General features: G+C 58.0%; 48 protein-coding genes (2 of these 48 cut by a window edge). 15 read left to right on the top strand and 33 right to left on the bottom strand.

Annotated elements, in window-relative coordinates; genetic code table 11:
• Window positions 1–1,878 carry the 3' portion of a DUF885 domain-containing protein gene (locus ACXAG1_RS05625; protein ID WP_475091883.1) on the top strand. 6 nt of this gene lie to the left of the window's left edge, so 1,878 of the gene's 1,884 nt are visible here — the last part of the coding sequence; its start codon lies off the left edge, out of view; its stop codon occupies window positions 1,876–1,878.
• Between the two features lie 94 nt (window positions 1,879–1,972).
• Here the strand turns inward: ACXAG1_RS05625 and ACXAG1_RS05620 are convergent, their stop codons facing one another.
• The 24 genes from ACXAG1_RS05620 to ACXAG1_RS05505 form a co-directional block, all read right to left on the bottom strand.
• Window positions 1,973–4,660, bottom strand: a complete 2,688-nt coding sequence (locus ACXAG1_RS05620; protein ID WP_475119177.1) for a PKD domain-containing protein — start codon at window positions 4,658–4,660, stop codon at window positions 1,973–1,975.
• A gap of 562 nt (window positions 4,661–5,222) precedes the next feature.
• Window positions 5,223–5,792, bottom strand: a complete 570-nt coding sequence (locus ACXAG1_RS05615; RefSeq protein WP_475091881.1) for a hypothetical protein — start codon at window positions 5,790–5,792, stop codon at window positions 5,223–5,225.
• A 137-nt stretch (window positions 5,793–5,929) separates the two neighbouring features.
• A complete protein-coding gene (locus ACXAG1_RS05610) occupies window positions 5,930–7,909 on the bottom strand; it encodes a TonB-dependent receptor domain-containing protein (protein WP_475119176.1) in 1,980 nt (659 codons plus the stop codon).
• Window positions 7,910–8,035: 126 nt separating this feature from the next.
• Window positions 8,036–9,409 carry a sensor histidine kinase gene (locus ACXAG1_RS05605; RefSeq protein WP_475119175.1) on the bottom strand — a complete coding sequence of 458 codons (1,374 nt, stop codon included), beginning with the start codon at window positions 9,407–9,409 and terminating at the stop codon, window positions 8,036–8,038.
• The gene (locus ACXAG1_RS05600) at window positions 9,406–10,137 is read right to left on the bottom strand and encodes a response regulator transcription factor (protein WP_475091878.1); all 732 of its coding nucleotides are present in this window, start codon (window positions 10,135–10,137) and stop codon (window positions 9,406–9,408) included. The genes ACXAG1_RS05605 and ACXAG1_RS05600 overlap by 4 nt, the downstream gene beginning before the upstream one ends.
• A gap of 127 nt (window positions 10,138–10,264) precedes the next feature.
• Complete coding sequence (rsgA, locus tag ACXAG1_RS05595; protein ID WP_475091877.1) at window positions 10,265–11,395, bottom strand: ribosome small subunit-dependent GTPase A; 1,131 nt, start codon at window positions 11,393–11,395, stop codon at window positions 10,265–10,267.
• 693 nt (window positions 11,396–12,088) lie between these two features.
• A complete protein-coding gene (ribA, locus tag ACXAG1_RS05590; protein ID WP_475091876.1) occupies window positions 12,089–12,700 on the bottom strand; it encodes a GTP cyclohydrolase II in 612 nt (203 codons plus the stop codon).
• Window positions 12,701–12,732: 32 nt separating this feature from the next.
• Window positions 12,733–13,374, bottom strand: coding sequence for a retropepsin-like aspartic protease family protein (locus tag ACXAG1_RS05585; RefSeq protein WP_475091875.1), 642 nt, complete (start codon window positions 13,372–13,374; stop codon window positions 12,733–12,735).
• A gap of 12 nt (window positions 13,375–13,386) precedes the next feature.
• Complete coding sequence (locus ACXAG1_RS05580) at window positions 13,387–13,893, bottom strand: phosphatidylglycerophosphatase A family protein (protein WP_475119174.1); 507 nt, start codon at window positions 13,891–13,893, stop codon at window positions 13,387–13,389.
• A gap of 33 nt (window positions 13,894–13,926) precedes the next feature.
• Entirely contained in the window at window positions 13,927–14,892 is a 966-nt protein-coding gene (thiL, locus tag ACXAG1_RS05575; RefSeq protein ID WP_475119173.1) for a thiamine-phosphate kinase, read from the bottom strand.
• Between the two features lie 7 nt (window positions 14,893–14,899).
• Window positions 14,900–15,340: a transcription antitermination factor NusB gene (gene nusB / locus ACXAG1_RS05570; RefSeq protein WP_475091872.1), complete on the bottom strand. Its 441-nt coding sequence runs from the start codon at window positions 15,338–15,340 to the stop codon at window positions 14,900–14,902.
• 16 nt (window positions 15,341–15,356) lie between these two features.
• A complete protein-coding gene (gene ribH, locus ACXAG1_RS05565; protein ID WP_043319264.1) occupies window positions 15,357–15,827 on the bottom strand; it encodes a 6,7-dimethyl-8-ribityllumazine synthase in 471 nt (156 codons plus the stop codon).
• A 210-nt stretch (window positions 15,828–16,037) separates the two neighbouring features.
• The gene (ribBA, locus tag ACXAG1_RS05560) at window positions 16,038–17,153 is read right to left on the bottom strand and encodes a bifunctional 3,4-dihydroxy-2-butanone-4-phosphate synthase/GTP cyclohydrolase II (protein ID WP_475091871.1); all 1,116 of its coding nucleotides are present in this window, start codon (window positions 17,151–17,153) and stop codon (window positions 16,038–16,040) included.
• 201 nt (window positions 17,154–17,354) lie between these two features.
• Complete coding sequence (locus ACXAG1_RS05555) at window positions 17,355–18,017, bottom strand: riboflavin synthase (protein WP_475091870.1); 663 nt, start codon at window positions 18,015–18,017, stop codon at window positions 17,355–17,357.
• A 151-nt stretch (window positions 18,018–18,168) separates the two neighbouring features.
• Complete coding sequence (ribD, locus tag ACXAG1_RS05550) at window positions 18,169–19,278, bottom strand: bifunctional diaminohydroxyphosphoribosylaminopyrimidine deaminase/5-amino-6-(5-phosphoribosylamino)uracil reductase RibD (protein ID WP_475119342.1); 1,110 nt, start codon at window positions 19,276–19,278, stop codon at window positions 18,169–18,171.
• A gap of 20 nt (window positions 19,279–19,298) precedes the next feature.
• Window positions 19,299–19,766, bottom strand: coding sequence for a transcriptional regulator NrdR (gene nrdR, locus ACXAG1_RS05545; RefSeq protein WP_043319270.1), 468 nt, complete (start codon window positions 19,764–19,766; stop codon window positions 19,299–19,301).
• A 97-nt stretch (window positions 19,767–19,863) separates the two neighbouring features.
• Complete coding sequence (locus ACXAG1_RS05540) at window positions 19,864–20,322, bottom strand: Fur family transcriptional regulator (protein ID WP_475091869.1); 459 nt, start codon at window positions 20,320–20,322, stop codon at window positions 19,864–19,866.
• Between the two features lie 126 nt (window positions 20,323–20,448).
• Window positions 20,449–21,714 (bottom strand): serine hydroxymethyltransferase, encoded by a 1,266-nt coding sequence (gene glyA / locus ACXAG1_RS05535; RefSeq protein ID WP_475091868.1) that lies wholly within the window; start codon window positions 21,712–21,714, stop codon window positions 20,449–20,451.
• A gap of 256 nt (window positions 21,715–21,970) precedes the next feature.
• Window positions 21,971–22,765 (bottom strand): heme ABC transporter ATP-binding protein, encoded by a 795-nt coding sequence (locus ACXAG1_RS05530; protein WP_475091867.1) that lies wholly within the window; start codon window positions 22,763–22,765, stop codon window positions 21,971–21,973.
• 14 nt (window positions 22,766–22,779) lie between these two features.
• Window positions 22,780–23,835, bottom strand: coding sequence for a FecCD family ABC transporter permease (locus ACXAG1_RS05525; protein WP_475091866.1), 1,056 nt, complete (start codon window positions 23,833–23,835; stop codon window positions 22,780–22,782).
• 165 nt (window positions 23,836–24,000) lie between these two features.
• The gene (locus tag ACXAG1_RS05520; RefSeq protein ID WP_475091865.1) at window positions 24,001–24,867 is read right to left on the bottom strand and encodes a heme/hemin ABC transporter substrate-binding protein; all 867 of its coding nucleotides are present in this window, start codon (window positions 24,865–24,867) and stop codon (window positions 24,001–24,003) included.
• Window positions 24,868–24,920: 53 nt separating this feature from the next.
• On the bottom strand, window positions 24,921–25,358 hold the full coding sequence (locus tag ACXAG1_RS05515; RefSeq protein ID WP_475091864.1) for an ExbD/TolR family protein: 438 nt from the start codon (window positions 25,356–25,358) through the stop codon (window positions 24,921–24,923).
• Window positions 25,355–26,044 carry a MotA/TolQ/ExbB proton channel family protein gene (locus ACXAG1_RS05510; protein WP_475119172.1) on the bottom strand — a complete coding sequence of 230 codons (690 nt, stop codon included), beginning with the start codon at window positions 26,042–26,044 and terminating at the stop codon, window positions 25,355–25,357. Before ACXAG1_RS05510 ends, ACXAG1_RS05515 begins: the two co-directional genes overlap by 4 nt.
• Window positions 26,045–26,086: 42 nt before the next feature.
• Window positions 26,087–26,797, bottom strand: a complete 711-nt coding sequence (locus tag ACXAG1_RS05505; RefSeq protein ID WP_475119171.1) for an energy transducer TonB — start codon at window positions 26,795–26,797, stop codon at window positions 26,087–26,089.
• Window positions 26,798–27,038: 241 nt separating this feature from the next.
• Here ACXAG1_RS05505 and ACXAG1_RS05500 point away from each other — a divergent pair, with 241 nt between their 5' ends.
• The 3 genes from ACXAG1_RS05500 (at window position 27,039) to ACXAG1_RS05490 (ending at window position 30,556) form a co-directional block, all read left to right on the top strand.
• Window positions 27,039–29,147, top strand: a complete 2,109-nt coding sequence (locus tag ACXAG1_RS05500; RefSeq protein ID WP_475119170.1) for a TonB-dependent hemoglobin/transferrin/lactoferrin family receptor — start codon at window positions 27,039–27,041, stop codon at window positions 29,145–29,147.
• A 315-nt stretch (window positions 29,148–29,462) separates the two neighbouring features.
• Window positions 29,463–29,978, top strand: coding sequence for a heme utilization cystosolic carrier protein HutX (hutX, locus tag ACXAG1_RS05495; protein WP_475119169.1), 516 nt, complete (start codon window positions 29,463–29,465; stop codon window positions 29,976–29,978).
• Window positions 29,979–29,992: 14 nt separating this feature from the next.
• Window positions 29,993–30,556, top strand: coding sequence for a HugZ family pyridoxamine 5'-phosphate oxidase (locus tag ACXAG1_RS05490; protein ID WP_475119168.1), 564 nt, complete (start codon window positions 29,993–29,995; stop codon window positions 30,554–30,556).
• Between the two features lie 81 nt (window positions 30,557–30,637).
• Here ACXAG1_RS05490 and ACXAG1_RS05485 read toward each other — a convergent pair whose 3' ends face one another.
• Complete coding sequence (locus ACXAG1_RS05485) at window positions 30,638–31,327, bottom strand: OmpW/AlkL family protein (RefSeq protein ID WP_475119167.1); 690 nt, start codon at window positions 31,325–31,327, stop codon at window positions 30,638–30,640.
• 356 nt (window positions 31,328–31,683) lie between these two features.
• Here ACXAG1_RS05485 and ACXAG1_RS05480 point away from each other — a divergent pair, with 356 nt between their 5' ends.
• A complete protein-coding gene (locus ACXAG1_RS05480) occupies window positions 31,684–32,088 on the top strand; it encodes a hypothetical protein (protein ID WP_475119166.1) in 405 nt (134 codons plus the stop codon).
• A 56-nt stretch (window positions 32,089–32,144) separates the two neighbouring features.
• Here the strand turns inward: ACXAG1_RS05480 and fnr are convergent, their stop codons facing one another.
• The 3 genes from fnr to mmsB all read right to left on the bottom strand — a co-directional run bounded on the left by fnr (window position 32,145) and on the right by mmsB (window position 35,512).
• The gene (gene fnr, locus ACXAG1_RS05475) at window positions 32,145–32,906 is read right to left on the bottom strand and encodes a fumarate/nitrate reduction transcriptional regulator Fnr (protein ID WP_475119165.1); all 762 of its coding nucleotides are present in this window, start codon (window positions 32,904–32,906) and stop codon (window positions 32,145–32,147) included.
• 188 nt (window positions 32,907–33,094) lie between these two features.
• The gene (gene hemN / locus ACXAG1_RS05470) at window positions 33,095–34,519 is read right to left on the bottom strand and encodes an oxygen-independent coproporphyrinogen III oxidase (protein ID WP_475119164.1); all 1,425 of its coding nucleotides are present in this window, start codon (window positions 34,517–34,519) and stop codon (window positions 33,095–33,097) included.
• Window positions 34,520–34,612: 93 nt separating this feature from the next.
• Window positions 34,613–35,512, bottom strand: coding sequence for a 3-hydroxyisobutyrate dehydrogenase (gene mmsB, locus ACXAG1_RS05465; RefSeq protein WP_475119163.1), 900 nt, complete (start codon window positions 35,510–35,512; stop codon window positions 34,613–34,615).
• Window positions 35,513–35,808: 296 nt separating this feature from the next.
• Here mmsB and pulA point away from each other — a divergent pair, with 296 nt between their 5' ends.
• Window positions 35,809–38,367 carry a type I pullulanase gene (gene pulA, locus ACXAG1_RS05460; RefSeq protein WP_475119162.1) on the top strand — a complete coding sequence of 853 codons (2,559 nt, stop codon included), beginning with the start codon at window positions 35,809–35,811 and terminating at the stop codon, window positions 38,365–38,367.
• A gap of 76 nt (window positions 38,368–38,443) precedes the next feature.
• Here the strand turns inward: pulA and ACXAG1_RS05455 are convergent, their stop codons facing one another.
• Window positions 38,444–39,550 (bottom strand): enoyl-CoA hydratase/isomerase family protein, encoded by a 1,107-nt coding sequence (locus ACXAG1_RS05455; protein ID WP_475119161.1) that lies wholly within the window; start codon window positions 39,548–39,550, stop codon window positions 38,444–38,446.
• Between the two features lie 185 nt (window positions 39,551–39,735).
• Between ACXAG1_RS05455 and ettA the strand changes: the two genes are divergently transcribed.
• Both ettA and ACXAG1_RS05445 read left to right on the top strand, forming a co-directional pair.
• The gene (gene ettA / locus ACXAG1_RS05450; RefSeq protein WP_475091851.1) at window positions 39,736–41,400 is read left to right on the top strand and encodes an energy-dependent translational throttle protein EttA; all 1,665 of its coding nucleotides are present in this window, start codon (window positions 39,736–39,738) and stop codon (window positions 41,398–41,400) included.
• A 133-nt stretch (window positions 41,401–41,533) separates the two neighbouring features.
• On the top strand, window positions 41,534–43,366 hold the full coding sequence (locus tag ACXAG1_RS05445; RefSeq protein ID WP_475119160.1) for an ATP-binding protein: 1,833 nt from the start codon (window positions 41,534–41,536) through the stop codon (window positions 43,364–43,366).
• 60 nt (window positions 43,367–43,426) lie between these two features.
• On the opposite strand, the gene ACXAG1_RS05440 is transcribed toward ACXAG1_RS05445, so the two are convergent.
• Window positions 43,427–45,151 (bottom strand): 7TM diverse intracellular signaling domain-containing protein, encoded by a 1,725-nt coding sequence (locus tag ACXAG1_RS05440; RefSeq protein ID WP_475091849.1) that lies wholly within the window; start codon window positions 45,149–45,151, stop codon window positions 43,427–43,429.
• 253 nt (window positions 45,152–45,404) lie between these two features.
• Window positions 45,405–47,621: a catalase/peroxidase HPI gene (gene katG, locus ACXAG1_RS05435; protein ID WP_475091848.1), complete on the bottom strand. Its 2,217-nt coding sequence runs from the start codon at window positions 47,619–47,621 to the stop codon at window positions 45,405–45,407.
• 212 nt (window positions 47,622–47,833) lie between these two features.
• On the opposite strand from katG, the gene ACXAG1_RS05430 reads away from it, so the two are divergent.
• Window positions 47,834–48,310 (top strand): NYN domain-containing protein, encoded by a 477-nt coding sequence (locus ACXAG1_RS05430; protein WP_475091847.1) that lies wholly within the window; start codon window positions 47,834–47,836, stop codon window positions 48,308–48,310.
• Between the two features lie 57 nt (window positions 48,311–48,367).
• Here the strand turns inward: ACXAG1_RS05430 and ACXAG1_RS05425 are convergent, their stop codons facing one another.
• Window positions 48,368–50,083, bottom strand: coding sequence for a diguanylate cyclase (locus ACXAG1_RS05425; protein WP_475119159.1), 1,716 nt, complete (start codon window positions 50,081–50,083; stop codon window positions 48,368–48,370).
• Window positions 50,084–50,292: 209 nt separating this feature from the next.
• On the opposite strand from ACXAG1_RS05425, the gene ACXAG1_RS05420 reads away from it, so the two are divergent.
• From ACXAG1_RS05420 to ACXAG1_RS05410, 3 genes are all read left to right on the top strand, one after another.
• Entirely contained in the window at window positions 50,293–51,102 is an 810-nt protein-coding gene (locus ACXAG1_RS05420; protein WP_475091845.1) for an MOSC domain-containing protein, read from the top strand.
• Between the two features lie 37 nt (window positions 51,103–51,139).
• Window positions 51,140–52,105, top strand: a complete 966-nt coding sequence (locus tag ACXAG1_RS05415) for a questin oxidase family protein (RefSeq protein ID WP_475119158.1) — start codon at window positions 51,140–51,142, stop codon at window positions 52,103–52,105.
• Window positions 52,106–52,171: 66 nt separating this feature from the next.
• Window positions 52,172–52,720 carry a thioredoxin family protein gene (locus tag ACXAG1_RS05410; RefSeq protein ID WP_475119157.1) on the top strand — a complete coding sequence of 183 codons (549 nt, stop codon included), beginning with the start codon at window positions 52,172–52,174 and terminating at the stop codon, window positions 52,718–52,720.
• Between the two features lie 184 nt (window positions 52,721–52,904).
• On the opposite strand, the gene ACXAG1_RS05405 is transcribed toward ACXAG1_RS05410, so the two are convergent.
• Entirely contained in the window at window positions 52,905–53,612 is a 708-nt protein-coding gene (locus ACXAG1_RS05405) for a glutamine amidotransferase-related protein (RefSeq protein ID WP_475091842.1), read from the bottom strand.
• A 216-nt stretch (window positions 53,613–53,828) separates the two neighbouring features.
• Here ACXAG1_RS05405 and ACXAG1_RS05400 point away from each other — a divergent pair, with 216 nt between their 5' ends.
• From ACXAG1_RS05400 to ACXAG1_RS05390, 3 genes are all read left to right on the top strand, one after another.
• A complete protein-coding gene (locus ACXAG1_RS05400; protein ID WP_475091841.1) occupies window positions 53,829–54,566 on the top strand; it encodes an OmpW/AlkL family protein in 738 nt (245 codons plus the stop codon).
• Between the two features lie 289 nt (window positions 54,567–54,855).
• Complete coding sequence (locus ACXAG1_RS05395) at window positions 54,856–56,457, top strand: AbgT family transporter (protein WP_475091840.1); 1,602 nt, start codon at window positions 54,856–54,858, stop codon at window positions 56,455–56,457.
• Between the two features lie 158 nt (window positions 56,458–56,615).
• Window positions 56,616–57,671 carry the 5' portion of a M20 family metallopeptidase gene (locus ACXAG1_RS05390; RefSeq protein WP_475119156.1) on the top strand. Its footprint extends 261 nt past the window's final position, so the window shows 1,056 of its 1,317 coding nt (coding positions 1–1,056); the start codon lies at window positions 56,616–56,618; the stop codon falls past the right edge of the window.

The following is a 57,671-nucleotide window of genomic DNA, read 5'->3' as shown; positions in this document are numbered from 1 at the left end:
TTTACCAATTCCGTTAAGCAAGTCCTGAACGCCAAACGCCTCGGGTTATCCATTGCCATAATGGCTGCCAGCCTGAATGTACAGGCCATGGATCATAGAGCTTTCGACAACGCCATGGATGAAATTCCGAAAAGTGGTGCCAGTGACAAACTAAAAGCACTGCAAGATCTTCGCTACCGCTGGATTATGGAAAGCTACCCCGAAGCCGCCACTTATGAAGGCTATCCCGGCGTAGAACAGAACTGGACCGATCAATCCATCAAAGGCATCGAACGTCGCAAAGGCCAGACCCGCGAACTGCTCGCTGCCAGCCGTCACCTCGACGAAGACAAACTCAGCGACAGCGAGAAGCTCGACTACCAGCTGATGTATCAGGACCTGCTGCTGCAGGTACGCGGATACCAGTTCCCCGAGCACCTGATGCCCGTCAATCACATGAGCGGCATCCAGCGCAGAGTACCCGCGGTGCTGAACGCCATGCCCAAACGTACCGCTGCCGATTACGAAGATATTCTCGCGCGCCTGGACAAATTGCCGGGACTGATTGAACAAACCAAAATTCTGCTGGAAAAAGGGCTGGAGCAAAACCTGACTCCGCCGCAAATTACCCTGCGCGACCTTCCCGGTCAGATTCGCGCACTGATTCCATCCGACCCGAAGCAGAGCCCTCTACTGAAGGCATTTTATGAAATGCCCGCAAGCATTCCCGCGGCGCAGCAAAACAGACTGCGCACCCGTGCGCTGAGCATTTATCAGAAATCCCTGGTGCAGAACTGGCAGCGCCTCGCGGAGTATGTGGAGCGCGACTACATTCCCAACGCGAATACCGAAACTGCATTCACCAGAAACGATGATGGTATTCGCTGGTATGCCTACAAGGTGCGCGAAGAAACCACGACTGACTTGAGTCCGGAAGAAATCCACCGCATTGGTCTGGCAGAGGTGCGCCGGATTCGCAATGAAATGGATGCGATCATCAAGAAAACCGGCTTTAACGGTGACTTCAAGGCGTTTACGAATTTCCTGCGCAACGACCCGCAGTTCTACTATGAGAGCAAAGAAGACCTGTTAAAGAATTACCGTGATATCGCCAAGCGCATCGACGGTGAACTGCCGGCACTGTTCGGCACTCTGCCGCGCCTGCCCTACGGTATCAAGCCGATTCCAAGTTACTCAGAAAAATCCCAGACTACCGCTTATTATCAGCCGGGCTCCATGGAGTCCGGCCGTGCGGGCGTCTTCTTCGCCAACACCTACAACCTGAAAAGCCGCCCGACCTGGGAAATGGAAGCGCTGACGGTGCACGAGGCCATGCCGGGGCACCACCTGCAGATTGCGCTGGCCCAGGAGCAGAAGGATATTCATCCGCTGCGCCGCACAAAAATGTACACAGGCTTTGTGGAAGGCTGGGGCCTCTACTCCGAGAGCCTGGGATACGACCTGGGCCTGTACAAGGATCCCTACAACGAATTCGGCGCACTCACCTACGATATGTGGCGCGCGGTGCGATTGGTGGTAGACACCGGGATGCATCAGTTGGGCTGGAGCCGGGACGAGGCGATTCAGTATTTTATGAATAACAGCGCAAAACCCGAGCACGACATCGTAGTGGAAATCGACCGCTATCTGGTGTGGCCGGGTCAGGCGCTGGCCTACAAGGTCGGCCAGCTGAAGATCAAGGAAATCCGTGCGCGCGCAGAAGAAGCTCTCGACAGTAACTTTGATATCCGCCAGTTCCACGATGCGCTACTGGGCGCCGGTGCGCTGCCATTGACCGTGCTGGAGAACCGTATGAACGGCTGGATCGAATCCCAGGGTGGCGAGATCAGCAGTATCAAGCCAGTCTCGAATGCGGGAGGCCAGGCGGCGCTGAACTGATATTTCCTTTTCGACAGTTAAAAAATAAGGGCCGCAAATGCGGCCCTTATTTTTTTTGAAGTCCGTTTATCGACTTCAAGTTGCGCACTGAAACTTATTCGTGGGATACGTAGTAGTCGTACACATAGGTTTCTGCGTAATTATCGTAGCTTTCTCCCGGCGCTGTACCATCGTGAGACTGGGTGTAATTCCCCAGTTTGAAGTAGCAGCCGGAGATGGCTTCGTCGTGGATGTAGGGCACCTTCTCTTCGTTGTAGTAGAAGTGCGTCTGCCCGTCGTAAGACTCCATCTTCACCGTAAACACGGTACCCAACTCGTAGTTGCCATCCACCAGGTAGCCGTGGCGGTCGTTGCCATTGGTGATCCACAGATTGGCGTGAGTGTCCGGGTTGCCCACGGTGCCGCAGTTATCCCAGTCGTCATCGGTGCCCGGAGGACAGGTGCCGTTGTGGCCTTCGATACGGAAAACTACAACATCGTCGCCGGAGTCGTGAATCTGTCCCACTACCACATGTGGCTTCACATGAGTCAGGTTGGTGACCTTCTGCTTGATCCACATGGTGTGCTTTTTGCCATCGGTGTTGGACCAGGCCGCGGCACTTTTGGAGTTCTGGAAATGGTAGTTCTGGGTCATCTCCCGAAGCTCACTGCGCGGGTTGCTGGAGCCACTGGTGGAATCCCCATGGTGATTGGCCCGGAACTGAACCGCGTACTCCTGCTCCGCTTCGTCAAAGATCAGTTTGAACCACTCGTCACTCGAGAAGGTATACAGGTCCGGCGTGTAGTGTTCCTCGGCTCCGTTGATCGGCAGGGTCAGCTTCCACCAGGACAGGTCGATGACCTGAGACGCGTAACGCATGATCGGCGCAGGCGGCGGCACATCGAGGTCGGCCTGGGTGGTGACGTTTTCCGCTTCAAACAGATCGAAGATTGCGTCACCGCTGCCATCGCCGTAGCGGGCATAGGCCAGTGCCGGTGAGCCGGTAGAAACATACTCCACGGTAACCTGCTGCCAGCCATCGCCGTGATTGGTGGTGGTCTCGTAGACGTTATCCGAACCCAGGTCCTGAATACCGATGGTGCCGTGATTGTAAACCCAGGCGCTCACCTGATAGCGGTTGCCCGCAGCCGGCTTGTAGATCGCCTGTTCCATACGACCTCCATCGCCCTTGATCACCAGCAGACGGCCACCGTCCACCGGCATTGGATTGGAAGTGCCATTAGTGGAAACCACGTTGGCCGGGTCACGCTCCTCCCAGCCGCCGGTGGAAGAACTCAGCTCAAAACTGTTGTTGATCAGTGGCCACAGATCTTCTACCGCAGCGTTGTCCACGGTAATGGTTTCTGTGGTGGAAGACTCAAAGCCTTCGTCATCTGTTACCGTCAGGGTAACGGTGTAGCTGCCCTGCTCACTGTAGGTATGCGAAACATTGGCGCCACTGCCGTTACTGCCGTCGCCAAAGTCCCACGCGTAGGCCGTAATGTCGCCACCGTCCGGATCGTAGGAAGACGAACCACTGAGGTTCAGGCTGGTGTTTACCCGCGTGGTGGTAGTGCCGCTGATGGTGGCCACCGGGTACTCGGAGGGAAGTTCGCTGACGGTCACTTCGGCACTGGTACTATCGGTAATACCACCGGCGTTGGTGACCTGCAGATTCACCGTGTACACACCGGTGCTGTTGTAGGTGTGCACCGGGCTCTCCTCCACTGAGGTAATACCGTCACCGAAATCCCAACTGAAATTCAGCGACCCGCCATTGGAATTGTAGGAACCGCTGCCGTCCAGAGTAAACGGAATACCCACGGTTACATTGCTCGGCACATCGATCACCGCGCTGGGGCTGCCCGGGCCGCCTTCGCCGCGCACCACTTCAATCTCGGTCATACTGTTCCAGCTATTGGACGTGTTGCCGAGACCCACCACCCGCACATAGCGACCGGAGAAATCGTCAAAATTGTGCGCCTCCAGTTGCAGGCTGTTACCGGAACTGTTGCCACCGTACACGTACGTGAGGCTGTTTTCGTTGTCGCCCACGTAGACTTCAAATGACGCCATACGGCTATCGCCCTTGTACCAGGCGATATTCAGTGCACTCACCATGCAACTGCTGCCCAGATCGAAGGTGATGTATTCGCCGGCACCATTGGCGGACCAGCGTGAACCGAGGTTGCCGTCGTGGGCATTGGCCGGTCCGTTGCCGTCATCGGAACTGGCGCTGGAAGACTGGATTTCACACAGGTCAGTGCCGCCACCCCCGGAGCCGGAACTGGAACCCGATCCGGAACTGGAGCTGGAACTTGAACTGGAGCCACCGCCAGAACTGGAACCGCCGCCATTTACGATGGAGAAGTCGTCAAAGCGACCTTCGCCGCCGTTATAGGTACCGGTGACCGTTACGCTGCTGTGACTGCCGGAGTTGAAGGTCACTCCCAGTTCACCCCAGTCGGTGTAACTGTCGGCATCACTGTAGGTATCGGATCCGACGGTGACCTCAATACCACCGGCGCCTCGCAGCCACGCACTCAGGCTGTAATCCGTATGCGGATCTACCGCCACCTGCTGGGAAAAAGCCCCACCGGAGCCGGTGATTTTTGCACTGCCACTGCCCGTGTGAGCAACGCCGGAAATAGCCGAGGGATCGACATCCTCCCAACCGGACCAACCGGATTCAAAACCCGGGTTTTCGATGGTCGCCGCAACCGCTGTGGATACGCCGACCGCCAGATAAAGCGCGGACTGCGCCATTTTCTGACTGATTTTTTTCAGTGTGAATTTTCTCATCGCATAGAGACCTGATTATTGATTTTTATTTCGGAACATCTACTCGCTATAACACTTCGCACTTGCCAACCACACACGAATACATCCCCCCAAAAAAGTGAAGGTGTCTGTAATAAAAACGAAATCACGAAGCGCGGGGAAGGCTAATGTCCGCTGGAACACACTGTCAATTTTCAGAAATATCACCGAAAACCGAACAATAGAAAACCTGCAGAAGCAGCACAATTGGTTAACCAAATTCGCTAAACCAATGAAAACAAATGGAAAATTTTTTCCTGAAAGCACACCGTATGAACCGGCTACAAAATAGCGAAATTGAAATCAACACCAATATTTAATTTCGCGCCAAACAGTGACCTATTGGTCAACCAATCACTGTAGACAAATGAAACTAAAAGAATTTTTTCACGAAAAAAATTTCGAACGCGTTGGGAGGGGAAAAGATATTTTGATGCGGGTCGCATTTTTTGCGCGACTGCCGGTAAAAATTGGTCTGATAGATTATGGAATTTTGGCGCGCTTTTATTTGAGTTGTCCGCGCCAAAATCAAAAAGTGAGAACTCTACACACTCAGCGCAATACCGATCGCAAGGGTGGCAGCTCCCAGTAAAGTAAATACGATGGAGGTTTTCCGGAACATCGGTACCGCAATGGCAATCACCAGGCCGCTGACCAGACTGAATAACAGGCTGAGACCAAACATGATACCGAGCACCCAGAACGCCGGCCCGGCGTGCCCCTTGTGAATCAACAGAAATTGGTGCCACAGATCGTGCTTTTTGACGTGCAGTATCGCCTTGTTCGGGTCTTCCTGCGGCTCGAAGAACACCTGCCCCTTGTAGCCATACCAACCGATATAATTTTCTTTCGGCTCGTAATAGTAGTCCGCAGGCAACTTCATATCCTGCCCTTTCTCCTGCATCAGCGACAGTATCACTGCCCGCACGGCTTCCTCGTCCTTGGGAATGCCGTTGGGCAGGTTAACTTCAAACTGCTTCTCGGTGCGGACTCCACCGTCGATATCCATCATATGCAGCATGCCAGTGGCGAGGTACATCACCGCCAGGGGAAGGAAGAAACAGGAAAAATAGGTGTGGAGTTTTATCCACAGCAAGCGGGTTCTGGATTTCATGGTTTTATTTAAATTGATTTAGTTTTCAAATACGCCAACAAAAACATTCTGCGATAAATAACTGTAATAGTCGTCTGCGATAAAGAAAAAGGCGCGGTGCTCACACACCGCGCCTTCACTTTCATTCGCTGCAGAAATCAGAAACGATAATCTACAGACAGGCGGACGTCGCGACCCGCTTCATAAACACCGGAAACAATGCCCCATCCGGGAATATCGGAGTAATCCCCTACGCTGGAGTGGTCGCGGTAGTGCTCGTCAAACAGGTTCTGCACGGCAAAGTTTACCGCCAGACTGTCGTCCTGCAGCGGCTGCCAGCGCAGGTAGATGTCGTGCAGCTGATAACCGGACTTGTCGATGGTCTGCACGCTGTCAATCCAGCCCAGTTCAACAGAGCGGTGCAGTACCTCAACATCAATTCCCTGAACATGGGTCAGGTTCCAGCCAAGGTCGAGGCGATCAGTAAGCGCGTAATCTACCGCGAGGGTGAGAGTATCACCGCGGGTATTACCCAGCCCGTTGTGCTCGTAGCCTTCGATATCGTTGCCATTCAGGGTGGAATCGTTGTGACTGTATGCGGCAGACAAATACCAGCTGTCGTAGGAGTAAGCAGCGCTCAGTTCGAAACCATCGGACTCCAGTTGACCGATATTTTCGAACAGGTCCTCATCGTAAATCACGTCGTCGATGGTGCTCTGGTAAACCGCAGCCTTCAATGCCAGGGCTTCGCCAACATATTCCAGGGCCAGCTCGTTGTTATCGACGGATTCTGCCTTCAGATCCGGGTCGATATGGGCAACATCAAGCGTAAAGGAATCGCCAATTTCCTTGCCGCGCACGGCCTGGGCATGGCCCGCAGAAAGCGTCCAGGTATCGCTCAGTGCATAAGAGAAGCCGACATTGGGGCTGACATCGTCACTGCTGAACTCGCCGTCGGCATTGTTCTGTGTCAATTCGTAGGAGTCGTAACGCACCCCGAAGCTAAGCAGCAGGGGCTCGGTCACCTGCCAGTGATCCTGAATGTAGGCGCCCTGCACCCGTCCGCTTTCCGAAATGCTTGATGTGGAATCCACCTCACGACCACCGGCAACCACCTTCTGATTTCGCCGCTCAATACCATAGGTCAAGGTATGCTGACCGAAACTGCTGGTGTTGCGGATATCAAAACCAATCGATGCGGTATTACCGCCGTACAGTCCCCAGGGGCCATCCTGCACCATGTCGGAGTTGGTGTCGTAGGCGGTAATTTCCAGGTTCACGGCATCGCTCAGGCTGGCGCTGTAGTTGGCCACCAGAGTTTCACGCTCCGCATCCATCGGATACAGCGTGTCGCCTTCCAGTACGTACCAGTTTGGTCTGCGACCCAGTTCGCCAGATTCTTCGCGCTGCTCGTAGCTGACGGTCAGCTTCTGATTGTCAGCGATGTCGCCGCTGACTTTTACAAACGCCAGGTTCTGATCCGCAGAGGTTGCGAGAATTTCATTGCCGGCGCCGTCTTTCATATTGTTCCGTTCGACCTGGACAAAGGAGCCGATCACGCCCCAGTTCTCGCCCAGCTTGCCGTAGACGGAGGCGCTGCCCTTGGTGCCGTCATTGCTGAAATAACCGCCCTTCAGTCGCGCGCCAAACTGCTCGCCGCTTCCGAGCAGGTCGTCGGCATCCTTGGTCTTGAAGCGGATGGCACCGCCGATGGCTCCGGGACCGCTGGTGGCTTCGCCGGCACCGGATTGCACTTCGACCTTGTCCAGTAGCTCCGGCTCGATGGAGACACGGCCGATATGGTGGAACAGGGTACCGGTCTGCGGGGCACCGTCGACTGTAACGTTCAGCAGGGTATCTTCCATACCGCGGATATAGACCTTCTGGGCGATGCCCAGAGAGCCACCAACGGATACGGACGGGATGTGACGGAAGATATCGGCCAGGTCATTGGCCTGCTGCTTTTCCAGCTGCAGTGGAGTAATTTCGGTATCGGTGGCCATGCCGACCACAACAACGGTTTCCAGGCTTTCCCGCTCTGCGGCCTTGTCTTCCGCAAAAGCGGGCGCTGCAGTGAGGGCGCCGGTGGCGAGTAGCGGCAGCAACGCGCAGTGATTGAGCAGGGATTTGTTGGGCATTGGGCTTTCCTTTTCAGGTGAATCAGGTGGATTCGCAGTTTCACTTAACCGTAAACGCGAATTATTACCATTAACCCTATTGAAGTACAGTGCTGTTGCACTTGTTACATTGCACGCAGATACCAGTCAGACCACTGGCAAGGTGATCGTCATACACAAGCCGCCCTGAGGCCGGTTGGCGGCTACCACCTGGCCTCCCACGGCTTTGAGCTGCCGGCGCGCCAGCGCCAGGCCGAGGCCAATCCCCCCAGAACCGCTATTGTCCGATTTACTGGCATTGCGTGAGGGGTCCGCCTGGAAGAAGGGGCGGAAAATGGTTTCCAGCAGCGCTTCCGGCACCCCGGGTCCACCATCTTTAACGGTCACCTCAAACCCGCTCTCACCGGAGTCCAGCGCACAGGCGTTGAGATCAACTTCCACCACTTCGCCCACCGGCGTATAGCGCAGCGCATTGCGCAGAATATTCTCCAGCGCCTGGCCCACGGCCTGGTGGTTGCTGTTATTCAGTTCAGCGGTATCCGGCAGCCGGCACTCTATCTCCCGGTCCGGAAATTCAAAACGGGCATCGTCGACGATGACATCGATCAGGTCCACCAGGTCTAGGGTTTCCTGGGTCAAACTTGGCTGCTCGTTGTCGAGCCAGGCCAGGGCCAGGGTATCTTCAGTCAGTTTGCGGAAATGCCGGGATTCCCGGTACAGGCGCTGAACATTGGGGTCCTCCGGGTAATGCTTGCCGAGGCTTTCAATAGCGATTTCCAGGCGTGTAAGCGGGGTGCGCAGCTCATGAGAGAAGTCGGCGATCAACTGGCGCTGGTTTACCAACTGCTCGCCGATACGCGCCGCCATCTGGTCGAAGGTGGTGGCAAGCTCGCTGAACTCGTCTTTGCGCCCACCCAGTTGCGGGCGCACCCGCACAGAAAAATCCCCGCGACTGAAGTCCCGCGTGGCCCGCTGCAGGCTACCCAACGGCTGCATGATGTGGCGGTACAGAAGCACGGACAGAATGGCCAGAATCAGTGCAGGCAGGAAAATCTGCAACAACAGGCGGGTGGTCTGCCAGTAACTGCCAGGGCGCATCCGCTCCGGCAGCAGGACCAGGAAGCTGATATCTGAGTTCTCGAACGGGATCTCCATCACCGGGTTATTTTCAAAATACAGATGGATTTTCCATTCCACATCCCGCCCCAGGTTGTTGCCGCTGTAGCGGTCTTCCAGGCCACGACTGCCAGCCACGTGGTGAATGGAATAGCCCACTACTGCCGCCAGGGTCTCCTCCCGCTCCTGCAACGCATCCAGCCATTGCGGCAAAGATGTCGCCTCCCCGGATAAATACAGCGCTTCCGCGTGCTTTCCCCATCCGCGCAATTCGGCACGGTGCGCCTGGCTGAGCATACTCATCTCCTCCTCGGCGCGTACGGTGACGTAATTGATCAGATAAAACATGGCGACGACGCCAGCGGTGATCAGCAGGATCAATTTCCACAACAGGAGTCGGTTCATTTCAGACAGTACCCCTGGCCGCGCACCGTTTGCAGACGCTCGCCGCGCCACCCTGCCTGGTTGAGTTTACGCCGCACCCGGCTCAGATGCATATCCAGGCTGCGGTCGTAGGCTCCAAGAGGGCGGTTCAGCACTTCCCGGGAAAGGTAAGCCTTGCTCAGTACTTCCCCGCGATTCGCCGCCAGCTCCCACAGCAGGTTGAACTGAATCGCGGTGAGCTCCATCTCCTGCTCCCCTACCCGCGCCTGCAGATCCGACAGCTGCAGATGCAACTGATCGATCTCAAGAGATTCCCGCGTTTGCGCGACCAGCGGTTGCGCGCGGCGCAGCAGCGCCTCGACCCGCAGTAGCAGTTCCACCTGATTGAACGGTTTGGAAATATAGTCATCGGCGCCGTGGCGCAACCCGGTAATCCGCTCTTCTTCCGCGCCCCTGGCGGTGACCACAATGACCGGGATCTGGCTGGATTTGCGCAACAGGCGCAGTACCGAGAGGCCATCCAGCTTGGGCAACATCAGGTCCAGCAGGATCAGCTGGTAGGAGTGGCGCGCCACCTCCTGCAACACCGCTTCCCCATCCAGGCAGCTGCCGGTCTGATAACCGGCATCGCGGATCATGGTGGCAATCTGCTGGTTGAGTTCAGCGTCGTCTTCGGCGATCAGAATGCGGCAGCTGGCAGCGTCTGGATTGGAGTAGGGATTGGGGGAGGGATTGAGATCGGGGTTCATGAAGCGGTACGGGGCGAATGGATTATTTGCCGGGCAGACTATCAAAACTCCCACAAAAAAACCCGCAAGCCAAATACCTCGGAGGTGTTCGGCTTGCGGGTTTATCGCGCTACACGCGTGTTAACAGTCAGTCGACACGCTTTTTATGGGCTCGCGCGTGGCTCTGCACCGAACGGTAAAACTGCCCAAGGGCACGGTCGTCCGCACGGGCTTCCGCCAGTGTTTTGCTGTTGCGCGCCACTTCCCGCTCCAGCTTGCGCCAGTTGCGCAGGCGCCGCTCATCCAACCCGCCGGACTCGACCGCCGCCTGCACCGCGCAACCCGGCTCCGACTCGTGCGCGCAGTCGGCAAAGCGGCACTTTGCGGCCAGCGCACTGATATCTGCAAAGGTCGCGGCCAGTCCGTGGCTGACATCCGCGAGCCCAAGCTCACGCATACCCGGGCTGTCCAGCAGCAGGCCACCATCGGGAATGGCGTAGAGCGCGCGGTGGCGGGTGGTATGCCGGCCCTTGCTGTCGTCCTCGCGGATGCCACCGGTCTCCGCCAGCTCGGTGCCGGCGAGACTGTTCAGCAGTGTGGATTTACCCACACCGGATGAGCCCAGCAGCGCCAGGGTTTCTCCACTGCGGCAGTATTCGCGCAGCGGCTGCACGCTCTCCGAATCCAGCGCGTTTACCAGTACTACAGGCAGGTCGCGATGGCCCTCCAGGGCATTGCGATACTGCTCATGGTCTTCGTCCAGGTCCGCCTTGGTGAGCACCAGGCAGGCGCGACAACCGGCTTCTTTCACCAGTGCCAGATAGCGCTCTACCCGCGACAGGTTGAAGTCGTGATTGCACGAGGAAACGATCAGCACGTTATCCACATTCGCCGCGATCAGCTGCGCCTGCTTGGCCCCGGGCGCCATGCGCTTGAACAGGCTGACGCGGTCGAGCCGGCGGACCGGCTTGCGGGTCTCCCGCTCCAGTAACAGCCAGTCGCCCACCGTGGGGCGCTCGGCCGCGTCTTCAAACAGCGGGCCATTTACCAGCACCGCCTCGTCGCCGCCGTCACCGGTCACTTCAATCTGACTGCGGTGCACCGCCATCACCTTCACCGGCTCGCACTCGCTCAACTCGTCCAGGCTCAATTGCTGCTGAAAGAACGGCTTCCAGCCCAGCGCCTGCAACGGGGAAATACTGGCCTGAAGATTGTTTTCAGCACCAGTGGAAGCACCGCGCCGGAATGCCGGGCGGCGTGAAATCAGGGATTTACTCAAGGTTCTAACCCTCAACAGCGCCTGCGCACGAGATTTCATGACACGCAGGCGCAAATCATCCAAGCCTCAGAACTTTAGTCTGGGCACAGTTTGAAGGGGTTTCCATGTAAGGGGAAACCCGACAATAGGAACTTGCCGGGCTGTATACGACCTTTTAGTCGCGGCTGGCCCGGCGGGGGTTGGATACACTCATCAACAAGCCTCCGCTGGTGGAATTTCGCGCAATTTAGCAGGGCAGCCGCCCCTGCGCAATAGGATAGAAAAAACAGACAAGCTACGAAGTGCCCAGCGCTACAGGATGTAGCGCCCGCGGCCGCAGGTCGGCGCGAGCAACCGAAAACCCAGCTGAGCCACGTCTCTGCGCCAGCGTTTTCGATTGCGTCGGAGAGAAAAATGACATGGATGTCATTTTTCTCGACGGCACATAAAAAACAAAAGCCGGCATAAAGCCGGCCCTTATATCTTAGCGCTGGAGGTACATCACCTTTCTCGACCGCCAACGATCAGATAACTTTGAGTATAGACACAATTTTTGAGCACGCTGTCCCTGAGTAACTGATCCGCTCTTCCTGAGCATTTCCCGCGCTCTGCATCTTGCTCACGTATAGATTGGCGTTTTCCCGTTGCCTTACTGTGACGGTTTTATGAAAGGTTTGTGACAGTGAAAACCGCTCTCAGTCACCGCTTTCAGCTTCACCCTTCCCCGGTGCCGCTCTCGTCGTCGAACAGGTGTCCCAGCTTGCCCTTCTTGGTGGACAGGTAATCGGTATTATGGGGATTGCGGCCGGACTGGTGCGGTAGGCGCTCGGTGACGTCCACGCCCAGATCCTGCAGCGCCTTTACCTTGCGCGGGTTATTGGTCATCAGGCGAATGGACTGGATACCCAGGTGATCAATCATCGGCTTCAGAATCGAGTAGTCGCGCATATCCGCGCCAAACCCCAGTTGCTCATTGGCCTCCACCGTATCCGCCCCTGCATCCTGCAGGTGGTAGGCACGGATCTTGTTCAGCAGGCCAATACCGCGGCCCTCCTGGCGCAGATAGAAAACCGCTCCGCGGCCCTCGGTGGCGATACGGTGCATCGCATACTGCAACTGGGCGCCGCAATCGCAGCGCAGGGAAAACAGCCCGTCGCCGGTCAGACACTCGGAGTGAATACGAGCGAGCACCGGGGTGTCGGTATCCAGATCACCCATGCTCAAAACCACATGCTCCTTGCCGGTTTCCAACTCCTCGAAACCGTGCATCTCAAACATGCCCCAGGAAGTGGGCAGCTTGCAGGATTCCACAAAACGAATGGTCAAACTGATACCTCGTATTCCATCAATATGCGTGATCAATTGCGCGCGCGGAGCAGTAACAGACCATCCTGCTGCTGCATATCCACGCGGCTCAAAAAACTGTTGCCCAGCAGGGTTACCTGCGGGAAATCACTTCCCAGTACCGTGGCATCCACGTTGTGTACCGTGATACCGCCGATGGTGACGCTGGCGAGATTCAGGCGATAGGCCTTCTCCACACCGCTGGCGGTGGAAACGGTCATCGGCCGCGCGCGGGCGAGATCCAGCCCAAGGCTCTTTGCCGTGGGATAGTTGAACGCGATACTGGTCGCGCCGGTATCCACCATCACATCCACCCGGCGGCCATTGATCCAGGCGGTGGTACTGTAATGACCGCGACGATCCGGACTCAGTCGCACTTCCGCGCGGTCCGCCTGCTGGTAATTTGCTGCCACCGGCGCCGCCAGGGTGAGCTTCTGCTCGCGGCCATCAATCGACACCAGTGCATAATCACTGGTAACGGAAACCAGTCTGATCCCTTCCGGCGAGGTCTTGCCGGATTTCAGCAACCGCTGCTTGCCGTCAATTTCGAACATTGCACTGGTGCCGAATATCGCCTGCAGGCGCACATCCTGTGCGTGGCTAAACAGCGGTGACAGCGCGAGAGCAATCGATACCAACAGCTTGTGTATTTTCATGGGCGTCCTGCCTCAAAGGGTATGAATCAGATAGGCCGTGCCCTGTAATACCAGCGCGGCGTAGATGCCCGCCAGTATATCGTCGAGCATAATCCCCAGACCACCGTGTACCCGCCGATCCGCCCAGCCAATGGGCTGGGGTTTGGCGATATCAAAAATCCGGAACAGCACAAACCCGTAAGCTGCCCACAGCCAGCCTGCGGGGGCCATAAACATGGTCAGCCAGTAGCCGACAAATTCATCCCATACGATACCGCCGTGATCGTGCACACCGAGTTTTTTCGAGGCGGCGCCGCACAGGTAACAGCCGAGAATAAACGTCACCACGATCACGCCCATATAGGCGACCGGAGACAGAAACTGCAGACCGTACCAGAACGGAATTGCGGCCAAAGTGCCGAATGTTCCCGGAGCCTTTTTGGCAAGGCCGGAGCCGAATCCAAATGCCAGCAGCATGACCGGGCTGCGGAGCAGTTCGGCAAAGGTCGGCGTTGGCAGCGGGGTCTTTTTCTCGCTCATATTTATTCTTTTCTTAGCTGTCACTCTTTACCTTCAAAAGTGCCGGTAACCGGAACCGCGCGGTTGCCAGGGGCTGTCATTCAGCCGGCAGCGGATACCCGGCTCTGCACTCATGTAACCGATGGCGGTGATCGGTAAATTCAATTTGTCCACAGCGCTCCGATGCTGCACGGGCACGGTGAAACACAGTTGATAGTCGTCCCCACCGGTAAGTGCGGTTTCCAGTGCGCTTTCCGTACTTAAGGATTGCGCCAGTGCGGCGACGGGGAATGTATCCAGCTTCAGATCGGCACCGAGTTTGCTTGCTTCGCAGATGTGCGAAAGATCCGCGAGCAGCCCGTCGGAAATATCCAGCGCGGCGCTGGCGTAGTTGCCGATCGCGCGGGCCACGGCGAACTGCGGTTCGGGAAAATAATACGCGGCCTCCATCTGCTGATGCTGTTCAGCGGAGCCTTCCATCTCACCGAGTACGATCGGCAGCGCTGCGGCGGCCGCGCCCAGCTGGTTGGAAACAAAAACAATATCGCCTGCGCTGGCCCCATCGCGGCGCAGCGGTTTTTCACAGGCGCCGGTGACCTGGATGGTGATGGACAGCGGGCCTTTAGTGGTATCGCCTCCCACCAGTATGACACCGTATGCTTGCGCCGTTTCCGCCAAGCCACGGGCGAAAGGTTCCAGCCACTGCGGGTCGCTTTCCGGCAGTGTAAGCGCGAGGGTGAACCACAGGGGCTCGGCATTCATGGCGGCGAGGTCAGAGAGATTGACGCGCAGTGCGCGGCTGGCAATACGGTATGGATCAGCGTTTGCGGGAAAGTGCACATCCGCGACCAGGGTATCGACACTGGTGGCGAGTATTTTGCCGGCGGGGGGAGTCAGTAGCGCGCAGTCGTCGCCAATCCCCAGTACGACCGTATTTGCCGCACTGCCCGGCCGGGCTCCGGTCTGAAAGCGGGAGCTGAAGTACTCCCGAATCAGTTCAAATTCACCGGGGCCGGGCATGGGCGGTCTAGCCTTTGTCGGCCTTTACTTCGACACTGCGCTCTTTCGCCGCAACTTTGTCGAGGATGCCGTTGATAAATTTAAATGCGTCGGTGGGGCCAAATTTTTTCGCCAGGGCGACGGCTTCGTTGATGACGACCTTGTAGGGTACGTCGACGCGGTTCATCATCTCGAAAGTGGACATGCGCAGCAGGGCACGGGATACCGGGTCCAGCTCTTCGACGTCGCGGTCGAGATACTGGCTGTAGGCGCCTTCGACTTCGTCGAGATTTTTCGCTACACCGTGGAAGAGTTCGCGAAAGTAGGCCACGTCAGTTTTGCTCATGTCGTTGTCGGCATGAAACTCGGCTTCGATGGTATTCAGGCTGGAGCCTGCCATTTGCCACTGGTACAGCGCCTGCATGGCGTAGTGGCGGGCCTTGCGGCGGGCGGATGCGGTTACGGTCATTTCAGTGATTTCTCAATCAGATTTTGCTGATCAGGGAGACCATTTCGAGGGCGGTCTCGGCGGCTTCGCAGCCTTTGTTGCCAGCTTTGGTGCCGGAGCGTTCGATGGCCTGTTCGATGGAGTCTACGGTGAGGACGCCGAAGGTCACAGGGATGCCGGTGTTCATGGAGACCTGGGCGAGGCCTTTGGTGCATTCGCCGGCGACGTATTCGAAGTGCGGGGTGCCGCCACGGATAACGGCGCCCAGTGCGATTACGGCGTCGAACTTTTTGGTTTCGGCAATTTTCTGCGCGGCGAGCGGGAATTCGAAGGCGCCCGGGGCGTAGTAGATGGTGATATCTTCTTCTTTGATGCCTTTGCGACGCAGGGTGTCGAGGGCGCCGTCTTTGAGGCTTTCTACTACGAAGCTGTTCCAACGGCTTACCAGCAGCGCGTATTTACCGGTGCTGCCTACGAAATCCCCTTCGATTACTTTGATATTGCTCATTTCTTTTTTCCGTTTCTGTTTTTCCACTTCAGGCCCCGGTGTCACTTCGGCCGGGATTCCGTGGCGGCGCGGCACTGGGTATTTGTTTTCAGAACCGCTGTGAATACATCCCTGTACGCTGCGTCGGCGACGTCCCTGTCGCCGACGCTTCTGAAAACAAATACCCAGCGCCCCGCCTTCGATTTGAACTCTTGAGTTTTACCTAACCGATTAAATTTCTTCGGCGTTCAGGTATTCCTCTACCTCCAGATCGAAACCGGAGATAGCACTGAATCTAAATGGCGCACTCATCAGACGCATTTTGCGTACTTTCAGATCGCGTAGAATCTGCGAGCCGGTGCCGACCTGTTTGTACACCAGGTCCTGGCTCGGGCGCTGTTGCTTGCCGCTGATCAGCCAGTCGATGCTTTCTTCGATTTCATCGGTGGTTTCGTTGTGGCAGATCACGACCACTACACCCTTGCCCTCTTCCGCGACTTTTTTCAGGGCGTTGCGGAAGGTCCAGGGTTCGTATTTTTCGTCACCGCGGCGCAGTGAGAATACGTCGCGCAGGGTGCTGGCGACGTGGACGCGCACGAGGGTGGGCTCTTCCGGCTGGAAGTCGCCGAGGCTGAACGCGAAGTGGCGTTCGCGGCGGGCTTTGTCGAGGTAGGTGCGCAGTTTGAATTCGCCGAATTCGGTCTGCACTTTGCGCTCGTTGACACACTCGACGGTTTTTTCGTTCAGGGCACGGTAGTTGATGAGGTCGGCGATGGTGCCGATCTTGAGGTTGTGCTGCTGGGCGAATTTTTCCAGGTCCGGGCGGCGGGCCATGGTGCCGTCTTCGTTCATGATTTCGACGATGGCGGCGGCGGGTTCGAAGCCGGCGAGGCGCGCGAGGTCGCAACCGGCTTCGGTGTGGCCGGCGCGGCTCAGTACGCCACCGGGCTGGGCTTTGATCGGGAAGATATGGCCGGGCTGGACGATGTCGGACGGCTTGGCGTTGCGGGCGACGGCCGCGCGAATGGTGCGCGCGCGGTCGGCGGCGGAGATGCCGGTGGTGACGCCTTCGGCGGCTTCGATGGAGACGGTGAAGTTGGTGCTGAACTGGGCGCCGTTGTCGCGGGACATGAGCGGCAGGTCGAGCTGTTCGCAGCGGTCACCGGTCAATGTCAGGCAGATGAGGCCGCGGGCGTGGGTGGCCATGAAGTTGACGTCTTCCGGGCGCACCTGTTCGGCGGCGATGACGAGGTCACCTTCGTTCTCGCGATCTTCGTCATCCATCAGGATAACCATTTTGCCCTGACGGATATCGTCGATCAGTTCTTCAACGCTATTGAGTTCCATAAAACCTCTAGTTCGTTCGATCTACCTGTCAGGTAAACCTCGTATATCTCAAGCCGTACATCACTCTGACGCGAAGGTCCTGGCGCTGGGTAGGCCTTTGCCGGACCTTCGAAAAAAGGGACTTTTTCGAAGAGCCCCCAGGGATGGGTTCACGGCGTGTCCGGCAAAGGCCTACCCAGTGACAGGACCGCCACATAACCCTTAGGCCTTGTAGAAGCCGTGCTGCGCCAGAAATTCCATCGTCAGCCCTTCACTCCTGGGCTCGGCCGCGGCATCTCCCAAGAGTAGCCGCTCCAGATAGCGCGCTATCAGGTCTACCTCCAGGTTCACCTTTGTACCCGCCTGATAACCGCCGATGACGGTTTCGGCGATGGTGTGGGGCACGATGGTGAGTTCGAACTCGGCGCCATCGACAGCATTCACCGTGAGGCTGGTGCCGTCGACGGTGATGGAGCCCTTGTGGGCGATGTATTTGGCCAGCTCATTGGGTGCGCGCAGGCGGAACTGTTCGGCGCGGGCGGTCTGTTTGCGCCATACCACTTCGCCGATGCCATCCACGTGACCACTGACCATATGGCCACCGAGGCGGGTCTGTGGGGTCAGGGCCTTTTCCAGGTTGACCTTGTCGCCCAGTTTCCAGTCCTGCAGTGTCGCAACCGCGAGGGTCTCGGCGGAGACGTCGGCCCAGTACCCGTCGCCGGGCAGATCTACCACGGTAAGACAGACACCGTTGGTGGCGATGCTGTCGCCGAGTTTGACGTCAGAAAGATCCAGCTTGCCAGTCTTTACCCGCAGGCGCAGGTCGCCGCCCTTGGGCTGCAAAGCAGTAATTTCGCCAACGGCTTCAATAATTCCGGTAAACAATCCGGGCACTCCTAAAAATTGTCTTTTCACGCGAGGGCGTCGTCAGCTCCGTGCTCGGATCCTCATGTATTTATATACATTCCGGTCCTGCGCGCGGGGCTTCCTAGCCCTCGCGCGAAAATCCTGCTTTTTAGAAGCACCCTCTTACCGCTTACCGCTCGATATCGGTCGTGGCTGTAATACGCCAGTCGTGGCCGACTGCGCGCATATCGGTAATGGTGATGGGCAGCATGGATCCCATGCGCTCAATCGGCAGCTCGAACAGCGGTCTGGCGCTGGAGCCGAGAATCTTGGGCGCCACGTAAATGATCACTTCGTCCACATGGCCCTGATACATAAAGGCGCCGGAGAGGGTCGCACCGCTCTCGACCAGCACTTCGTTGCATTCGCGGCGGGCGAGCTCTTTCAGCAGTTCGCCCAGGTGTACGCGGCCGTCTTTGTCCGCGGGCAGTACCAGTACCTCGGCACCGGTCTTCTCCAGCCGCGCGCGGCGTTCGCTGTCTGCAGCTTCCGTCGTGACCACCAATGTGGGGGCGTCACCCTGCAAAATAAAGGCCTTGGCCGGGGTGCGCAGTTTGCTGTCTACGATCACCCGCAGCGGCTGTTTCTCAGCCGCTGCGGCGGCTTCCACCTCCGGCAGCGCCATTTCTTCCGGGCGCACGTTCATGTTCGGGTTGTCGTGGCGTACCGAATCCACGCCGGTGACGATGGCGCAGCTGCGCGCGCGCAGGTTCTGTACATCGGCGCGGGCGGCGGGGCCGGTGACCCACTTGGATTCGCCGCTGGCCATGGCGGTGCGCCCATCGATGCTCATGGCGGATTTGGTCCGCACCAGCGGCAGGCCGAGGGTCATGCGCTTGATAAAGCCCGGGTTCAGCGCCCGGCAGGATTCTTCCAGCAACGGGCCTTCCACTTCAATGCCCGCATCGCGCAGTTTCTGTAACCCATTCCCGCTGACGCTGGGGTTCGGGTCTTCCATTCCGAAAACCACCTTGGCCACGCCGGCGGCGATCAGGGCATCGGCGCAAGGGCCGGTTTTGCCGGTGTGACTGCAGGGTTCCAGGGTCACATAGGCGATATGGTCTTTCGCCTTCTCACCGGCGTCGTTCAGGGCCTCGATTTCCGCGTGGGGTTCACCGGCGCGCTTGTGCCAGCCCTCGCCGACGATATTGCCCTCGGCATCGGCAATCACACAGCCCACCCGCGGGTTGGGCATGGTGGTGTAGGTGCCGCGCTCGGCCAGCTGGACCGCGCGCGCCATCAGTTCACGGGGGGTAATACTCACTGATCCGCTCCCTTGGGCGTATTCAGACGCTCGATCTCATCGCTGAAATCACTGACATCTTCAAACCGGCGGTAGACCGAGGCAAAGCGCACAAACGCCACCTGATCCAGCTCGCGCAGTTGTTCCATCACCAGTTCACCGATATGCATGGCGGGGAGCTCGCGCTCGCCGGTGGCCTGGAGGGCGTGTTTGATCTGGGCCACGGCGGCCTCGACCCGCTCGGTGCTGACCGGGCGTTTCTCCACCGCGCGCTGGATACCCGCGCGCAGCTTGTCTTCGTTGAAGGGTTCGCGCTGGCCGTTCTGCTTGACGACCCGCGGCAGCACCAGCTCGGCGGTCTCAAAGGTGGTGAAACGCTCGTGGCACTGCAGACACTCACGACGGCGCCGCACCTGGTCGCCATCGGCCACCAGGCGGGAATCTACGACTTTGGTTTCGTCTGCGCTGCAGAAGGGACAGTGCATGGGGATTGGGCCCGTTCGGAAAATGCGCGGAGTTTACCACAGAAGTGCCCACGCCTTGCGCGCCGGGGTAATTGCAATGTGGGCGGGACGGACAGGCTCAGGCGGCGCACCGATCGCAAAGACAGGGCAACTCCAACGCTGGGCTCAGCAACTGCCAGCCTGCACTGGAAGCGCCCTTCTGCAGGGACTTGATGACATCCCCCTTGATGCCGACCTCTTTCACCGCGCCACAGCGCTCGCAGATCAGGAACTGGGGGGTTTGGTGGTCATGGCTACAGGCGATATGGGAACAGGCCACAAATTTGTTGGCGGATGCCAGTCTGTGTACCAGGCTGTTCTCCACCAGAAAATCCAGCATGCGATAAACCGACATGGCCTGAATGGTCTCGCCGGTGGCCTCCCGGTAAACATCGGCAATCTCGTAGGCGGAAAGCGGCACCGGAGACTTGAGCAGCGCCCGCAAAATATTCTGACGCTTCTCGGTAAAGCGCACGCCCTTGGCCCGACAGCGCTCGTCGGCCCGGTTCAGTATCTGCTCTACCTGTCTTTTGTTCATGGAAACGCTCTCATCTGCTTTACGCGGGATTCTAACATTTCGCGCCCCGGGGTCCGCTACCCACCTACAAAAACGGCCCCATATGGGGCCGCTTGGGAGTCAGAGCCGGGGGCTCAGCTTAGGAGCTTAGCCCTGATAAACAGGGAACTTCGCGCAGACTTCCAGCACCTTGGCTTTCACTTCGGCGATGGTCGCGTCGGCATTGCCTTTTTCCAGTGCGTCCAGCACGTCACAGATCCAGTGGGTGAGCTGCTTGGTCTCTTCCACGCCGAAGCCGCGGGTGGTGATGGCCGGGGTGCCCACGCGCAGACCGCTGGTGATGAACGGGGAGCGCGGATCGTTGGGAACGGCGTTCTTGTTTACGGTGATGTTGGCGTTGCCCAGGGCTTCGTCCGCATCCTTACCGGTGTATTCCTTGCCGATCAGGTCCACCAGCATCAGGTGGTCGTCGGTACCGCCGGAAACGATGTTGATACCGCGGTCGAGGAAGGTCTCGGCCATGGCGCGGGCGTTTTCTACCACTTTCTTCTGGTAGGCCTTGTACTCGGGGCTCATGGCTTCCTTGAAGGAAACTGCTTTTGCCGCGATCACGTGCATCAGCGGGCCGCCCTGACCACCCGGGAATACCGCGCTGTTCAGCTTCTTCTCGATCTCTTCATTGGCCTTGGCAATGATGATGCCGCCGCGAGGACCGCGCAGGGTTTTGTGGGTGGTGGAGGTCACCACGTCGGCGTGGGGTACCGGAGACGGGTATTCGCCCGCGGCAACCAGACCGGCAACGTGCGCCATATCGACCATCAGGTAGGCGCCAACCTTGTCGGCGATGGTGCGGAACTTGGCCCAGTCCATGATGCGGCTGTAGGCGGAGAAGCCGGCAACGATCATCTTCGGCTTGTGCTCCAGGGCCAGGCGCTCGACTTCTTCGTAGTCCACTTCGCCGGTTTCCGGGTTCAGGCCGTACTGCACCGCGTTGTAGATTTTGCCGGAGAAGTTGACCTTGGCACCGTGGGTCAGGTGGCCGCCATGAGCCAGGCTCATGCCCAGTACGGTGTCGCCAGGGGCGCACAGCGCCTGGTAAACCGCGGCGTTGGCCTGGGAGCCGGAGTGCGGCTGAACGTTGGCGTAGTCCGCGCCAAACAGTTCCTTGGCGCGCTCGATGGCCAGAGCTTCTACCTTGTCGACGTACTCACAGCCGCCGTAGTAGCGCTTGCCCGGGTAGCCTTCGGCGTATTTGTTGGTGAGGCTGGTGCCCTGGGCTTCCATCACCTGCGGGCTGGTGTAGTTCTCCGAGGCGATCAGCTCGATGTGCTCTTCCTGGCGGCGGTCTTCGTCCTGAATGGCGGACCACACATCGGGATCGTAGGAAGAAAGGGTGACGGATTTATCAAACATGGTATTCCCTCGGATGATAAGGCGCGAATCGCGCAAGCATAATCTCGACAAGGGCAAATCCCGACCCGTTTGTGACCGGCCCGCCCCCAGAAAGCGGCGCATTGTACACCAAGGGGGCGGCGGCGGTGCAAAGGGTGCACTTGAAACAAATTCAATTCAGCGCCCCACTCGGTTCAAGTTGGCGGCGCCGGCAGAATCCTCGGATGCAGGCGTACCAGTTGTCGCGTTATTCGACAATCTGTGCAGGACACCAAAATCACAGCAGAGCGCTGTAACCCGCCACGTCCACCAGTTGCCCGCGGTAGCCATAAACCTGCTCCACCAGATCCGGCTGCAGCAGCTCGGCGGGGGTGCCGTCCGCCTGAACCTGTCCGTTGGCCAGCATTACCATGCGGTCTGCATATCGGGCGGCGAGATTGAGGTCGTGGAGCACGGCGACAACGGCAGTATTTTCACCGGCGATTTCGCAGGCCAGCGCCAGTACCTCGTGCTGATGCTTGAGATCGAGCGCGGACGTGGGCTCATCCAGCAGCAGGATCTTTTCTTCACCGGGTTCCGCGAGGCTGAGCTGGGACAAAACCCGTGCCAGCTGCACCCGCTGTTTTTCGCCGCCGGAGAGGCTGGGGAAAAGCCGGTCGCGCAGATGCCATACATCCGCGCGCTGCATAAAGTGCTCTACCCGCTCGCCCTGCTCTGCCCGCGACAGGCTGCCCGGGCCAAGACCCAGCTGAACCACTTCGCGACTGGTAAAGGCAAAATTCAGGTTGGAGTGCTGGGCCAGCAGGCCGTAGCGGCGCGCCAGGGCGCGATGCTCGCTCTGAGAGCGATACCACTCTGCCTGCGGGCGGCCGAACAGGTGAATGCGGCCTGAATAATCCAGCTCACCGCTGATGGCGCGCAGCAGTGAGGTTTTGCCGCAGCCATTGGGGCCGAGGAGCGCGGTGACTTCACCACAGGCAAAACCCAGGGAGATATGCTCCAGCAACGGCGATGCCGCGCGCGGATACTGGATCGAAAGGTCGGAAATTTCCAACAAACTTTTCATCAACATAGGGCAACCTCCCGTTAGAAAATCTGCTGGCGCTGTTGCCACAGCAGGAACAGGAAGAAAGGTGCACCCAGGAGCGCGGTAATAATCCCCACCGGCATTTCCGCCGGCGCGAAGACGCTGCGCGCAATGGTATCGGCCACGGTCAGTAACAGTCCGCCAAGCAGGGCACTGTAGGGAATCAGGTAGCGGTGATCCGGCCCGCGCAGCAGACGCACGATATGCGGCACCACCAAACCGACAAAGCCAATAATTCCCGATACCGAAACCGCAGCGCCTACGGCGATACCGTTCAGCACGATAATCTGCCGCTTCAGGCCAATCACATCCACGCCTAGATGTCGCGCTTCGGACTCACCCAGCAGCAGCGCATTCAGATCATTCGCCCGCGCCCACAACAAGCCGGCGCTAATGGCAAAAATAAATCCTGTCACCAGCACACTGGTCCAGGTTGCCCCGGACAGCGAACCCAGCTGCCACATGGTCATATCCCGCAGCGCCGTGTCGGTAGCCACGTAGGCGAACATTCCCAGGGCCGCGCCGGCCAGCGCAGAAATGGCGATACCGGCGAGCAGCATCATTACCACCGAGCGGCCGCGGTCGCCGAGGATATACACCAGCCAGGTGGCAAGAATTGCTCCCGTGCTGGCGAATGCGGGCAACAGCAGCCATTGCAGCTTTTCGTAAAATGCGCCCAGCCAAACACTCAGCACGCCGCCAAATACCAGCACGATACCCGCGCCTACGGCGGCGCCTGAGGAAATACCGATAATGCCCGGTTCGGCGAGGGGATTGCGGAACATGCCCTGCATCACCGCGCCGCACACGCCGAGGGTGCCGCCGACAATCAAACCGAGCAGCAAACGCGGCAGGCGGATTTCACCCAGCACCAGCGCGTACTGTTCCGGCACATCCTGATCCAGAATACCGGGCCAGCTCCACTGCATCAGGCCGGCGAGCACATCCCGCCAACCGATGGTCATGGCGCCCACCGCAAGGGAGATACAACTCCCCAACAGCAACAGCGCAATCAGCGCTGGCAGCAGGCTTTTGTCACTCAGGCGAAATTCCAAGGGAGAGGTACCTCAAGGCGAAAAGGGCTAAGGAGAAGGTGGCGATACCGGGTGCAACTTTGTGAGACCTTCTAAAACAGGGACGTTTTAGAAGAGCCCCCATGGATGGGTTTACGGCGTGTCTCACAAAGTTGCACCCGGTAGCGCCACCGCCACTTTGTTCGATCAGTTTCCAGAAAACTTTTCGTTCAGTTTTTTCGCTTCCTTTAGGCTGGCAAGGCCCATACCGCCGAGCAGCGCAAAACCGTCTACGGAAAAGAAAGCACCGTTCTTGCCGGCCGGGGTCAGCTTCAGCAGCGGTTGCCACTCCAGCAATACCGCACCGCCTTTAAGCTGTGCGTCCTGGTCACTGGAATACAGAATCCAGTCCGGGCGCAACTCGATCAGTGCTTCGTCGGACAGTTGCTTGTAACCGGAAAATTCCACAGCGTTGACGCCGCCCGCCATACGGATCAGGCTGTCCGGGCTGGTGCCAGTGCCAGCGGCTTTCAGGCCGCGGCCTTCCTGGGCGCGGACAAATAAAATGCGCGGTGCGTCCGACAAGGCGGTGCGGGCACTTTTCAGGGACTGCAGTTGCTGTACCACCTGTTTTTTCACGTTGCCTGCGGGCTTTTCCAGCACTTCAGACAACCGATCGATATTGGCGATCAGCTGCTCACCATTTTCCGCTTCCGGCAGTTTTACAATTTTTACACCAGCGTTTTCCAGCAGGGTGAGGGTGTTGGCCGGACCCATATGTTCACCGCCAATCAATACCTGCGGGTTCTGCGCCAGCATTCCCTCCACCGGTAATTGTCGGTAATAACCAACCACCGGTACCTTTTTGAAATCCGCCGGCAGGCGCGTGGAGGAATCCACAGCGATCAGGCTATCGCCAGCCCCCAGAGCCAACACCAGCTCGGTGATGGAGTGGCCGGTGCTGATTACCCGTTCCGGCGCGGCGGCAGCCGCTGAGCTGGCAACCAGCAAAGCCGTGGCGGAGAGAAAATGGCTGAGAGTACGTTTCAGGGTGCGAGTTTTTGAAAAAATCATCTTTCGAGTCCAGTCGATTTAAACCAGGTTTTTCCAATCGGGATTAAACAGTGTCAGGGTGCTGCGACGTGGGGCTGCATCGCAATTTCCGCAACTTCCACGCCCTGCTTCTGCAGCAGCGCAAATAAATCCAGCATTCGCTGCACCGGCACGTTGCGGTCCGAAGCAAGGGCCACCGGGCGTTCCGGCTCTGCGATCAGGGCAACGATCAGCGCCTGCTCAAAATCCGCCTGACTACTGTAGCCCTGTTCACCGATGCCCCAAAGGTCCGGAGCACGGTTGGACAGGGATACGGTAATCGGGTCCGCAGGCATGGCCGCCGCGGCGTTCTCGCTGGCGGGCAGATCCATGGGCAGCGAGGTCAGACGCATATTTGCCGTAAGCAGCAGGAAGACCAGTACGATAAAAATGATATCCAGTAGCGGAGTCAGATCCGGTGCCAGATTGGCCAGAGAGAATTCCCGCTGACCGGGAGGATTGATATTGATCACTGGGCCGGTACCGCAATATTGACCGCCTCGCGCACACAGGCATCCGGGGTTTTGCAGCAGGGGTCCAGTCCCTCCAGCCACAGGTTGCCGCGGTTGAACAGGTGCTCCAGATCCGCCACCACACGGTCGCTCCAGATCGCCAGCAGGTGCGCACCGGCAATCGCCGGCAAGGCCACAATCAGGCCCGCGGCGGTGGTGCTGAGGGCCATGCCCAGGCCGTCGGCGAGTAGCGCCGGGGTTACCGGTTCGCTGCTACCTTCGATGCCGGCAAACATACCGATCAAACCGAGCACCGTGCCCAGCAGGCCCATAAGTGGGCTGATAATTCCGATGACCATCAACAGGCGCAGGCCGCTGTGCAACTGGCGGCGCTGGTCCTGCAGCCACACCGCGGCGATCTCTTCCCGCTGGGGCTTGTCCACCTTGCGGTGCTGCAACAGCAGTGCGGTAGCGCGGCTGGCCAGGGCCCGCTCCTGTTCACACAGGGCTCCGAGCTGGTCCAGCTCGGCCTCGCCGGTGCATTGCAAACGCCTGAAGGAACCACTGATTCCCCGGTGGCCGGTGGTCAGCAGGAACCACAGGCGCTCGCCCAGCAGTGCCAGCGCGAGGGCGGAAACCACCAGCAGCGGCCAGCCCATGGGACCGAGCTGTGCGAAAAATTCAGACCAGGTTTGATGTTCGAACATAACGCTCTCGTTTTAATACTGCAGCCTGCTCCAGGCAAAAACTTACAAGGCAAACCGGATCGGCAACCGTACCCGGGACAGTCGCGCCTGGCCGTTTTCCCGGTAGGGTAAAAACTGCCAGCCCTCCACCGCGTTCAGTGCGGCTTCATCCAGGCTGTCGACACCGGAAGACTGCAGCAGGCGCCGCACAACTTGTGTGCCGTTATGATCCAGCTGAACTTCCACCACCACGGTGCCCTGCTGTCGCCGCTGCCGCGCAAGCTCTGGATAGACCGGCGCACCGGGCGGGCTGGCAAATGCCGGGCGCTCCACCAGTACCGGCACTTCGCTGACACTCTGCTGTTTTGCCGGTGTCGGCGCGCTGGATTGCTGGCTCACATCAGCTTCTGCAACCGCCTCCTGCACCGGTACCGGCTCGGGTGCTTGCGGCGCTTTTTCGGCAGAGGGTTTCTTCTCTACCGACGTTTTCTCAGTAGGTTTCTTTTCAACGGGTTTTGCGGGCTTCTTCTCGACCGGCTTTTTCTGGACCGGCTGGGGCTCCGCCTTTTTCACAGACTCAACCGGCGGCTCGACGGGCGCAGGCTGTTCCGCCGGCGGCGGGGAGACCGGTGCGGCTGAGGCCAGCTTTACCTGCCCCAGCTTCAATGCCACTACGCCCGAAGGTGCCTGCACTTCCCGTACGGGCGCCGCCCACAGCAGCCAGCCGTGCAACGCAAAGGAGAGGACCACCATCACGGCCATGCGCCACTTCACGCTATTGCCTCACTGTTCCGTTCCAATTTGCGCTTCACTTCCCCGCTGATGGAAGTGCCCCAGTTGACCATCTAACGCAGCGAAGGGTACCAACTTGCAGATTTAAGATCAAACGATAATAGTTTGCATTTACATAACGTTTAACTGCGACTATGATTCGGCGCAACCGTACCAACCGGCAGTGATAACAATGGCCGGCGACACGGACATCCACTTGGGAACGTAAAAAGGGAGCACCGTCATGGGCCAGTTCATAGCTTTTCAATTAAAAACGCTGAAACTCCATCCTCTCGCAGCCGCAGTACTGGCACTCGGTGCCAGCAGCGCTGTGGCTCAATCGACAGATTCCGAATCGGTCGAGCAGCCAGTAATTCAGTTCGGTGAAGTCGTTGTCGCTGCGGACCGCAACCCGGCCGCTAAAGAGAAGGATGCAGCCACCGTTGTGGTTGAGCGCGTGCAGCTGGAAGAGCAGCAACCGGAATCCATTGCCCAGGCCCTGAAATACGAGCCCAATATCGAAGTGGTCGGCGGCCCTCGCTACTCCAACCAGGCTCCGAATATCCGCGGCCTGTCCGGCGTGCGTGTACTGCAAACCATCGACGGTGCCCGCCAGAACTTCAATTCCGGCCACCGCGGCACCTACCAGCTGGATCCGGAACTGCTGAAACAGGTAGAAGTGAAGAAAGGCCCCGCCTCCAGCTTGTGGGGCTCCGGCGCTATCGGCGGTGTGGTGGCCATGTCCACTAAAAGCTCTGCGGACCTGCTGAAAAGCGGCGACACTCTGGGCGGCTACCTGAAACAGGAACTGGGCAGCAACGGTGACGCTACCGAAACCACCGCCGCCGTCTACGGCCTGGCCGGTGACTTCGATTATCTGGTAAATGGCTCCGTATCCGAGCATGACAATGTAGAAATCGGCGGTGGCGAAGAGCTGGAAAACAGCGCCAGCGAAAACACCGCCCTGCTCGCCCGCGGCGGTTTCAAGATCAGCGACAACCAGCGCATCGACCTGTCCTTCCGCCACAACAATCGCGAAGAAGGCGTGCCGTCCAACCCCAACGCCAACGTCGGCACCAGCTCCCCGCTGGTAGAACGCGACATTACAGATCAGAACGTCACTGCGAATTACTGGATACAGGCACTGGAAGGCAAACACACCTCCAAGTTCACGGTTTACCGCAACGACACCCAGTTCGACGAATTCCGCCCCACGCAGGGTGACTCTTCCCTGGGTACTTTGGGCCAGAACGACAACACCGAAGTCACCACCACCGGCCTCGCGTTGACCAATTCCACCAACTGGGCCACCGAAGGTTTCGGCGCCCAGTGGGTATACGGCCTCGACTGGTACCAGGATGACGTCATCACCGTGCGCGACGGCGACAACCGCCCCGAAAACCTGAATGCCGACACCGACGTCCTCGGCCTCTACGCCCAGGCCGCATTCACCTTCGGCGACCTATTCACCCTGACCCCGGGCGTGCGCTACGACCGCTTCGAAGCGGAAAGCCAGCAGCTGAGCGAATCCGCGCGCGAGGACACCGCCGTCTCCCCATCCATCGCCGCCTCCGTCAAAGCCACCGACTGGCTGAGCCTGAGCGCCAGCTACGCCAAAGCTTTCCGCGCACCGGGCGTGGAGGAGATGTACACCCAGGGTACTCACTACGCCTACGGCGACTTCAGCTTTATGGGCATGGGATTTCTCGCCAACACTTTTATCCCCAATCCGGATCTGGAGTCTGAAGAAGCCGCCAACACCGAGCTGCGCGCCGACTTCGCCTTCAGTGGCCTCGCCACCGAAAACGACCAGCTGACCGCCAGTGCATCCGTGTTCCGCAATAAAGTGGACAACTTTATCGAGCAGGTAGTGATCAACCCGCACCCGGTTTTCGGTTTCCCGATGAACACGACGTATCTGAACGTGGACGAAGCGGAACTGAAGGGTTTTGAACTGAGCACCAACTATCTGGTGAACGACCTGGCGGTAGGCGTAAGCTACGGTCAGACCGAAGGTAAAGACCTGTCCGACGACAGCTATTTGAGCAACATCCCCGCGGACAAGTTCGTGCTGGATGTAGGCCACTACTTCCTGCAGCGCGACCTGAAAGCAGGCCTGCGCACCTCTGTAGTTTCTGCCCAGGACCAACTGCCGGAAGAAGTGACCAACGAGTACAACAGCTACACCCTGGCCGATGCCTACGTAACCTGGGAGCCTGCCGCTGGCAGCCTGAACGGCATTAAGCTGGGCCTGGCCCTGGATAACCTGACGGACGAAGAGTACCGAGTAGCCTTCCAGGAACTGTATATGCCGGGCCGCAACATTAAACTGTCTGCCAGCTACCGTTTCTGATCGAAACAGTCAAAATCGAAATCCACCACAAACGAGCGGCCTGCGGGGTACTTACTTGGCAAACGATTGCCGCTAGGTTGTTTGACAGGTAAGTACCCCGGAGGCCGCGGCTCGCGGAGCCCAAAACGCCGAAGACCGTGGCCCACGGAGCCGGTCATAGCTCCGTAGCCCGCCGAATCAGTGGTGGCCACCGCGCAAACAACCTCATCGGCAATCGTTTGCGCAATGGCCACCACTGCTTCGGCTGATTATGTGGAAATGAATTGATACAGAGAATTTTTGGTATTGCTTATGCAAAAACAGGGGCAACAAAAAGTGATACAAGACAAAGTACAGGAACTGCTTGCCAATGAATCTGGCTTTACCCTGGAACAGATGGCGAAACAGCTTGATACCAGCGTGCGCGAGATTATTGCCAACCTGCCAGCCGAAATGGCATCCCTCGCCGCTAGCGACGTCGTCTGGCAACTGATTGAAGAACTGCCCACCTGGGGCAAAGTCACCGCCATCGTCCAGAACGAAGGCTCCGTGTTTGAATTTAAAGGCGAGTTTCCCAAAGGCAGCATTGCCCACGGTTACTACAACTTTATGCACCACAAAAACCCCTTCCACGGCCACCTGCTGGTCGAAGGGCTGGTCGAAGTCGCCTTCGTCAGCAAACCGCACCGCGGGTCCGAAAGCCACTCCATGGTTTTTCTCGCCCCCAGCGGCAACTGCGTATTCAAGGTATTCCTGGGGCGGGACGCCGAGCGTAAATTGATCCCGGAACAGGTCGATCGATTCAAACAATTAAAACAGCAGCTGGCAGGCGCCAGTGCTGCACATTCCTGAGGGGAGATTCGGAAATGACAGAACAGAACGAACAACAAGCAGCGCAGAAAACCAACTCCCAAACCAACGACGGCGCCGACCTGGTGGCCGAAGTTCGCGACTTTATTGCCACCCGCAAACTGCTGAACCTTGCCAGCCTCGCCGAAGACGGCCAGCCCCACGCCAGTACCGCGCCCTTCCTCGCCGCCGATGGCAATTTCTACCTGTACATCTCCGACCTGTCCGAGCACTGCGCCAATCTCAAGGCCAACAGCAAGGCTTCGGTGATATTCAATGCCGACGAAGCGGACACCAAACAGGCCTTCGCCCGCCTGCGTGTCACCTTCAATGTGGTAGCCAGTATTATCGGCCGCGGTGAGGATCTGTGGCTGGAACGTATCGAGCAGCTACGCGAAAAGTTTGGCCCGGTAATGGATCACCTGAAAGACCTGGAAGATTTCCATCTGTTCGAACTGAAACCGAGTGCCGGCCGCTACGTGAAAGGCTTCGGCCAGGCGTACGCACTGGAAGGTCTGGAAAAGCAGGTTGCCCTGCATTTGAAGGATGGTCACAAGGAAAAGAACAGCGACGCCGCGTAACCCCAGGCGCCGCCATTTCCGCTCCGTGGCCCGCAGTGCAGCACTTCCTGCACTGCGGACCCGAGTATCTAAAAAGTGCTTTTAGAATCGATAGCCCAGTCCAGCGGCATACACCAGCGGATCAAGCTCCACATCCGCCGTCACCGCACCCACTCCAGGAATATCCACCGTCGCCTTGGTGTCGATATCCATCCACCACACAGCCACGTTAAATAACCAGCGCTTGTCAGCACCGAAAGCAAAGTCGACACCGGCTTCCGCGGCAATGCCTGATGAATTCTTCAGCTTGAGATCCGCAGAATCGGTTGCACCCAGGGTTGCGAATACGTCATTGGCGGTGCCACTGATTTTCTCTTCAAAAAAAACGGTGTAATTGAACCCAACCCCTACATAAGGCTGCACACTGGACGAAGAAGCAAGCGGGAAATATTGCAGCATAACGGTGGGAGGGAGGTGTTTCGTCTCGCCCAGGTCAAATGTCTCACCAAGCCCGGAAACTTCCAGATCATGACTGAACGGCGTCGCCGCTATCACCTCGACCCCCCAGCTCTGATTTAACATGTAAGTGCCAATAAGACTCAAAGCCGAGCCATTGTTCACGTCTGCAGCAGTGCCCTCGAGTGTCACATCACCCAGCGCAAGCGCACTGGAATTGACATCGGGACTCACCGAAATTGCACCACTGCGCAAAATGAATTCTCCAGGTTCATACGCGAGTGCCGGCGCGGAAAGCAGTGAAGCGAGAAGGGATCCAAGAGCCATTTTTTTCATAGTTATCTCCATATCCTTGATCGGTGTCGAATGCCTCACCAGCAGGGATACCCCAGGGGATACGCTGGTACACCTTGAGACTCAACCAGAATATAGACCAGCCAGTCATGCCGCAACACATATTTTCGCTCAGTTTTTGAGCTGCCGCTGCTGTTTCCGCGCAGGTTTCCGGCCCCAACCAAAACGCTATTCTTGATGACGCCAAAAGAATGATACGGAATTGCCACACCAATAACGGCTTTTTACAACGGCACTAACAACGCCATTAATAGATTGCTGCAGCGCAACAAAACTGCAACGCTACTGCAATCGTCATTTGTTACTTTTTAGTAACAAGTAACTAAAGAGTAATAAATATGACTTCTCGAAAAGGCTTTCTGCTTCCGCTGTTGCTGCTTGCCGGGTGCGGGGTAAATCAGGTTCCGCAGTCTCTGACCGCGACAGGTCTGCTGGTTGAGGAAAACGGCAAGTTCTATCTGATGGCCTCAGAGGAGCGCTATCACTTGAATAGTGTTCCACAACTGGATTACGAAAATTATCTCGGCCGAGAATTGATCGTGCAGGGAGAAATTCCCCGCTACTGCCACCAGGCCTGGGAAGACTCACTGGTAAAAGTGCACGGTGGTGCGGAGATGGTCGACCTGAACAAGGTTGACTGGTCCGATTGCCTGGAGGCCGACAAGGTTAGCCTGGTCACTGCAGACGGCGCTCACCTGGTGTATGACTGGGAAGAAATCGAGCTGGAAGACTACTACTTCTAATTCGCTGGACCTATTTCTCCCTCGAAGTATTTTCCCGCTGCGCAGGGCTCACGCCTTCAGCCTTGCGCCTTCAATCGAGTCTCGTCGCAGCTGGTTCCCGCCAGGGCGGCGAGTCCGCGTTTATCCAGCAGGCTTACCGCCCTTCCCTTCACCCTGATCAGATCCTGCTTCTGGAAGCGGGAAATTAACCGGCTTACGGTTTCCGCAGTGAGTCCGAGATAGTTGGCGATATCCATGCGCTGCATGGTGAGGTTGAAATCCACGGCCGAGTAACCGCGGCGGGCATAGCGCTCGGAAATATTGATCAACAGCGCTGCCAGGCGCGCATCAGCAGATCGCTTGCCGAGCAGCATGACCATGTCTTTTTCCTGACGCAGCTCTTCCGAAAAGAGATTGAAGATCTGCTTTTGCAAGCCGGGAACCTGTTGCGCGAGTGTCTCCAGCTGAGCGAAGGGCAGCTCACACACGCTGCTGTCTTCCAGCGCCTCGGCAAAACTGGGATGGGACTGACCGCTGTACGCATCCAGACCGAGCAGCTCGCCGGGCAATGCAAAGTGGGTGACCTGGGCATCGCCATCTGCGGCAAGCACGACCGACTTGAAGCTACCGGACCGGATGGCATACAGGCTGCTGAACTTGTCGCCGGCACGAAATAACTGCTCCCCGGCCTTGATCACGGTTTTCTTGCGGGTGATCTGCTCCAGACGCTCGATATCCTCCGCCGAGAGACCTGCCGGCAGACACAGAGCCCTGACCGAACAGTTGCCACAGCTGACGGCCTGCGACTTTGCCGCTGGTGATGTGTTGCGTGCGCTCAAACCGATCACTCTCCCTCTCGCGGTAACCACTGTTGCCGCCCGTCTGTTACTGGCCATTGCACCAATTTCTGTAGTCACATTGTATTCTCTACAAATCGCCTTAACACCCTGCCTGGGTTTTTCACAAGGTTCACGCCCTGAATCGAGGGCAGCGCTTTTGTTAAAGCACTGTCGTTAAAGCGCAGGTATTAAAGCACCCTTGAATAGGGCCCGTTCTCCACCGCCCGGTGCAGGTGGGTATCGAATGCCGCAGCCAGATTGCGCAAGAACCAGCGCCCCTGCTCGGTAACGTAAAATTCACGTTGATCAAGGCGAACCAGGTCATCGTCGAACATGGGCTGCAATCGTTTCAACTCCGCGTCGAAGAAATCCTCGAAGGGCGCACCGGCACGGGCCTCTACTTCGCGCTTGTCCACCCCCAGCTGGCACATCAATTCCATAATCAGCCACTGCCGCAAGCGGTCGTCTTCACTCATGTACCAACCGCGCACAATGGCCTGCCCCCGGTCCGCAACTGCTCCGGCGTACGCCTTGAGTGCGTGCGCATTTTGCCAGTAACCATCCCGGCTATAGCTGATGGCTGAGGCCCCCAGGCCAACCAACGCCTCTGCGGGCATCAACGTGTACCCCTGGAAGTTTCGCGCCAGCCGGCCCTCCATTGCCGCTTTCGCCATGGCATCACCGGGGCGTGCGAAATGGTCCATCCCCAGGAACTGGTACCCGGCGCCAGTGAGCTGCCGGGTCGCAGCCAGTTGCATGGCCATTTTATCCACTGGCGCGGGCATCAGGTTGGCGTTGATCAGGCGCTGGGCCCTGAAGCGCTCCGGGAGGTGGGCATAGTGATAGAGCGCGATGCGGTCGGGAGCCAGTGCCAGCACCTGCTCAACAGTGCGCTGCAGGCTATCGACGGTTTGCCCCGGTAATCCGTAAATCAGATCGTAAGCAATAGAACCGAACCCTTGCGCGCGCGCGTCGTCAGTCAATGCCGCTACCTCGCCCGCACTGCAGATACGATTGATGGCCCGCTGCACACCAGGATCGAAATCCTGCACCCCGAGGCTCAGTCGATTAAACCCGAGCCGGCGCAGGGTTTTGAAGGTACCGGGGGCCAGGGTGCGCGGGTCTGCCTCGATGCTGTACTCCACCTCGTCGCCGGACTGCAGGGAAAAGTGCTCCCCGAGGCCGTTGATCAGACGCTCGAGGTCACTGTCATTCAGGAAGGTCGGTGTGCCGCCCCCCAGGTGCAACTGGGTAACCGGCGCCCTCGATAGTCCCCGGTACCAGCGGGCCTCCCGCAACAGCGTTTCCAGGTAATCGGCCGCTCCGTCGTACTTGCGGGTAATGACCTTGTTACAGGCACAGAAATAGCACAGGGACTGGCAGAAGGGGATGTGGACGTACAGGGAGAGAGAGCCGGCGTCGCCCAGGGATGCCCAGGGTTTACGGCCGCTGGCATCGCCAGTTTCGCCGTCCAGCGGTGCGAAGCGGTCGGCGGTCGGGTATGAGGTATAGCGCGGGCAGGGGCCAGCGTAACGCTGCAGCAACGCCAGTGACAGACTATCCGGAGAAAGCGCAGACGCTCGCGCGGGGGAAAGAGATACTGCGGGGTCCATCTGGCATGCCTCCTGTTACCGGGACCCGGAGGCTACGAAAATGCAGGTGCTCCCCACTTGATCTGAATCAAGTGGGGAGCGATTGATAACTCGTCAGTCACCTGCCGGGCGGCGAAACAGATTCTGGATAGACGAGAAATCCAGCACCCGATTAATCGGGTCACCACCGTGCAGCTGATACAGGTTTTTCGCCAGCGCGCCGAGGGGAGTCGATGAGGCACTGCCTGCCGCGGTATCCATGGCCAGCCCCAGATCTTTCAGCATCAATGCCACGGAAAAGCCCCCCTGATACTCCCTCGAAGCGGGAGCAGTTTCCATCACTCCCGGGTAGGGATTGTACTTTTCCAGCGACCAGTTACCGCCTGAGCTCGCAGCCATGATTTCCGACAGCACCGACGGATCCAGGCCATTATCCACTCCCAGCTGCAGTGCTTCGGCGGTACCAATCATATGAATCGCCAGCAACATGTTGTTGCAGATTTTCGCTACCTGTCCGCTTCCCGCAGGCCCCGCATGAAAAATATTTTTGCCCATGGCCTCCAGCACCGGGCGCGCCCGAGTGATGGCGCTTTCCTCACCACCGCACATAAAAGACAGTGTTCCCGCTGAAGCGGCGGCGGTGCCCCCGGACACCGGTGCATCCAGTGCGGCAATCCCGCGCTCTCCAGCGGCGGCAACGAGCTGCCGGGCATCGTTGGCGGCAATGGTGGAACAATCGATCAACAGGGTATCGGAACCCATTGCCTGCAACAGACCGTGCACACCGAGGTACAAAGTGCGCACCGCTTCTCCACTGGGCAACATGGAAACCACCGTATTGGCGCCCTCAATGGCGGCAAGCGCACTGTCCGCCTTGTGGCAACCACTGGCCACAGCGTTTTCCAGCATCGGCGCCGACAGGTCAAATGCGGTTACCGTGAAGCCTTGCTTCACCAGGTTCGCGGCCATGGGACCACCCATATTGCCGAGACCAATAAATGCGACCTTCTCCATCAAATCATCCTTTTATATTTATTGTTCGCTCCCCGTCCAATGATCAGCGATCCAGACCAGGGGAGCCGACACCATACTACTCAATTTTTATCACGGGCGATGAGTTCCGGGACAACCGGCAACCCACTGCAACGGCAGTTTTCGCGCCATATCAACCCACTACGCCCCGATCGGGGAGGATGCACGCCAACACACTGCGCCACTAATCTGCAGACTGCGGTTTTCATCTGTCGAAGCCACAGCGGTATCGTGACATTCGGCCCATAACTCCAATAAATAAAATACGGTACTCAGCGATGATCAAGCCAACCCCCGGTGGCCGGCAACGGCTATGCACCTTTCCCAGCCTGTTACCCTGCCTGTTACTTGCCACTTTTTCCGCCCATGCCTCGGCGGACTGGTATTTCCGCGGCACGGCCAATGGCTGGGCCGCCGAAGCCCTGAGCCAGGTCAGCGACACCCAATACCAAACCTGCCAGAGCTTCGCCGGCGGCGATGACAACGGCGGCCCCCGTTTCAAGATCGACAAATCCGGCAACTGGCAGGAGGCCTACCCCGCCTCCGATTACAGCGTAACGGCGTATACCAGCTACGACATCACCTTCTACAGCGACAGCAAGACCATTCAGGTTGCGGAAGTCGCCAGCTGTGACGAGAGCGGTCCCGCAAGCAATTTCTCCAGCCTGTACTTCCGCGGTACCGCCAACGGCTGGAGTGCGAGCGCCATGGAGCTGGTAGCGGACAACACCTGGCAACTGGCGGTCAGTTTTGACGGCCTGGCCAACCAGCGCTTCAAGGTCGACGTTTTTGGTGACTGGAGTCAGAACTATGGCGACAGTAACGGCGACGGTCATCTCGAGCAGAGCGGCAGTGATATTTATACCGGTGTCGCTGGTGACTACCTGCTTACGGTGAATGATGCCAACCTGAGTTACTCACTGGATCCGCTCGGCTGTGACCAGAATTGCGGTGGCGATGTGCAGCAGCTCGGTGCGGTCTACACCCCCCAGCAAACCACCTTTTCGCTCTGGTCACCGGACCACAGCGACGTGCAGCTGGTGCTCGACGGTCAGAATTACCCGATGAGCAAAGTCTCCGCCAGCGCCCTCGCGGGCACCGGCCTCACGGATATTTACTCGGTAGCCGTGGCCGGTGACTGGAAATTGCAGCCTTACTACTTCGTGGTCAACGGGGTAGCAGTACGCGACCCCTACGGCAAAATGGTGGAACCCAATACCAACAACAACATTGTCATGGACATGTCGCGCACCGAACTGGCCAACGGCTGGTCGGTGCGACCGGTTCTGCACGCGCGCGAAGATGCGGTCATCTACGAAGTGCACGTGCGCGATTTCACCATCGCTGCGGAATCCGGTGTGAGCAGTGACAAGCGCGGCAAGTTTCTCGGCATGGTGGAAAGTGGCTCACACCACAACGGTGTCGCAACCGGCATCGATCACCTCAAGGAGCTCGGAGTTACCCACGTGCAACTCTTGCCGGTGTACGACTTTGGCTCCTGCCCCGACGTGACCGACAACACCTGTTACAACTGGGGCTATGACCCGCGCAATTACAGCATCCCGGAAGAGCGCTACTCGCTGACCCCCTATGACTATGAAAACCGCGTGCGCGAGTTCAAGCAGATGGTAGATGAATTTCACAAGGCCGGACTGCGCGTGATCATGGATGTGGTGTACAACCACACCTATTCCAAGGAGATGTTCGAAGCGATTTCCACCAGTTACTACACCCCCACCGATCTGTCCGGAACCGGCAACAGCATTGATGCGAATGTACCCATGGTGAGCCGCATGATTCGCGACTCACTGGAATACTGGGTGGAGGAATACAATATCGATGGCTTCCGCTTCGACCTGATCGGTATTTTTGATTACGACGAGGTGGGGGAATGGGGCAGCTACCTGAACCAGCGATTCCCAGACCGGAACCTACTACTCTACGGCGAGCCCTGGAACGGCTACGCCTCGGACCCGCGGGAACTGGAGCGGGTACGTCTCGGTACCATCGGCCGGATTCACGAAGCGCGGGTGGGAGTATTCAATCCAAAATTCCGCGAGGCGATCAAAGGCCAGAACGACAACGGCCACTGCAACCCCGGCGACTGCTTTGCCTTCAACAATAACCCGGACACCTGGCGCATTGAAGTGGGCAGCCGAGGCGCCCTCCGCTACACCCACAACAAGGACACCGCGATCGACAGCTGGGATCCGATGTTTGCCATGGACCCGGAACAGAGCATCAATTATGTCTCCGCCCACGACAACCTCACCCTGCGCGACAAAGTATTGCAGTGGGCCGACCTGAACGGCATCAGCCGGGACAGCGGCTACCTGCGCCGCATCCAGAAGTTTGCCAATGGAATCGTACTCACCAGCCAGGGTATTCCATTCCTGCACGGCGGCGTGGAGTTGATGCGCGATAAACAGGAAGACCACAACAGCTACCAGTCCCCGGACGCCATCAACCAGTACAACTGGCACTGGAAAATCGACAATGCCGATGTCTACGACTACTACCGGGATGCGATCGCACTGCGTCGCGCCCACCCGGCGTTCCGCCTGACCAGCTGGGATGACATCAATCAATACGTCACCAGCCAGCGTCCGCGCTACGGCGTGATCGTGAACCGCATCAATGGCGCCGCAGTGGGCGACAGCTGGCACGACGTGATCGTGATTTACAACAGCGCAGACAATTATCAATTTGATCTGCCCGCCGGTGAGTGGAAAGTGGCAATGGAGAAGTCCGACCCAGCGGCCGGTAACGGACGGATAGTAAGCGGCAGCGTCATTGCCGAAGGTACTGCGGTCACCGTGCTCTACCGGGACCAGTAGCAGCGGCGCCACAAGTGCGAAAGAATGGTCTGCAGGAACTTTGGGGCGGTATCACCGCCCCTTTTTTATAAAGCCGTTACAGATCGGACAAAGGATTTTTCCCATCCCATGGACTGGCAAAGCACGCGTCCACCTGTGCGAGAGTCACATCTTCAATCGCGGCCGGCTGCCACTGCGGGTTGCGATCCTTGTCGATCAACAGCGCGCGCACGCCCTCCTTTACCTGCCCGTTGCCACACATATTTACCGCCAGCGCCAGTTCCATCTGCAGCACCTGCGCCAAAGACATATGCCGGGCCCGGCGCAGTTGTTCCCACACGATCCACGCGGTAAGCGGACAGCCTGCCTTCAGGGTTTTGGCGGCACGCTGCAGCCAGGGATCTTCCCCGCTGTAGTCGACGATATCCCGGTACACCTCCGGCAGGGTCGCGGCGTCGGTGAGCTGCTGGATCACATCGTAGTGTTCGCGCAGATTCGGCGCCGGGTGATCCGCCGCGCCCAATTCCAGGGACTGCACCGCGCGGCTGACCCGGGCGTGGTCCTGCTGATCCCCCCCTGCAAATTCCAGCGCCGCCAGTTTGTCGATCAACGCCTGTTTCGCATCACTCGGCAACAGGCGGTCCGCCATGCCGCAATACAGCGCATCGGTGCCATTGAACTGGGCACCGGTGAGGCCGAGAAACAGACCGGTACGGCCGGGCATCCGATTCAGAAACCAGCTCCCGCCCACGTCCGGAAACAGGCCAATGGTAATTTCCGGCATTGCCATACGGGTGGACTCGGTAACGATGCGGTGACTGGCACCACTCATAATGCCGATGCCCCCACCCATCACGATGCCATTGCCCCAGACCACGATCGGTTTCGAATAGGTGTGAATGCGATAGTCGAGGCGATACTCGCGGGTAAAAAAGTCCTGCACAAACCGGCTCGCGCCCTGCTCGCCGTAGCTGCCAGATTCCCGGTGCAACGCCACCACATCGCCACCGGCACACAGGGCTTTCTCCCCAGCCCCGTCGATCCAGATACAGCCAACACTCTCGTCCTGCTCCCAGGCATCGAGCTGGGCGGCCAGAATATCGATCATGTCGAGGTTCAGGGCATTGAGTGCTTTGGGCAGATTCAGCGTCAATTTGCCAAGCGCGCCCTGGCGCTCAACGAGTACGGGTGATTCCTGGGGCATACTGGTTCCGGATTGTGCTATTTGAAGCAAAGTTAAACATAGATACGGTAGCAGTGGCATTACCCGGGGCTTCCCCGAAAGGTGACTTAACCGGCGATTAAAAAAACACCACCAAGCGCAGGTTGAAGTTTTCCAACAAACTGATAACTTGCGCGCAAATTCTGACCGACTGGATTAGAGCTCTAATGGCTGAATACGTTTACACAATGAACCGCGTGGGCAAGGTTGTTCCGCCCAAGCGTGAGATTCTGAAAGATATTTCCCTGTCCTTCTTCCCCGGCGCCAAAATCGGCGTACTGGGCCTGAACGGCGCCGGCAAATCCACCCTGCTGCGTATCATGGCAGGCGTCGATCAGGACTATAACGGTGAAGCCCGCGCCATGCCCGGCATCAACGTCGGCTACCTGCCCCAGGAACCGCAGCTGGACCCGGCCAAAAACGTGCGCGGCAACGTCGAAGACGGGATGCGTGAAGCCATCGACGCCCTCGCCGGCCTCGAACAGGTCTACGCCGACTACGCCGAACCCGACGCCGACTTCGACGCCCTGGCGAAAAAACAGCAGCAGTTCGAAGACGTCATCCAGGCCTGGGACGCCCACAACCTGGAGCACCGCCTGGAAGTGGCCGCCGACGCCCTGCGCCTGCCGCCCTGGGATGCCGACGTGAACAACCTGTCCGGTGGTGAGAAGCGCCGTGTGGCCCTGTGCCGCCTGCTGCTGTCCCGCCCGGACATGCTGCTGCTGGACGAACCCACCAACCACCTGGACGCGGAATCCGTGTACTGGCTGGAGCGCTTCCTGCACGACTTCGAAGGCACCGTGGTCGCCATTACCCACGATCGCTACTTCCTCGACAATGTAGCCGGCTGGATTCTGGAACTGGACCGCGGCCACGGCATCCCCTGGGAAGGTAACTACACCACCTGGCTGGAACAGAAAGAGAAGCGCCTGGAGCAGGAACAGAAAGGCGAGCAGGCCCGCGCCAAGGCCATGCAGAAAGAACTGGAGTGGGCCCGTCAGAACCCGAAAGGCCGCCAGTCCAAGAACAAGGCCCGCCTGTCCCGCCTGGAAGAAATGCAGTCCCAGGAATTCCAGTCCCGCAACGAGACCAACGAGATCTACATTCCGCCGGGTGAGCGCCTGGGTGACAGCGTGATCGAGCTGAACAATGTCAGCAAAGCCTTCGGCGACCGCGTACTGATCGACAACCTGTCATTCCGTGTACCCAAGGGTGCCATCGTCGGTATCGTCGGCGGTAACGGCGCGGGTAAGTCCACCCTGTTCCGCATGATCAGCGGCAAGGAACAGCCGGATTCCGGTGAGATCAAGATCGGGGAAACCGTGCAGATCGCCAGCGTCGACCAGAGCCGCGAAAACCTGGACGACAACAAGACCGTGTGGGAAGCCGTATCCGACGGTCACGACATGCTCAAGATCAACAACTACGAAGTGGGCTCGCGCAACTACATTGGCCGATTCAACTTCAAGGGCAGCGACCAGCAGAAACGCGTGGGCGAACTTTCCGGCGGTGAGCGCGGCCGCCTGCACCTGGCCTACACCCTGAAGCAGGGCGCCAACGTACTGCTGCTGGACGAACCGTCCAACGACCTGGACATCGAAACCCTGCGCGCCCTGGAAGAAGCCCTGCTGAGCTTCCCCGGCTGCGCCATGGTCATCTCGCACGATCGCTGGTTCCTGGACCGGGTGGCGACCCACATCCTCGCCTACGAGGGCGACAGCAACGTGGTGTTCTTCGAAGGCAACTACACCGAGTACCACGAGGACTTCGTGGCCCGCAACGGTGAGAATGCCACCCCGCACCGGATGCAGTACAAGAAACTGAAGACCTGATACTTTCGCACGTCGCAGTATAAAAGCCCGCGCCCGCGGGCTTTTTTATTGGCATGTAACCAGATTGCAATATTGCCGGTATTCACTGAATTGCGTAATGTGGTGGAAAAGCGATACCAATTGATACCGGCCTATGAATGATCCCACAGGAGTCCAGCTTTCATCCGGGCGCAAATTACTTCCCATTGCGCTACTCACCGCGGCTCTGATCGGTATCAGTGAATGGGCCGTCGACACCTGGGTTCCACAGAGTACTGCCCCCCTTGGCCTGACTATTCGAATCGTTTTTGTCACATTGCTACTGGTCACCCTTTGGCACTACCTGCTGCGCAGACAGCGAAAGCTCAACCGGCAACTGACAAAGTTGCTGGAGTACCAGGAAAAACTGAACGCACGCTACCAGCGAGAACTGCTCGAGCGGGAGGCCACCGAAGTGGCGCTGTCGGACCAGCTTCACTTTCTGCAAGTTCTTACAGACGCTATTCCGGCGCCGATTTTCTATAAAAATGCCGAGGGTATTTATACCGGCTGCAACCGGGCGTTTGAGGCTTTCCTGGGCAAGCCCCGCAGTGAAATTGTCGGACGTTCGGTCTACGGTGTATCGCCGGGCCCACAGGCAAAGATCTATCACGAAAAAGATCTTGAGTTGATGCGCCAGCGCGGGCACCAGGTGTATGAGTCTCAGGTGGTGTATGCCGACGGCACCCTGCACGATGTCATATTCAACAAGGGCGCCTACGAACTGGAAAATGGACGTGTCGGCGGCCTGATCGGCGTCATTCTCGATATCACTGATCGCAAGCAACTGGAGAGGGACCTGATTCAGGCGAAGGAAAAGGCAGAATTTTACAGCCGTTCGAAAACCCAGTTTCTCACCAATATGAGCCATGAGATCCGCACACCGCTCAATGCCATTGTCGGGTTCAGCCAGGTACTGCACAACCGCAGTGAAGGAATTGAACTGCCCCGGGACTTCCACTCCTTTCTGGAAAAAATCTCAATCAGCGGGCAGCGGCTGGCAGAGCTGGTAAATGACGTGCTGGATATCTCCCGAATCGAGGCGGGAAAAATTGAGGCGGTGGAAGAGGACTTTCCCCTGCAGCGACTGCTCGATTGCATTCTGATTTCCTGCGAGCCCGAGGCCCTGCGCCAGGGTGTGCACATTCACTGCAATATCGACCCGGCCCTGCCCGAGTACATTCGCAGCGACCGGGGCAAACTCTCGCAGATTCTGATCAACCTGATCGCCAATGCGGTCAAGTTCTCGCCGGCCAACAGCAGTGTCGAGCTCAAGCTGCAAAAACAAGCTAAAGCGCAACTGGCCATTGATGTAACGGACAGGGGGATTGGTATTCCGCCGGAGCAGCAGGCGATCATTTTTGAGCCCTTTGAGCAGATCGACAAATCCCTGCAGGGGCAGGCGCGCGGTACCGGTCTTGGCCTCCCCATCACCCGCAGCCTGGTGGAGCTTCTGGGAGGGAGTATCGATCTGGAAAGTGACGGTAACGCCGGCACATGCTTTAAAGTCCTTTTGCCGCTGCAGGAAGGTAATCCGGAGCCGTCGGGCGCGATTGACGGGGAAGTCTCCCACACCGTGCTCACCGGTAAACAGGTACTTATTTTTGAAGACAACCCGCTAAACCAGGCGTTAATGCAGGCGTTCTGTGACGACCTGGAGCTGTGCGCGACCTTCGTCACCAACGGGCGCGACGGCGTTGAAAAAGCCCGGACGTTGCGTCCAGATCTGATCTTTATGGATGTGCAGTTACCTGGGCTAACGGGCATCGAAGCGACACGGGAAATCCGTCAGGACCCGAGCATTGGCAGTACGCCGATTATCGGTCTTTCCGCGGCGGCCTTCAGTGATCAGCAAAGTGCAGCGCTCGACGCCGGCATGAACGGCTACCTCACCAAACCCATCGCCTTCCCGCAACTGATTGCAGCGATGAAAAGCCACCTGGACTAGCCAGCCCTGCCGGGCTGTATTGACAAGCAAGCCCTGAAATACCGTAAACAAGCGGGAACTTCAGACCGTTAGCGCACGACCCCGCGGCTCTTCGACGCCATCAATGATAACAACCCGATTTCTGCCGCGCTCTTTTGCCATGTATAGCGCCTTGTCCGCTTCTTCAAACAGTTGTATGGCGGAACTCAAGTTGCCATCCTCATAACTGGCCACTCCGATACTGACACTCAACGGGACACCATCACACTCGGTTTTCGCCACGGCTTCCAGCAACCGGTTGGCAATCCTGTTTGCCACCTGTCGATCACATCGTGGAAGCAGCACCGCAAATTCCTCTCCGCCGTAGCGGCAGGCAACGGCCGGCTTGCGCACCAGTTTACCGGTGAGCTGCCCGACGGCCCGCAGAGCCTCATCTCCCCGGGCATGCCCGAGGCGATCATTAATGGCTTTGAAATGATCCAGATCAAGCACCACCAATGCGAGCGGAGTGCCATTGCGCGCGGCCAGAGAGAACTCCCTCGCCAGAAGTTCGTCAAAATGGCGGCGGTTAAACAGGCCTGTCAACTGATCGGTATGCCCCTGGCGCTGAATCTCGCCGACCCGGGCACCCAGGGCGAGAGACAGCAACACCATCTCGATCAAAGCGCCGACCTGAAACGCATTGTGGGTAACAGCATTGTGCGGCAGCACACCAAAGGTTTTGAAAATATACATGACCACCGTCCACATCAGCGTGATCCATGCGATCAGAAAGTACCGCGCGGAGACGGAGCCCCGCCACACACTGACAGCGCCGACCGACAGTGAAGTCAATGAAACAATCAGCGCAGCAACCGAAAACACTTCCGTCATCGTTGCATAGTCGACAAACGGCGCGAGGATTGTCAGTAAGATCACACAATATCGCAGCAGGCCACAGTATCTATCGATCCCGGGCGCCAGCCGTTTCAGGTTGCAAATCAGTCGGGCAAACTGAATGGCAAAAGTCAATGTGAGCCCCAGCGCAAGAAGCAACGCGCGATTTGCAATCCAAGGGAAGTCAGGCCAGATAAACTGGAACGCAAAACCGTTCAGTACCGCGAAGAACAGACCACAGCTGATGCTGTACCCCATATAGTAGGCGTACGCCGGGTCCCGCAACGCCAGAAACAGGAACAGGTTGTACAGCACCAGCACCAGGAAGCCGCCGTAGTAAATGCCGTACAACAGCTGCTCTACTCCAAGGCGTGGCAGATAGGCTTCCTGACTGCTGACGGACAGACCAATATTGACACTGCCAGCGGAGGCGAAACGCAGGTAAAAGGTTTGCCGGCTTCCGGCTGGTAGTGTCACCGGAAAAACGAAATCCCGCAGGGCCAGCGGACGGCTGCCAAAGGGCTGGTGGTCGCCGGTGCGAATATGTTGCCACTGCCCATCGCCAAGTGGCGCCCAGAAATCCAGGTGATCAATCAGTACATAGTCCTGTCGGATAATCAGCGGCAGATCGTGCTCGGTGGGATTTTCCAGAGTGAACGCCACCCAATAAGCGGCGTCACTAAAACCGAAATTTGCCGCGTCCTTCCGCCATGGCGAAAGCCTGCTGGCAAGCGCAACGGGGTCCAGTTTTTGCGCCGGCAACGTCTGGTCGCGATCGATAAAGAGCTGTAAATGTGAAGTAAGGGAGTGAGTAGGCTGGCCGGGTTCGACCTGAACCGTGTCGCCATAGACCACCCATGACGCAAAAATCCACGGCGCACATAGTAAGAAAGTGCGTATGCAATAATAGAGGGCGCCGATCAGTTTCATCCCTAAACCTAACCCAGTGAAGTCGAATCATTGTCTGCAGTGCCACACTTTTTGATGGTGTCCGGCAACTGGCTCTGCTGCACCTGATCGTCAGGCTGTGAAAATACTATCACACTGTTTAGAGCTGCCCCCAATGTAGTGGCCAATCCAATCTCCCGATAGAAAATGGGCAGCCTGAGGCTGCCCATTAGGGTCCCGCGTCCTGCTTGCGGTGATTATCTATCCCTGCAAATCAATCCCGTGAATGTCTGGATCAGTTCAGGTCAAAGCGGTCCAGGGTCATCACTTTGGTCCAGGCTTTGACAAAGTCGTTCACAAACTTCTCGTCGTTGTCGCTGGCTGCATACATTTCTGCAACCGCACGCAGCTCAGAGTTGGAACCGAAGATCAGGTCTACCGGAGTGGCGGTCCACTTCAGTTCGCCGGTCTTGCGGTCCTTGCCTTCGTACAGGCCATCTTCCTTGAAGGATTTGGACCACTTGGTGTCCATGCTCAGCAGGTTGACGAAGAAGTCGTTGCTGAGAGTGCCCGGCTTGTCGGTGAAGACACCGTGCTTGCTGTTGTCGTAGTTGGCACCCAGGGTGCGCATGCCACCGACAAGAACACTCATTTCCGGCACGCTCAGGTCCAGCAGGTTGGCGCTGTCTATCAGCATATCCACCGGCATCAGGTGCGCTTCCTCACTGTAGTAATTGCGGAAGCCGTCGGCCTTGCGCTCCAGGAAGCCGAAGGACTGAACGTCGGTCATTTCCTGGGTGGCATCGTTGCGACCCGGCTTGAACGGCACGACAATCTCATAGCCGGCTTTTTTCGCCGCCTGCTCGATTGCCGCCGCACCGCCAAGTACGATCATATCTGCCATGGACACTTTCTTGCCGCCGCGTGCCTTGCGATTGAAGTCCTGCTGAATAGATTCCAGCTGGGCGAGAACTTTGTTCAGTTCCTGCGGGTTGTTTACCGGCCAGTCTTTCTGCGGCGCCAGGCGAATGCGTGCACCGTTGGCACCACCGCGCATGTCGGTTCCGCGGTAAGAGGAAGCGGAGGCCCATGCGGTGCGCACCAGTTCCGGTACAGTCAGGCCGCTATCCAGCACGGTTGCTTTCAGGTTCTTCACGTCGCGATCGTTGATCAGCTTGAAGTCCACCTGCGGGATCGGATCCTGCCAGCTCAGCACTTCCGCCGGTACCTCGTCACCCAGGTAGCGCGCACGCGGGCCCAGATCGCGGTGAGTCAGCTTGAACCAGGCTTTGGCAAAGGCCAGCTGGAACTCTTCCGGATTCTTGTGGAAACGCTCGGCGATTTCCTTGTACTTCGGATCGAAGCGCATGGACAGGTCGGTGGTGAACATCATCGGCGCGTGGCGTTTACCTTCAACGTGCGCATCCGGAACGAATTTCACCTGCTCGGCGTTTTCCGGTTCCCACTGGGTGTGGCCCGCCGGGCTCTTGGTTTTTACCCACTCGAAACCGAACAGGTTATCCAGGAACTGGGAGCTCCAGGCGATTGGGTTTGCTGACCAGGCACCTTCCAGGCCGGAGGTCACGGTGTCTTCCGAGTGCCCTTTACCGCACTTGTTTTCCCAACCAAAGCCCTGCTGTTCAAGGGGCGCGTCCCCAGGAGCAGCACCGATACACTTCTCCGGCTTGTGCGCGCCGTGGGCCTTGCCGAATGTGTGGCCCCCGGCAATCAGGGCAACGGTCTCTTCGTCACTCATGGCCATACGACCGAAGGTATCGCGAATGCGGTGACCGGCAGCAACTGGATCCGGGTTACCATTGGGGCCTTCCGGGTTTACATAGATCAGCCCCATGTGGTCCGCGGCCAGAGGCTTCTCCAGCTTGTCGCCATCGAAACGTTTGTCGTTGCCGAGCCACTCGCGCTCGGAGCCCCAGTAGACAACGTCGGCTTCCCAGTCGTCTTCACGGCCACCGGCAAAGCCAAAGGTTTCGAAGCCCATGGATTCCAGGGAAACGTTTCCGGCCAGCACCATCAGGTCGGCCCAGGAAATGGCGTTGCCGTATTTCTGTTTTACCGGCCACAGCAGGCGGCGGGCTTTATCCAGGCTGACGTTGTCCGGCCAGCTGTTCAGAGGTTCAAAACGCTGCTGACCGCCACCGGCGCCACCGCGACCATCGTATACACGGTAGGTACCGGCACTGTGCCAGGCCATACGGATAAAGAAAGGACCGTAGTGGCCGTAGTCTGCTGGCCACCAATCCTGGGAGGTGGTGAGGACCTGTTCGATATCTTTTTTGATCGCGTCCAGATCCAGCTTGCTGAAGGCTTCGGCGTAATCGAAGTCTTCGCCCATGGGGTTGGACTTTTCTGCATTCATGCGCAGGGGTTGCAGGTCGATACGGTTTGGCCACCAGTCCCGGTTGGACATCGGCTCGCCGGACGGCGCAGCATTGGCGTTGACAGAGAGGGCTGTCGCCAGGGCTACCGCCAGGGAGAGGGATTTCTTGAGCATTGGATTGCGTTCCTTATAGTCTCATCTATCGGACGAGGGAATCCTATAGGGTTACACAATCACCTTGAAATTAGGCGTTGTTATCGTCTCAATTAACACAGACAATCCATGAGAAAATTTCGATAGCCTACAGATATTACCCTGATAAGCGGCGCTAATTCATCGAACAAAAACCAACCCGGCACCCCCAGCCTCATACACACAGAATCCCCATGGAAAAAGTCGCCCTCTTTGTCGACGTGCAAAACGTCTACTACACCACCCGGCAGGCATTTCGCCGCAACTTTGACTACAACGCCTTCTGGTCCCGGGCCACGCAAGCCCGAAAGGTAACCAGGGCCATTGCCTACGCCACCGACCGCGGCGATAAAAAGCAGCGGGAGTTTCAGAACATTCTCAGAGCCATCGGTTTCGAGGTGAAGCTGAAACCCTTTATCCAACGCGCCGATGGCTCTGCCAAAGGCGACTGGGATGTGGGAATTACTATTGATGTACTGGAATATGGCAGAGACGCCGATACGGTGGTGCTGGTATCGGGCGATGGAGATTTTGATTTGCTGGCGGAAAAGCTGCGCCTTGGTTACGGCAGGAAGGTGGAGGTATATGGCGTCGCACCACAGACATCCGCCTCCCTGATCAATGCCGCGAGTCAGTTTATTCCGATCGAGGATAACCTCCTTCTGCGCTGATATTTGTCAGCAGTGAAAACGGCCCTTGGTAAACTCCTGTGAGCGGCCGTTGCCAGCCTATGAGGTTGCCGCCACAAAAGTCCGCTGTGTTGTCCCGTGTTCCGGATTGCGCGGCGCCAGCTCAACGCGGTTGCGGCCGGTATGTTTTGCGCGATACAGCGCAGCATCTGCCGCCTCAAACAACTGAATCGCTGACGAGTAGTTTCCTTGTTCCAGGGCTGCGACACCACAGCTCACGGTAAGAGAAATATCGTTCAGGCTCAGCTCCGCAACCAGGTGACGTAACCGCTCCGCCACAATTGCCGCTTGTGCACGGTTCGTGCGCGGCAATAGAATCGCGAATTCTTCCCCTCCATAACGGCAGGCCACGACCGGTTTACGAATCTGCTTTCTGACCAACTGCCCCAGTGCAGCGAGAGCCGCGTCGCCCCGCACGTGCCCCAAGCCATCGTTGATGACCTTGAAGTGATCCAGGTCAAGAATCAGCAGCGCCAGAGGCGTCCCATTGCGCTCGGCACTCGCAAACTCCTTCGGTAATCGCTCGTCGAAATGGCGGCGATTGAACAGTGTGGTCAACGGGTCTAGATAGCCACTCCGCTGAATCTCACCAACCCTCGCCCCCAGCGCCAGGGAAAGCAACACCATCTCCAGCAGCGCCCCCACCTGGAAGGCATTATGGGTAATACTGTTGTGCGGCAGCAGGCCAAATGTTTTCAGCATATAGATAACCACACTCACCAGTAGTGCCGTCCACCCAACGAGAAAATACCGCGCGGACACCGATCCCCCCAACAGACTGAGCACACCCATCACCATAAACAGCATGGAAAGCACCAGGGTCAGAATTGCCAGTATCAGAATCATGGGGCCATAGCTGACGAAGGGCGATATGGCAGTCAAAGGGAGCAGTGCGTACAGCAACACCCGGGCCAGTAGATCCGTGCGCGGAGCCAGCTGCGGACCCGCACATACAGTGCGCACAAACTGGATACCCAAAATCAGCGTGAGGCCAAGCAATGCCACCAGGCTCTGATTCGCCAACCAGGGATTTTCCGGCCACAGGTACTGGTAAGAGACACCGTTGTGCACTCCGAAATAGAGCCCATAACAGATTGCATACCCCATATAAAAGGCATAGGCGCGGTCGCGCACCGCGAGAAATAAAAATAGGTTGTAGACCACCAGCACGATGAATCCACCGTAGTAGATACCAAGCAGTAGCTGCTCTTTACTCAGCTGGGGAAGCAGTGCAATCTCGCTGCTGACACTGAGCCCGATATTCATGGAGCCCGCAGTCTGATAGCGCAGATAGTAAGTCCGGGTGGCATTACCGGGCAGGGTAATCGGGAAGATAAAATCCCGCATATTCAATGGACGAGTGTCGAACGCGCGGCGATCGCCGGTTGCAATCTGAGTCCAGCTGCCGTTGTCTGTGGGTTGCCAGAAATCCAGGTAATCGATCAGCGGATAGTCCTGACGGAATACCAGCTCGAGGGGCGCAGCCGTGGGATTATGCAGGGTGACCGCAACCCAGTAAGCGGCATCGCTGAAACCGAAATTGGTCCCGTCACCCTCACTGGTGCGCCAGCGTCCGGAGAAATCGGATTCCGCGACATCGCGAAAGCTCAGGCCACGGTGCTCGTCAACCAGTATACGAAGGTATGGAGAAAGACTCTGAGGAGACTGTGCGCCGCCCACAACAAAGGGCTCTGCCCGGACACTGACCGAGACAAAAATCATTGCCACACACAAAAGCCACTTCGAGAGACCCATCGCCGTCACTCCGTTCTTATTTTTCTACTTGCTACCGTAGTTTAATGCGCACACCCAATGTATCACTATTCATCGCGGTGGTATTGACTCCGTTTGTCCCAAATGCGAATGCGGGCGTTCCAGTTAGAGCTTCGCTGCTACCTCCTGTACCATGACGGCCGTGATGCGCTAATGCCGGCCAGATAAATCCCCCTACTCCGGAGCCACCAATGGAAATTTCCGCGCTCTATCACTTCCCGGTCAAATCTCTGCAGGGCCATAAGACCAAATCCCTTTCGCTGGACACCTATGGTGCGGTGAACGACCGCCGCTGGATGCTGGTAGATACCGACAATCAGTTCGTCACCCAGCGCCGCACCCGTGCCATGGCTCAACTCAAAGCGGCGGTGACCGCGACGGGCTTACAACTGGAAAGTGCCAGCGGTGAGCGGTTCGAGGTAAATCAGCCTGGCGCTGATTCCGAGCTGAGAAGCGTGCGTGTGTGGGGTGATGATGTGACAGCCCGGGATGCGGGCGATGATGTAGCGCAATGGCTGAGCGACCAGCTGCAGTCACCGGTACGACTGGTGGCCCAGGGGGCGGAGTTCCAGCGCCCGCTGGAGGCGCCCCGACAGGATCGCCAGGTCAGCTTCGCGGACGCGGCGCCTTTACTGGTTATCAGTCAGGCCTCCCTGGACGATCTCAACAGCCGCCTGACTGAGCCCGTATCCATGCTGCGCTTCCGCCCGAACCTGGTGGTCAGTGGCTGTGAACCTTTTGCAGAAGACGACTGGAAAACCCTGATTGTCCACACCCAAGACGGGCCCGTGACCTTCGACTGTACCCATCCCTGCGCCCGCTGCGCCATTCCCGGGCTCCACCCGTTTACCGGTCGCGCTCAGAAAGAGCCGCTGAAAACCCTGGCCAGCTACCGGCGCTGGGAAGATGGACAGATTTACTTCGGTATGAACCTGGCCCCGGCCACTGCCGACCAGCCCACGGCAACCATACAATTGGGAGACCCCGTAGAAATCCGCTAGCCTGTTTCAATCCGTTTGCCAGACAGGGAGAAACCCTATGAGTATCACCCGCGACTGTGCACAATTGCTGGAAGCAGGCAGTCGCTACCACGTGCACTACGGCGATCGCCTCGCCAACCACCTGCCCATGGTACTCATCGCCCTCGACAAACTGAGGGCTCCCCCTGATTGCCTGCGGCACGCGTTCGATCGCAGCACACCGCATCTGCAACCGCGCCCGGCGAGTCCAGTGGAACAGATCAGCGATCCCGTACAGGGACGCAACCGCGAAGATCGCTCCCCCAGCGTGCTGAATTATTACGAACGCCAGCTCAAACAGCTTGGTATCGCCAAATGTCTGCAACAGGAGCTGCCACCACTGCTGCCGTCCATGGCCACGGCCGCATTTCACGGGCTGATCCGTACCGCTTATGGCATCGACGCCCGCCACCTCGAAGAAGTGGCCATGGGCCTCACTTACTGGAACCTCGACTATCACGAATTTGCCAGCAGCGATCAGCGAATTCCCGCTTCACCAGCCGAAATCCTTGCCGCGGTGGCCAGTAAATACCCCGCCATTCCCCTAGCACCGGGAAATATTGCCGATCATATGCAGTCCGTTACCGGCCAACCGGGCTGGATGGATACCCCTATTCAGCCGCAATCGATTGGGCTGGAGGATATTGCGGATGTCGCCATACACGCCTATCTCGGCACCGGCGACTTTACCCTGCTCCACGGTGTAACCGGCTGTCACGCACTGCGTCTGATCCTGCCCTACTGCGACGATCGCGAAGCGGCACTGCGCTATTTCTGGCAAGGGCTGGTGATCGCGTATTTGAGTACCGGACCGAAAAATATTCTGCCCATTGAGAAGAGTGAACTGCGCTCCATTTCACAACGACAGGCGGAGATTGTAGAAAAGGCGCTGCACAGTGACGACGATCATGTGATCAAGCTGGCGTACAGTGCCCTGGAAGAATTCCATTACTATGGCAATTCCGCGTACCTCCGCGCGCTTTAAAATTCACGACATGTAGCCTCCCAAATAAAAACCCGCTTAACTTCCTGCCAACAAAAGGAATTTTTTATGGCATTGACTCCATCCACGATGATCCCGCTAGGCACCAACATTCCCGCCTTCACCCTCCCCGACGCGGAAGGCAAAACCATCAGCAGCACCGACTACGCCGGCAAACCGCTACTGGTCATGTTTATCTGCAACCACTGCCCCTTCGTAAAACACATCGCCGACGCCCTCACCGCCTTCGCCAACCAGACCATGCCCAAAGGCCTCGGTATCGTCGCCATCAACAGCAACGACTTCGCCAGCTACCCCGAAGACAGCCCGGCAAAAATGCGCGAGGAAATTGCACTGCGGGGATATCCGTTTGCCTATCTAGTGGATGAAGATCAGTCCGTCGCCAAGGCCTTTGACGCGGCCTGCACACCGGACTTTTTTCTGTTTGATCAGGAAGGAAAGCTGGCTTATCGCGGCCAGTTTGATGGCAGTCGACCAGGGAATGATGAGCCTGTGGACGGAAAGGATTTACTGGAGGCTGTGGATAAGATTCTGACTGGCGAGAAACCGAGCGAAGATCAGACGCCGTCTATCGGCTGCAATATCAAGTGGAAATAACGTGCTTACGAAGTAAATAGGTGAGCTGAAGTCAAAGTGCTGGGTATCTGTTTTCGAAAGCGTCGGCGACATGGACGTCGCCGACGCAGCGTACAGGGATGTATCCACAGCGGTTTCGAAAACAGATACCCAGTGCTTTGGCGCCACGAGATGACAACAAAGCACCTTGACTGTGAGATGCTACCTACGAAGCACTCTTCAAAAAAGCCAACATCCAGCGCGCCACCGCGCTCGCATGGATATCGTTGTGCAGGGACTCTTTGCCCTTCTCCACCATATCCACCCCGAACACCTCCTGACGCAACTCCATCAGGCCCTTCGAATACGGTTTGGTAAACTCCGGGTGCGCCTGCATCGTAAGCATGTGCTCACCCACCTGCAGCATCGCATAAGGACAGAAATCACTGGACGCAATCACCTTTGTCTTCGGCGGCAATGCCACCACCTGATCCTGATGACTCACCAGCAGACTGAACTGATCCTGCGGCTCCACCATCCAGCCCGGCGTCTCCTGCACCTCATAACTGTGCACACCCACACCCCAGCCCTTCTCCGACTTGCGCGCCTCACCACCCAGTGCCTGTGCAATCAACTGGTGACCAAAACAGATCCCCAGGGTCGGCTTCTTCCGGCGGTGCAGCTCCTGCACAAACGCCATCAACGGCGCAATCCACGGCTGATCATCGTAAACACCGGTTTTGCTGCCCGTCATCAGATAGGCATCCACCTCATCAATATCTTGCGGATACTGCCCGTGCTGCACCTCGTAGGTCACAAACTCCAGAGACAGATCCTCCCGCTGCAGCAGCGCCGCAAACATCTCCGGGTATTCACCAAACTCATCCACCAACTGTGGCCGCACATCATCCGTCTTCAGAACACCAATTTTCATCTCTTCACCTACACTACACCGGAAGTCCGAATTTGTGATCACATTATTGCGCCAGGACACGCCTCTAACAACCCTGCACACACCCGGAGATCGAACCTTTGACAGGCTGGCACCGGATAAGACGCGAAAAGGTTACGTAAACCAACGCCCGACTAGACTCAAAGTGTTGCGCGGATCCGATGTTTTGTAACGCCATGTAGTTCAAGGAGCGACCTCATGAAAACTCTCAGCCTCGCCGCCGCCCTTATAGTGGCCTCTCTGGGCGCCAATTACTGCCTGGCGGATTATGAACAGGGGGACGTTGTTGTCCGCATCGGCTGGGGCCTTGTGGATCCGGATGACGACTCCGACCTGCTGCGCATCGACAATAGCATCTACCTGGAGGATACCCGTGTCTATGTAGACGATGGAGACAGCGCAACCTTTACCGCCAGCTGGCTGTTCGCCGACCACTTCGCTCTGGGGCTGCTGGCTGCCCTGCCATTTAAGCACGACCTCGCGGTGGCTGGCCTGCCGGATCCAAACGGTGGCCTGCTGGGCAAAGTCGATCTCGGCAGCATCGAGCACCTTCCCCCCACCCTCACCGTACAGTGGTTCCCAGTGTGCAAGGAATCCTGGGTGCAGCCCTATGTGGGTATCGGTGTGAATTTCACCACCTTTATGGACGAGGACATCAGCAACGTCGCCCAGGAATACTTTGAGGACGTGCTCGACGCCAGCAGTAACGCCACACTGAGACTGGATGACTCCTGGGGCCTGGCCGGCGAGCTGGGGATCGACATTATGTTCGGCCGCGACAGCAACTGGCTGTTTAACGCGGCCGTCTGGTATCTGGACATCGATACCAAGGCGAAAATCGACTTCCGCACCAACCAGGGCTACAACACCCGCATCACCACCGATGTGGATATCGACCCCTGGGTGTATTCCGTCGGTCTCGGTTACAAATTCTGACCATACCGTTACGCGGGCACCGCCGGTGCCCGCCCCCGCCCCTGCCCTATCGCCCTGCCCCGTTCTGCCCAGCCCTGCGCAAACCCTGACAAACATTGCATTCTGCGCCAATTAACTGGCAGCATGTCCTTTATTAAACCGATAATTGGGCGGAACATTGCCCGAAAATTGCATAGCCAGAGAATAAAAACCGGTATCGCTGCGCCAAAAGGCATCGCTGTCATTTTTCATGTATGATTGCGCGCCATTTGATCATTTTTTAGCCGGCAGGCGAGCCACAGGAGAAATAATGACGACATCCACTTCCTCGAGTGACATCCAGCCTGCCGGGCCTGGTAAGAAAACCGCATTTACCCGCTTCCTCGATACGGTCGAGTGGCTGGGCAATCTGCTCCCTCACCCCATTACCCTGTTCGCCATGTTCGCCCTGGGCGTGGTGGTGTTGAGTGGCATCGCCTCATTCTTCGATCTCTCGGTGATCGATCCGCGCCCGGAAGGCGCCGCCGGCCGCTCCGCAGACGGGGTCATCCATGTGGTGAACCTGCTCTCCGGTGAGGGGCTCAGGACTATCGTAACCACACTGGTCACCAACTTTACCGGTTTCGCCCCCTTGGGCACGGTACTGGTGGCCCTGCTGGGTGTGGGCATTGCGGAACACTCCGGCCTGCTGTCTGCCGCCGTGCGCGGCATGGTGCTGAAGGCCTCCAAGCGCACCGTCACCGTGATCGTGGTGTTCGCCGGTATCATCTCCAATACCGCGTCTGAGCTGGGCTATGTGGTATTGATCCCGCTGGCGGCAATGATCTTCCACTCCCTCGGCCGCCACCCGCTGGCCGGTCTGGCCGCGGCCTTCGCCGGTGTCTCCGGTGGCTACAGTGCCAACCTGTTGCTGGGCACCGTGGACCCGCTGCTGTCCGGTATCACCGAATCCGCCGCGCATATGATCGACCCCAACTATGTGGTTGGCCCGGAAGTGAACTGGTACTTCATGATCATCAGTACCTTCCTGATCACCGCCCTGGGTAGCTGGGTGACCATGGCGATCGTCGAGCCCAAACTGGGCAAGTACGACAACAGCGAAGCCTCCGTGGACCTGTCCCAGGACAAGATGACCCAGCTCACCGCCGAGGAAAAGCGCGGCCTGAAGTTCGCCGGCCTCGCGGTACTGGGCGTGTGTGGTTTGCTGGCACTCACCATCGTGCCCGAGTGGGGCGTACTGCGTAACCAGGAGACTGGCGCCGTGGCCGGCTCCCCGTTCCTGAAGGGCATTGTGGCGCTGATCGTGGTGTTCTTTGCGATCCCGGGCTTTGTCTACGGCAAGACCGTGGGCACTATGAAGAACGACCGCGACGTGATCGACGCCATGTCCAAGAGCATGGGCACCATGGGCATGTACATCGTGCTGGTGTTCTTCGCCGCGCAGTTCGTGGCCTTCTTCAAGATGACCAACCTGGGTACCATCTTTGCGGTGCTGGGTGCCGAGGCCCTGCAGAGCATTGGCCTCACCGGCCCGATTCTGTTCCTGTTCTTTATCATGATGTGTGGCGTGGTAAACCTGAGCCTGGGCAGCGCGTCGGCCCAGTGGGCGGTGACCGCGCCGATCTTTGTGCCGATGCTGATGCTGCTGGGCTATGCGCCGGAAGTGATCCAGGCGGCCTACCGGATCGGCGATTCCGTGACCAATATCATCACGCCAATGATGAGCTATTTCGGTCTGATCGTGTCTTTCGCCACCCGCTACAAGAAAGACCTGGGCATGGGTACGCTGATCTCCACCATGATCCCCTACTCCATCTTCTTCTTTATCGGCTGGACCGCCCTGTTCTTCCTGTGGGTGTTTATTGCCGGCATGCCGGTGGGACCGGGCGCGGCGACTTACTTCAATATGTAAATCCCAACCTCCTCCTGACTTCCCGAAACCGCGCCTCCGAGCGCGGTTTTTTTTACCCGGCGCAATCGTCTCAGCCGCTTCCGGCGATCAGGATTGATTCTTGCAGCAGCGCATGGTTACCTCACTATTGGCTATGCATCGCAACACAGGAAATCCTTGTGAATAATAATTCGATCAAAAAGACACTCATCGCACTCGCGATATCCCTCACCCCAGCCTTCGCCCTCGTGCCCATGGCACACGCCGCCGAACTGGACAAACAGCTGAAGCAGACCGAAGACAAGGTCATCGAGTGGCGCCGCCACCTGCACCAGAACCCGGAGCTCGGCAACCGCGAATTTGAAACCGCCAAATACATCACCGAGCACCTGAAAGCCCTCGGTATGGAAGTGGAAACCGGCATCGCCCACACCGGTGTGGTCGCTCTGCTCAAGGGTGGCAAGCCCGGCCCCACCGTGGCGCTGCGCGCGGATATGGATGCACTGCCCGTTACCGAGCAGGTGGACATTCCCTTCGCCTCCAAGGCCAGAACCGAATACAACGGTGAGGAAGTGGGCGTGATGCACGCCTGTGGCCACGACACACACGTCGCCATGCTGATGGGCGCCGCCCAGGTACTGGCAGATATGCGCGATGAGCTGGCCGGCAATGTGCTGTTTATCTTCCAGCCCGCAGAAGAAGGCGCGCCGGATGGCGAGGAAGGCGGTGCGGAACTGATGCTGAAGGAAGGCCTGTTCAAAAAATACAAGCCGGACGTGGCGTTTGGCCAGCACGTGACCTCCAGCCTGCCGGTGGGTGTGATCGGCTACCGCTCCGGCCCGCTGATGGCGAGCTCCGATGAATTTCGTATCAACGTAAAAGGCCGCCAGACCCACGGCTCCCGCCCCTGGGGCGGTGTAGACCCGATCACCGCCGCGGCGCAGATCGTAATGGGCACCCAGACCCTGGTGAGCCGGCAGATCGATATCACCAAGGAACCGGCGGTGGTGTCCTACGGCGTAATCGACGGCGGTGTACGCAACAACATCATCCCCGACAGCGTCTACCTGAATGGCACCATCCGCAATTTCGATATGGACAACCGCCAGGAGATTTTCAAACGCCTCAAGGTGACCGCGGAGAAAATTGCCGAAAGCAGCGGAGCCGAAGCGGAAGTGGAAATTCTCGAGGGCTACCCGGTCACCGTGAACAATCCCGAACTGACCCAGGCCGCC

The sequence above is a fragment of the Microbulbifer sp. ABE4_465 genome (assembly GCF_056160765.1).
The sequence above is the reverse complement of the archived record's forward strand: the minus strand, read 5'-3'. Positions and strand labels throughout refer to the sequence as shown.

Bases quoted from the DNA above. Each gene is read 5' to 3' on its own strand.
- ribH (WP_043319264.1), bottom strand. From the start codon at position 15,827: ATGAGCAATATCAAAGTAATCGAAGGGGATTTCGTAGGCAGCACCGGT.
- ACXAG1_RS05610 (WP_475119176.1), bottom strand. From the start codon at position 7,909: ATGCCCAACAAATCCCTGCTCAATCACTGCGCGTTGCTGCCGCTACTC.
- thiL (WP_475119173.1), bottom strand. From the start codon at position 14,892: ATGCCCGGCCCCGGTGAATTTGAACTGATTCGGGAGTACTTCAGCTCC.
- ACXAG1_RS05425 (WP_475119159.1), bottom strand. From the start codon at position 50,083: ATGGGTCTCTCGAAGTGGCTTTTGTGTGTGGCAATGATTTTTGTCTCG.
- ettA (WP_475091851.1), top strand. From the start codon at position 39,736: ATGGCTGAATACGTTTACACAATGAACCGCGTGGGCAAGGTTGTTCCG.
- ACXAG1_RS05615 (WP_475091881.1), bottom strand. From the start codon at position 5,792: ATGAAATCCAGAACCCGCTTGCTGTGGATAAAACTCCACACCTATTTT.
- ACXAG1_RS05440 (WP_475091849.1), bottom strand. From the start codon at position 45,151: ATGAAACTGATCGGCGCCCTCTATTATTGCATACGCACTTTCTTACTA.
- ACXAG1_RS05480 (WP_475119166.1), top strand. From the start codon at position 31,684: ATGACTTCTCGAAAAGGCTTTCTGCTTCCGCTGTTGCTGCTTGCCGGG.
- ACXAG1_RS05490 (WP_475119168.1), top strand. From the start codon at position 29,993: ATGACAGAACAGAACGAACAACAAGCAGCGCAGAAAACCAACTCCCAA.
- ACXAG1_RS05520 (WP_475091865.1), bottom strand. From the start codon at position 24,867: ATGATTTTTTCAAAAACTCGCACCCTGAAACGTACTCTCAGCCATTTT.
- nusB (WP_475091872.1), bottom strand. From the start codon at position 15,340: ATGACCGTAACCGCATCCGCCCGCCGCAAGGCCCGCCACTACGCCATG.
- ACXAG1_RS05400 (WP_475091841.1), top strand. From the start codon at position 53,829: ATGAAAACTCTCAGCCTCGCCGCCGCCCTTATAGTGGCCTCTCTGGGC.
- ACXAG1_RS05510 (WP_475119172.1), bottom strand. From the start codon at position 26,044: ATGTTCGAACATCAAACCTGGTCTGAATTTTTCGCACAGCTCGGTCCC.
- hemN (WP_475119164.1), bottom strand. From the start codon at position 34,519: ATGGACCCCGCAGTATCTCTTTCCCCCGCGCGAGCGTCTGCGCTTTCT.
- nrdR (WP_043319270.1), bottom strand. From the start codon at position 19,766: ATGCACTGTCCCTTCTGCAGCGCAGACGAAACCAAAGTCGTAGATTCC.
- mmsB (WP_475119163.1), bottom strand. From the start codon at position 35,512: ATGGAGAAGGTCGCATTTATTGGTCTCGGCAATATGGGTGGTCCCATG.
- ACXAG1_RS05620 (WP_475119177.1), bottom strand. From the start codon at position 4,660: ATGAGAAAATTCACACTGAAAAAAATCAGTCAGAAAATGGCGCAGTCC.
- ACXAG1_RS05580 (WP_475119174.1), bottom strand. From the start codon at position 13,893: ATGAGCGAGAAAAAGACCCCGCTGCCAACGCCGACCTTTGCCGAACTG.
- pulA (WP_475119162.1), top strand. From the start codon at position 35,809: ATGATCAAGCCAACCCCCGGTGGCCGGCAACGGCTATGCACCTTTCCC.
- ACXAG1_RS05405 (WP_475091842.1), bottom strand. From the start codon at position 53,612: ATGAAAATTGGTGTTCTGAAGACGGATGATGTGCGGCCACAGTTGGTG.
- ACXAG1_RS05455 (WP_475119161.1), bottom strand. From the start codon at position 39,550: ATGCCCCAGGAATCACCCGTACTCGTTGAGCGCCAGGGCGCGCTTGGC.
- ACXAG1_RS05600 (WP_475091878.1), bottom strand. From the start codon at position 10,137: ATGAACCCCGATCTCAATCCCTCCCCCAATCCCTACTCCAATCCAGAC.
- ACXAG1_RS05410 (WP_475119157.1), top strand. From the start codon at position 52,172: ATGGCATTGACTCCATCCACGATGATCCCGCTAGGCACCAACATTCCC.
- glyA (WP_475091868.1), bottom strand. From the start codon at position 21,714: ATGTTTGATAAATCCGTCACCCTTTCTTCCTACGATCCCGATGTGTGG.
- ACXAG1_RS05605 (WP_475119175.1), bottom strand. From the start codon at position 9,409: ATGAACCGACTCCTGTTGTGGAAATTGATCCTGCTGATCACCGCTGGC.
- ACXAG1_RS05540 (WP_475091869.1), bottom strand. From the start codon at position 20,322: ATGAACAAAAGACAGGTAGAGCAGATACTGAACCGGGCCGACGAGCGC.
- katG (WP_475091848.1), bottom strand. From the start codon at position 47,621: ATGCTCAAGAAATCCCTCTCCCTGGCGGTAGCCCTGGCGACAGCCCTC.
- ACXAG1_RS05485 (WP_475119167.1), bottom strand. From the start codon at position 31,327: ATGAAAAAAATGGCTCTTGGATCCCTTCTCGCTTCACTGCTTTCCGCG.
- ACXAG1_RS05420 (WP_475091845.1), top strand. From the start codon at position 50,293: ATGGAAATTTCCGCGCTCTATCACTTCCCGGTCAAATCTCTGCAGGGC.
- ACXAG1_RS05585 (WP_475091875.1), bottom strand. From the start codon at position 13,374: ATGAAAATACACAAGCTGTTGGTATCGATTGCTCTCGCGCTGTCACCG.
- ACXAG1_RS05430 (WP_475091847.1), top strand. From the start codon at position 47,834: ATGGAAAAAGTCGCCCTCTTTGTCGACGTGCAAAACGTCTACTACACC.
- ACXAG1_RS05415 (WP_475119158.1), top strand. From the start codon at position 51,140: ATGAGTATCACCCGCGACTGTGCACAATTGCTGGAAGCAGGCAGTCGC.
- ACXAG1_RS05500 (WP_475119170.1), top strand. From the start codon at position 27,039: ATGGGCCAGTTCATAGCTTTTCAATTAAAAACGCTGAAACTCCATCCT.
- ACXAG1_RS05445 (WP_475119160.1), top strand. From the start codon at position 41,534: ATGAATGATCCCACAGGAGTCCAGCTTTCATCCGGGCGCAAATTACTT.
- ribD (WP_475119342.1), bottom strand. From the start codon at position 19,278: ATGGCGCGCGCGGTCCAGCTGGCCGAGCGCGGCACCTACACCACCATG.
- ACXAG1_RS05530 (WP_475091867.1), bottom strand. From the start codon at position 22,765: ATGTTGATGAAAAGTTTGTTGGAAATTTCCGACCTTTCGATCCAGTAT.
- ACXAG1_RS05395 (WP_475091840.1), top strand. From the start codon at position 54,856: ATGACGACATCCACTTCCTCGAGTGACATCCAGCCTGCCGGGCCTGGT.
- ribBA (WP_475091871.1), bottom strand. From the start codon at position 17,153: ATGGAACTCAATAGCGTTGAAGAACTGATCGACGATATCCGTCAGGGC.